This is a genomic window from Microbacterium bovistercoris, assembly GCF_003387575.1.
GTDB lineage: Bacteria > Actinomycetota > Actinomycetes > Actinomycetales > Microbacteriaceae > Microbacterium > Microbacterium bovistercoris.
Map to the genome: position 1 here is coordinate 280,104 of NZ_QUAB01000048.1, position 54,672 is coordinate 334,775.

Annotated in this window: 58 protein-coding genes (2 of these 58 running past the window's edge); 25 read left to right on the plus strand and 33 right to left on the minus strand. The window is 69.9% G+C overall.

Annotated features, from left to right (window positions below):
* Both DY023_RS17435 and DY023_RS17440 read left to right on the plus strand, forming a co-directional pair.
* Positions 1–23, plus strand: the 3' portion of a protein-coding gene (locus DY023_RS17435) for a Gfo/Idh/MocA family protein (RefSeq protein ID WP_116243605.1). Its footprint begins 1,186 nt before the window's first position; the window shows 23 of its 1,209 coding nt (coding positions 1,187–1,209); its start codon lies off the left edge, out of view; the stop codon is at positions 21–23.
* A complete protein-coding gene (locus tag DY023_RS17440) occupies positions 16–1,017 on the plus strand; it encodes a LacI family DNA-binding transcriptional regulator (protein WP_116243606.1) in 1,002 nt (333 codons plus the stop codon). The genes DY023_RS17435 and DY023_RS17440 overlap by 8 nt, the downstream gene beginning before the upstream one ends.
* Before the next feature lie 52 nt (positions 1,018–1,069).
* Here DY023_RS17440 and DY023_RS17445 read toward each other — a convergent pair whose 3' ends face one another.
* The 4 genes from DY023_RS17445 to DY023_RS17460 all read right to left on the minus strand — a co-directional run bounded on the left by DY023_RS17445 (position 1,070) and on the right by DY023_RS17460 (position 5,033).
* Positions 1,070–1,741 (minus strand): DNA-3-methyladenine glycosylase, encoded by a 672-nt coding sequence (locus DY023_RS17445; RefSeq protein WP_116243607.1) that lies wholly within the window; start codon positions 1,739–1,741, stop codon positions 1,070–1,072.
* Positions 1,738–3,942, minus strand: a complete 2,205-nt coding sequence (locus DY023_RS17450; protein WP_116243608.1) for a hypothetical protein — start codon at positions 3,940–3,942, stop codon at positions 1,738–1,740. The genes DY023_RS17445 and DY023_RS17450 overlap by 4 nt, the downstream gene beginning before the upstream one ends.
* A 34-nt stretch (positions 3,943–3,976) precedes the next feature.
* On the minus strand, positions 3,977–4,381 hold the full coding sequence (locus tag DY023_RS17455; protein ID WP_116243609.1) for a Fur family transcriptional regulator: 405 nt from the start codon (positions 4,379–4,381) through the stop codon (positions 3,977–3,979).
* A 79-nt stretch (positions 4,382–4,460) separates the two neighbouring features.
* A complete protein-coding gene (locus DY023_RS17460; RefSeq protein WP_116243610.1) occupies positions 4,461–5,033 on the minus strand; it encodes a TetR/AcrR family transcriptional regulator in 573 nt (190 codons plus the stop codon).
* Positions 5,034–5,108: 75 nt separating this feature from the next.
* Between DY023_RS17460 and DY023_RS17465 the strand changes: the two genes are divergently transcribed.
* Positions 5,109–5,795 (plus strand): DUF899 family protein, encoded by a 687-nt coding sequence (locus DY023_RS17465; RefSeq protein ID WP_116243611.1) that lies wholly within the window; start codon positions 5,109–5,111, stop codon positions 5,793–5,795.
* Between the two features lie 4 nt (positions 5,796–5,799).
* On the opposite strand, the gene DY023_RS17470 is transcribed toward DY023_RS17465, so the two are convergent.
* The 7 genes from DY023_RS17470 to DY023_RS17500 all read right to left on the minus strand — a co-directional run bounded on the left by DY023_RS17470 (position 5,800) and on the right by DY023_RS17500 (position 13,422).
* A complete protein-coding gene (locus DY023_RS17470) occupies positions 5,800–6,660 on the minus strand; it encodes a metal ABC transporter permease (protein WP_116243612.1) in 861 nt (286 codons plus the stop codon).
* On the minus strand, positions 6,657–7,535 hold the full coding sequence (locus DY023_RS17475; RefSeq protein WP_245958768.1) for a metal ABC transporter ATP-binding protein: 879 nt from the start codon (positions 7,533–7,535) through the stop codon (positions 6,657–6,659). The genes DY023_RS17470 and DY023_RS17475 overlap by 4 nt, the downstream gene beginning before the upstream one ends.
* Positions 7,532–8,494, minus strand: a complete 963-nt coding sequence (locus DY023_RS17480; RefSeq protein WP_116243613.1) for a metal ABC transporter solute-binding protein, Zn/Mn family — start codon at positions 8,492–8,494, stop codon at positions 7,532–7,534. Before DY023_RS17480 ends, DY023_RS17475 begins: the two co-directional genes overlap by 4 nt.
* Positions 8,495–8,600: 106 nt before the next feature.
* A complete protein-coding gene (locus DY023_RS17485) occupies positions 8,601–10,265 on the minus strand; it encodes a glycoside hydrolase family 13 protein (protein ID WP_116243614.1) in 1,665 nt (554 codons plus the stop codon).
* Positions 10,266–10,322: 57 nt separating this feature from the next.
* A complete protein-coding gene (locus DY023_RS17490) occupies positions 10,323–11,231 on the minus strand; it encodes a carbohydrate ABC transporter permease (protein ID WP_181905895.1) in 909 nt (302 codons plus the stop codon).
* Complete coding sequence (locus DY023_RS17495) at positions 11,231–12,142, minus strand: carbohydrate ABC transporter permease (RefSeq protein WP_116243615.1); 912 nt, start codon at positions 12,140–12,142, stop codon at positions 11,231–11,233. Before DY023_RS17495 ends, DY023_RS17490 begins: the two co-directional genes overlap by 1 nt.
* The gene (locus tag DY023_RS17500) at positions 12,139–13,422 is read right to left on the minus strand and encodes an ABC transporter substrate-binding protein (protein WP_181905896.1); all 1,284 of its coding nucleotides are present in this window, start codon (positions 13,420–13,422) and stop codon (positions 12,139–12,141) included. Before DY023_RS17500 ends, DY023_RS17495 begins: the two co-directional genes overlap by 4 nt.
* Before the next feature lie 118 nt (positions 13,423–13,540).
* Here DY023_RS17500 and DY023_RS17505 point away from each other — a divergent pair, with 118 nt between their 5' ends.
* Positions 13,541–14,743 (plus strand): ROK family protein, encoded by a 1,203-nt coding sequence (locus DY023_RS17505; RefSeq protein ID WP_116243617.1) that lies wholly within the window; start codon positions 13,541–13,543, stop codon positions 14,741–14,743.
* A 252-nt stretch (positions 14,744–14,995) separates the two neighbouring features.
* Here the strand turns inward: DY023_RS17505 and DY023_RS17510 are convergent, their stop codons facing one another.
* The 4 genes from DY023_RS17510 to DY023_RS17525 form a co-directional block, all read right to left on the minus strand.
* Positions 14,996–16,363 carry a dihydrolipoamide acetyltransferase family protein gene (locus DY023_RS17510; RefSeq protein ID WP_116243618.1) on the minus strand — a complete coding sequence of 456 codons (1,368 nt, stop codon included), beginning with the start codon at positions 16,361–16,363 and terminating at the stop codon, positions 14,996–14,998.
* A 57-nt stretch (positions 16,364–16,420) separates the two neighbouring features.
* Positions 16,421–17,401 (minus strand): alpha-ketoacid dehydrogenase subunit beta, encoded by a 981-nt coding sequence (locus tag DY023_RS17515; RefSeq protein ID WP_116243619.1) that lies wholly within the window; start codon positions 17,399–17,401, stop codon positions 16,421–16,423.
* The gene (locus DY023_RS17520) at positions 17,401–18,525 is read right to left on the minus strand and encodes a thiamine pyrophosphate-dependent dehydrogenase E1 component subunit alpha (protein WP_116243689.1); all 1,125 of its coding nucleotides are present in this window, start codon (positions 18,523–18,525) and stop codon (positions 17,401–17,403) included. The genes DY023_RS17515 and DY023_RS17520 overlap by 1 nt, the downstream gene beginning before the upstream one ends.
* 94 nt (positions 18,526–18,619) lie before the next feature.
* Positions 18,620–19,687 carry a histidinol-phosphate transaminase gene (locus DY023_RS17525; protein ID WP_116243620.1) on the minus strand — a complete coding sequence of 356 codons (1,068 nt, stop codon included), beginning with the start codon at positions 19,685–19,687 and terminating at the stop codon, positions 18,620–18,622.
* Between the two features lie 137 nt (positions 19,688–19,824).
* Here DY023_RS17525 and DY023_RS17530 point away from each other — a divergent pair, with 137 nt between their 5' ends.
* Genes DY023_RS17530 through DY023_RS17540 form a run of 3 tightly spaced genes read left to right on the plus strand, consistent with a single transcriptional unit; the run spans position 19,825 to position 21,975 of the window.
* Complete coding sequence (locus DY023_RS17530; protein WP_116243621.1) at positions 19,825–21,363, plus strand: APC family permease; 1,539 nt, start codon at positions 19,825–19,827, stop codon at positions 21,361–21,363.
* 37 nt (positions 21,364–21,400) lie between these two features.
* A complete protein-coding gene (locus tag DY023_RS17535; protein WP_116243622.1) occupies positions 21,401–21,607 on the plus strand; it encodes a ribbon-helix-helix protein, CopG family in 207 nt (68 codons plus the stop codon).
* The gene (locus tag DY023_RS17540) at positions 21,604–21,975 is read left to right on the plus strand and encodes a type II toxin-antitoxin system death-on-curing family toxin (RefSeq protein WP_116243623.1); all 372 of its coding nucleotides are present in this window, start codon (positions 21,604–21,606) and stop codon (positions 21,973–21,975) included. Before DY023_RS17535 ends, DY023_RS17540 begins: the two co-directional genes overlap by 4 nt.
* A gap of 69 nt (positions 21,976–22,044) precedes the next feature.
* On the opposite strand, the gene DY023_RS17545 is transcribed toward DY023_RS17540, so the two are convergent.
* Positions 22,045–23,223 (minus strand): MalY/PatB family protein, encoded by a 1,179-nt coding sequence (locus DY023_RS17545; RefSeq protein WP_116243624.1) that lies wholly within the window; start codon positions 23,221–23,223, stop codon positions 22,045–22,047.
* A 103-nt stretch (positions 23,224–23,326) separates the two neighbouring features.
* Here DY023_RS17545 and DY023_RS17550 point away from each other — a divergent pair, with 103 nt between their 5' ends.
* Positions 23,327–23,731 carry a phage holin family protein gene (locus tag DY023_RS17550; RefSeq protein ID WP_116243625.1) on the plus strand — a complete coding sequence of 135 codons (405 nt, stop codon included), beginning with the start codon at positions 23,327–23,329 and terminating at the stop codon, positions 23,729–23,731.
* 2 nt (positions 23,732–23,733) lie between these two features.
* On the opposite strand, the gene DY023_RS17555 is transcribed toward DY023_RS17550, so the two are convergent.
* Positions 23,734–25,206: a hypothetical protein gene (locus tag DY023_RS17555; RefSeq protein WP_116243626.1), complete on the minus strand. Its 1,473-nt coding sequence runs from the start codon at positions 25,204–25,206 to the stop codon at positions 23,734–23,736.
* Positions 25,203–25,463 carry a hypothetical protein gene (locus tag DY023_RS17560; RefSeq protein WP_116243627.1) on the minus strand — a complete coding sequence of 87 codons (261 nt, stop codon included), beginning with the start codon at positions 25,461–25,463 and terminating at the stop codon, positions 25,203–25,205. The genes DY023_RS17555 and DY023_RS17560 overlap by 4 nt, the downstream gene beginning before the upstream one ends.
* Positions 25,464–25,608: 145 nt before the next feature.
* Here DY023_RS17560 and DY023_RS17565 point away from each other — a divergent pair, with 145 nt between their 5' ends.
* From DY023_RS17565 to DY023_RS18115, 5 genes are all read left to right on the plus strand, one after another.
* Positions 25,609–26,118: a low molecular weight protein-tyrosine-phosphatase gene (locus tag DY023_RS17565; RefSeq protein WP_116243628.1), complete on the plus strand. Its 510-nt coding sequence runs from the start codon at positions 25,609–25,611 to the stop codon at positions 26,116–26,118.
* A 16-nt stretch (positions 26,119–26,134) separates the two neighbouring features.
* Positions 26,135–27,511: an adenylosuccinate lyase gene (gene purB / locus DY023_RS17570; RefSeq protein WP_116243690.1), complete on the plus strand. Its 1,377-nt coding sequence runs from the start codon at positions 26,135–26,137 to the stop codon at positions 27,509–27,511.
* Positions 27,508–28,209 (plus strand): DivIVA domain-containing protein, encoded by a 702-nt coding sequence (locus DY023_RS17575; RefSeq protein WP_116243629.1) that lies wholly within the window; start codon positions 27,508–27,510, stop codon positions 28,207–28,209. The genes purB and DY023_RS17575 overlap by 4 nt, the downstream gene beginning before the upstream one ends.
* Positions 28,206–28,526 carry a hypothetical protein gene (locus DY023_RS18110; RefSeq protein ID WP_181905897.1) on the plus strand — a complete coding sequence of 107 codons (321 nt, stop codon included), beginning with the start codon at positions 28,206–28,208 and terminating at the stop codon, positions 28,524–28,526. The genes DY023_RS17575 and DY023_RS18110 overlap by 4 nt, the downstream gene beginning before the upstream one ends.
* Before the next feature lie 103 nt (positions 28,527–28,629).
* Entirely contained in the window at positions 28,630–29,187 is a 558-nt protein-coding gene (locus DY023_RS18115) for a DoxX family membrane protein (protein ID WP_181905898.1), read from the plus strand.
* A gap of 96 nt (positions 29,188–29,283) precedes the next feature.
* Here the strand turns inward: DY023_RS18115 and DY023_RS17585 are convergent, their stop codons facing one another.
* Entirely contained in the window at positions 29,284–30,654 is a 1,371-nt protein-coding gene (locus DY023_RS17585; protein WP_245958769.1) for an MFS transporter, read from the minus strand.
* Between the two features lie 289 nt (positions 30,655–30,943).
* On the opposite strand from DY023_RS17585, the gene DY023_RS17590 reads away from it, so the two are divergent.
* Positions 30,944–32,002, plus strand: a complete 1,059-nt coding sequence (locus tag DY023_RS17590; RefSeq protein ID WP_116243691.1) for a PQQ-dependent sugar dehydrogenase — start codon at positions 30,944–30,946, stop codon at positions 32,000–32,002.
* Positions 32,003–32,082: 80 nt separating this feature from the next.
* Here the strand turns inward: DY023_RS17590 and DY023_RS17595 are convergent, their stop codons facing one another.
* Both DY023_RS17595 and DY023_RS17600 read right to left on the minus strand, forming a co-directional pair.
* A complete protein-coding gene (locus DY023_RS17595) occupies positions 32,083–32,472 on the minus strand; it encodes a hypothetical protein (RefSeq protein WP_181905899.1) in 390 nt (129 codons plus the stop codon).
* Entirely contained in the window at positions 32,469–33,098 is a 630-nt protein-coding gene (locus tag DY023_RS17600; RefSeq protein WP_116243632.1) for an acyl-CoA synthetase, read from the minus strand. Before DY023_RS17600 ends, DY023_RS17595 begins: the two co-directional genes overlap by 4 nt.
* Positions 33,099–33,222: 124 nt before the next feature.
* On the opposite strand from DY023_RS17600, the gene DY023_RS17605 reads away from it, so the two are divergent.
* From DY023_RS17605 to DY023_RS17615, 3 genes are all read left to right on the plus strand, one after another.
* Positions 33,223–33,561, plus strand: coding sequence for a PadR family transcriptional regulator (locus tag DY023_RS17605; protein WP_116243692.1), 339 nt, complete (start codon positions 33,223–33,225; stop codon positions 33,559–33,561).
* Positions 33,558–34,508 carry an HAAS signaling domain-containing protein gene (locus DY023_RS17610; RefSeq protein WP_116243633.1) on the plus strand — a complete coding sequence of 317 codons (951 nt, stop codon included), beginning with the start codon at positions 33,558–33,560 and terminating at the stop codon, positions 34,506–34,508. The genes DY023_RS17605 and DY023_RS17610 overlap by 4 nt, the downstream gene beginning before the upstream one ends.
* A gap of 141 nt (positions 34,509–34,649) precedes the next feature.
* Positions 34,650–34,976, plus strand: a complete 327-nt coding sequence (locus DY023_RS17615; RefSeq protein WP_116243634.1) for a helix-turn-helix domain-containing protein — start codon at positions 34,650–34,652, stop codon at positions 34,974–34,976.
* A 139-nt stretch (positions 34,977–35,115) separates the two neighbouring features.
* On the opposite strand, the gene DY023_RS17620 is transcribed toward DY023_RS17615, so the two are convergent.
* The 3 genes from DY023_RS17620 to DY023_RS17630 form a co-directional block, all read right to left on the minus strand.
* Complete coding sequence (locus DY023_RS17620) at positions 35,116–35,703, minus strand: ClpP family protease (protein WP_116243635.1); 588 nt, start codon at positions 35,701–35,703, stop codon at positions 35,116–35,118.
* Positions 35,700–36,320, minus strand: coding sequence for a ClpP family protease (locus DY023_RS17625; protein ID WP_116243693.1), 621 nt, complete (start codon positions 36,318–36,320; stop codon positions 35,700–35,702). Before DY023_RS17625 ends, DY023_RS17620 begins: the two co-directional genes overlap by 4 nt.
* Before the next feature lie 163 nt (positions 36,321–36,483).
* Positions 36,484–38,664 (minus strand): YhgE/Pip domain-containing protein, encoded by a 2,181-nt coding sequence (locus DY023_RS17630; RefSeq protein ID WP_116243636.1) that lies wholly within the window; start codon positions 38,662–38,664, stop codon positions 36,484–36,486.
* 217 nt (positions 38,665–38,881) lie between these two features.
* Between DY023_RS17630 and DY023_RS17635 the strand changes: the two genes are divergently transcribed.
* Both DY023_RS17635 and DY023_RS17640 read left to right on the plus strand, forming a co-directional pair.
* The gene (locus tag DY023_RS17635) at positions 38,882–40,594 is read left to right on the plus strand and encodes an AMP-binding protein (protein WP_116243637.1); all 1,713 of its coding nucleotides are present in this window, start codon (positions 38,882–38,884) and stop codon (positions 40,592–40,594) included.
* A gap of 123 nt (positions 40,595–40,717) precedes the next feature.
* Positions 40,718–41,635, plus strand: a complete 918-nt coding sequence (locus tag DY023_RS17640; protein ID WP_116243694.1) for a DMT family transporter — start codon at positions 40,718–40,720, stop codon at positions 41,633–41,635.
* An 18-nt stretch (positions 41,636–41,653) separates the two neighbouring features.
* On the opposite strand, the gene DY023_RS17645 is transcribed toward DY023_RS17640, so the two are convergent.
* Together DY023_RS17645 and DY023_RS17650 are read right to left on the minus strand one after the other, a co-directional pair.
* Positions 41,654–42,010, minus strand: coding sequence for a hypothetical protein (locus DY023_RS17645; protein WP_116243638.1), 357 nt, complete (start codon positions 42,008–42,010; stop codon positions 41,654–41,656).
* Positions 42,011–42,181: 171 nt separating this feature from the next.
* A complete protein-coding gene (locus DY023_RS17650; protein ID WP_116243639.1) occupies positions 42,182–43,660 on the minus strand; it encodes an MATE family efflux transporter in 1,479 nt (492 codons plus the stop codon).
* A gap of 244 nt (positions 43,661–43,904) precedes the next feature.
* On the opposite strand from DY023_RS17650, the gene DY023_RS17655 reads away from it, so the two are divergent.
* Positions 43,905–45,185 (plus strand): baeRF2 domain-containing protein, encoded by a 1,281-nt coding sequence (locus DY023_RS17655; RefSeq protein ID WP_116243640.1) that lies wholly within the window; start codon positions 43,905–43,907, stop codon positions 45,183–45,185.
* Between the two features lie 12 nt (positions 45,186–45,197).
* Here DY023_RS17655 and DY023_RS17660 read toward each other — a convergent pair whose 3' ends face one another.
* The gene (locus DY023_RS17660; protein WP_116243641.1) at positions 45,198–46,289 is read right to left on the minus strand and encodes a DUF998 domain-containing protein; all 1,092 of its coding nucleotides are present in this window, start codon (positions 46,287–46,289) and stop codon (positions 45,198–45,200) included.
* 114 nt (positions 46,290–46,403) lie between these two features.
* On the opposite strand from DY023_RS17660, the gene DY023_RS17665 reads away from it, so the two are divergent.
* On the plus strand, positions 46,404–47,162 hold the full coding sequence (locus DY023_RS17665) for a sulfite exporter TauE/SafE family protein (protein ID WP_116243642.1): 759 nt from the start codon (positions 46,404–46,406) through the stop codon (positions 47,160–47,162).
* 6 nt (positions 47,163–47,168) lie between these two features.
* On the opposite strand, the gene DY023_RS18120 is transcribed toward DY023_RS17665, so the two are convergent.
* Positions 47,169–47,345: a hypothetical protein gene (locus tag DY023_RS18120; RefSeq protein WP_181905900.1), complete on the minus strand. Its 177-nt coding sequence runs from the start codon at positions 47,343–47,345 to the stop codon at positions 47,169–47,171.
* Positions 47,346–47,416: 71 nt separating this feature from the next.
* Between DY023_RS18120 and DY023_RS17670 the strand changes: the two genes are divergently transcribed.
* Complete coding sequence (locus tag DY023_RS17670; RefSeq protein WP_116243643.1) at positions 47,417–48,304, plus strand: J domain-containing protein; 888 nt, start codon at positions 47,417–47,419, stop codon at positions 48,302–48,304.
* Between the two features lie 3 nt (positions 48,305–48,307).
* Here DY023_RS17670 and DY023_RS17675 read toward each other — a convergent pair whose 3' ends face one another.
* The gene (locus tag DY023_RS17675) at positions 48,308–48,874 is read right to left on the minus strand and encodes a dihydrofolate reductase family protein (RefSeq protein ID WP_116243644.1); all 567 of its coding nucleotides are present in this window, start codon (positions 48,872–48,874) and stop codon (positions 48,308–48,310) included.
* 128 nt (positions 48,875–49,002) lie between these two features.
* Here DY023_RS17675 and DY023_RS17680 point away from each other — a divergent pair, with 128 nt between their 5' ends.
* From DY023_RS17680 to DY023_RS17690, 3 genes are all read left to right on the plus strand, one after another.
* A complete protein-coding gene (locus DY023_RS17680; RefSeq protein WP_116243645.1) occupies positions 49,003–49,779 on the plus strand; it encodes an alpha/beta fold hydrolase in 777 nt (258 codons plus the stop codon).
* A gap of 25 nt (positions 49,780–49,804) precedes the next feature.
* Positions 49,805–50,464: a histidine phosphatase family protein gene (locus tag DY023_RS17685; protein WP_245958770.1), complete on the plus strand. Its 660-nt coding sequence runs from the start codon at positions 49,805–49,807 to the stop codon at positions 50,462–50,464.
* A 136-nt stretch (positions 50,465–50,600) separates the two neighbouring features.
* Positions 50,601–51,386: a DNA/RNA non-specific endonuclease gene (locus DY023_RS17690; RefSeq protein ID WP_116243646.1), complete on the plus strand. Its 786-nt coding sequence runs from the start codon at positions 50,601–50,603 to the stop codon at positions 51,384–51,386.
* A gap of 24 nt (positions 51,387–51,410) precedes the next feature.
* On the opposite strand, the gene DY023_RS17695 is transcribed toward DY023_RS17690, so the two are convergent.
* The 4 genes from DY023_RS17695 to DY023_RS17710 form a co-directional block, all read right to left on the minus strand.
* Positions 51,411–52,979 (minus strand): Na+/H+ antiporter, encoded by a 1,569-nt coding sequence (locus DY023_RS17695; protein WP_245958771.1) that lies wholly within the window; start codon positions 52,977–52,979, stop codon positions 51,411–51,413.
* Entirely contained in the window at positions 52,976–53,533 is a 558-nt protein-coding gene (locus tag DY023_RS17700) for a GNAT family N-acetyltransferase (RefSeq protein WP_116243647.1), read from the minus strand. The genes DY023_RS17695 and DY023_RS17700 overlap by 4 nt, the downstream gene beginning before the upstream one ends.
* An 83-nt stretch (positions 53,534–53,616) precedes the next feature.
* Positions 53,617–54,342, minus strand: coding sequence for a class I SAM-dependent methyltransferase (locus tag DY023_RS17705; RefSeq protein WP_116243648.1), 726 nt, complete (start codon positions 54,340–54,342; stop codon positions 53,617–53,619).
* Positions 54,342–54,672: the 3' portion of a dihydrofolate reductase family protein gene (locus DY023_RS17710; RefSeq protein WP_116243649.1), read on the minus strand. It continues 245 nt past the right edge of the window; only the last 331 of its 576 coding nucleotides appear in the window; its start codon lies beyond the right edge, outside the window — the gene reads right to left on this strand; the stop codon is at positions 54,342–54,344. Before DY023_RS17710 ends, DY023_RS17705 begins: the two co-directional genes overlap by 1 nt.

Below are 54,672 nucleotides of genomic sequence, written 5' to 3' on the forward strand. Positions count from 1 at the left end.
CCCCTGGTACCTCCCATGTCTGATGAGCACACCCGCCGCGCGCGTACGGTGACGCGTGCGGACGTCGCGCGCTACGCCGGGGTCAGCACCGCCGTGGTGAGCTATGTGCTCAACGACGGGCCGAAGCCGGTCGCCCCGCTCACCAGGGAGCGCGTGCTCGACGCGGTGAAGGTGCTCGGCTACCGGCCCAACGCCGCCGCACGAGCGCTGTCCAAGGGCTCGTCCGACATGTTCGGCATGCTCGTGGTCGACAGCCGCAACCCGTTCTTCGCGCAGCTCTGCCACGCACTCGGCGAGGCGGCCGCCCAGGACGGGCGGACGCTGCTGATCGTGAACACGGATCGCGAGCACACCACGGCCGCCGATCAGATCCACGACCTCACCGCACGTCAGATCGGCGGACTGATCATCGCCGACCTGCTGACCGCCGCCGAGCAGGCGCTGGTCGAGAATCTCGGCATCCCGGTGGTGCTGATCAACCAGTACGCGGGCGCCGTCGGCGTGCCCGCGCTCGGCGCGGACTTCCGCGACGGGGCACGACGGGCGGTGGAGCACCTCGTGGGGCACGGCTACCGCAGCATCGCGTTCATCGGGAGCGCGAGCATCTTCGACGACCGTGAGCGCGGCTGGGGAGACGCGCTCACGGCGGCCGGTCTTCCGCTGGGGGCCCGGATCCACGCGCCGTTCTCGTACGAGGGCGGCTATCAGGCGGGGATCGAACTGGCGGATGCCGCGGAACGGCCACGTGCCGCCTTCGCGGCATCCGACCAGGTCGCGGTGGGGCTTCTGGCCGCACTGCACGCGCGCGGGCTGCGCGTGCCGGAGGATGTCGCGGTCGTCAGCTTCGACGGCACCGACGCGGCCGAGTACGCCTGCCCGCCGCTGACCACGACCGCGCAGCCCATGGCCGAGATGGCGCGGGAGGCGATCCGCCTGCTTCAGGCCGGCGATGCGGAGCCGGGATACCGGGCGTTCCCGACCGCGCTGGTCGTGCGCCGCTCCTGCGGCTGCGAGTAGTCCCGCTCGCGTTGGCACGCTCGTCGCGAGATGGTTCGCTCGCCGCGCTCGCTCAGCGGACGGCGTTCGCCGCGGCGGCCTCGGCGGCGCCTCGACCCCAGCGGAACGGTGAGACCGTGCGGTCCTCGGGGATCCAGAAGCGCCACGGATAGGCATCCGTCCCGGCGAGGCCCGCGACGCCGACGCGCGGCCCCGCGGCGATCTCGGCGAGCGGCTCGCCGAGCAGCAGCGCGGCTGTCGCACCGTGCTGCGGGATGCCCGTGATCGCGTCGATCCCGTCGTGCAGCGGATGCCGCAGACCCATGACCTGGCCGAGGCGGCCGGGTCCGCGGGCCAGGTCGCGGCCGGTGCGACCGGAGCGAGCGGACGCGACATCCACTCCGCCGATGATCTCGCCGGCGCGCAGCAGGACACCGCCCGCCTCGCCCTCGGTTCCGCAGACGATATTGATGCAGGAGTGGATGCCGTGGCTGAGGTACACGTACACGTGACCCGGCTCGCCCCACATCGTGGCGTTGCGCGCGGTGCGCCCCATCCTCGCGTGCGATCCGGGGTCGGGAAGCGATCCGGTGCCCTTGCCGTGGTACGCCTCGACCTCGGTGATGCGCAGGCGCACCTCGGCGTCGTCCACCGTCGTGATCAGCTCGGCACCGAGCAGCCTCGGCGCCACGTCGACGGGGAGGCCGACCAGATCGGCGCGCGTCGCCCGGCGCAGCGCGCTCATGGCTGCGGGGCGCTTCCGCACCACGACACGTCGAAGCCGGAGAGTGTGACCAGCTGATCGCCGGTGCGCAGGTCGAGCAGGGTCGTGTGCAGCGTGGTCGGCAGCGGCAGCAGCAGTTCGTCGTAGGGGTTGTTCGCGACGTCGGGCGCGACGGTCACCGCGGCGTACTGCCCGCTCGGCGACGCGCACATCTGGATGATCGACGAGTCGTCGCCCACCTCGAACACCGGCGTGGCTGCGCCATCCGGGTCGACCTGGATCACGGCCTGACCGGTCGGGGCGCCGGAGTCGTTGCGCTGCACGACGTGCTGCAGGGTGCCGTCCGGGAAGGGCACGATCTCGGAGGGCGTTCCGTAGTCGGGGTCCGTCGCCGGCAGCGGCGTCTCGGTGCCGTCCTTCAGTGAGAGCTCGATGAACGTGCCCTCGGTACGCTCGATGATCGCCGTGTCGCGGGTGGTGCCGAGCAGTTCGGCCACGAGGCCGAAGTCCTGGGCGGGTGCGTCACCGGCACGGTCGTCGAGGGTCAGCGCGTTCGCGAAGTCGACGAACAGCACCTTCGACGAGTCCGGCACGAACTCCCAGTCCGAGACGCCGACGTCCTCGCCACCGACCTGCACGACGGCGGGGCCGCTCGAGCCGTCCAGGGGCTGCGTCACCAGCACGCTGGCCCGCCCGCTGGTCTCGGTGACGTCGGCGTCCGAGTAGGTGTATCCGACAAGCCCGCCACGGTCGGAGACCTGAAGGCTGGTGATGAAGCCGTCGCCGGGGAGCTTCAGATCGCGCTGCCTGTCGCCCTTGCGGTCCATGACGACCAGGCGGGATCCGCCGTCCTCCTCGACCACGACGACGAGGTTGTCGGGCGTGGCCCGGAAGTCGACGATCCTCGAGCTGGAGAAGACCGGCACGCCGTTCTCGCCGGACAGGTCGGAGGTGAAGATCTTGTCTTTCTCGTCGCTGCGCTGCAGCAGGAAGATCTGCGACTTCGGCGTGGTGAAGATCGTGGTGAGGTCTGCCGTCGGACTGCCTCCCTGCGCCGCTGCATCCTCGACGGTGACCGTGAACTCCGTCGTGTCGTCCAGGGCCTCGGTGAAGCGGATGCCGAGGCTGCTGCCGTCGACCTCGACGGTGAACGGGACGGCGGGCTCGACGCTCACCTGAGAGGCGTCGACGGCGGCGAGGTCGTGGTTCGTGTCGAAGGTCAGCGTCGTGCCGGGTGCCTCGACGGCGCGCTCCGGATCGACGTCGACCCCCAGCACGCGCAGCGACTGCGAGAACACGAACGCGAAGACGCCGCCGGCGATCAGCAGCACCGCAGCGACCGCGGCGAGCACGATGTAGAGCAGGCGACGTCGCCGGTAGGCCGAACCGTCGGATTCCGGTGCAGCCGCCGGCTCCCACGGGATCGGCTCGAGGCGGGAGACCGGGGTGGTCGGCGTGGGGACGGCGGGAGCGGCATCCTGCGCAGCCGACGACCGACGCGGGCCGGGTGCCGGGTGGCGCCGACCCGGAGCGGCGTCGGCTTCCGCCGCGGCCGCAGCAGCGGCGGCGGCGGCGGCATAGACGGCGGCACGCTGCGGATCGGATGCCGGCGCGGCCTGCAGCAGGCTCTCGTCCTCCTGACCCATGAGCTCAGGGCGGATCGGTTCACCGCCTGTGTCTCTGCGGCGCAGGATCGCCGGGGTCCGAGGCGCACGCTCCGGCTCACTCGGGGCCTGCTCGGCGGCGATCCGCGCGGTGCGCTCGTCCTCGGGCTCCGGCCCCATGATCTCCGGACGGATCGGCTGTCGGCCCGTGGGGCCGGGCGCGGGAGCACCAGGGGCGGGAACGCCCGGCGCATCGGAGGCGGGAACACCCGGCGCACCGGTGGCGGGAACGCCGGGTGCGGACGCGCCGGCTCCGGGCGCACCTGCTTCGGAGATACCCGCCGCGGGCAGGCCGGGCACGGGGGCGACGGTTCCGGGCACGCCGGGCACGGACCCGCCGGCAACGGACGGGCCGGTAGCCGAAGCGCCGGTGATGCCCGGTGAACGGGGGTCCGCAGGCGGGTCGGGCTCCGCAGCGACTGGCGCGGACTGCGGCGCCGACGCCGCGGCATCCGACTTCGCGGCATCCGTCTCCGCCGCACGGGCGGCCTCCTCCGCAGCCGCGCGCTGCGCGCGCAGCTGCGCGCGGGTGAGAGGCGCGTCGCCGTCGCCGCTCATGCGATGGACTCCGCCTTCTGCAGCATCCGGCCCGTCACTCGCCGGCGTCCTGACGGGCGGCGCAGTCGGCGCAGAGGCCGAAGATGTCGACGACGTGCTCGGCGTCGCGGAAGCCGTTCTGCGCGGCGGTGCGCTGCGCCCACTGCTCGACGTCCTTCGCCTCGATCTCGACGGTGAGGCCGCAGGAGCGGCAGATCAGATGGTGATGGTGGCCCTGCGTGGTGCACGCGCGGTACAGCGCCTCGCCCTCGGGGCTCTGCAGCGAGTCGGCTTCCCCCGATGCCGCGAGACCCGCGAGCGCACGGTAGACAGTGGCGAGTCCGATGCCCGTGTTGGCCTCGCGGAGCGCGGCGTGCAGGCTCTGGGCACTCACGAAGCCCTGCGTGTCGCCGAGAGCATCGCGCACGCGTTCGCGCTGCCAGGTGTTCCGCTGAGCCATGCTCCGAGTCTAAGCCGCGCCGGTGTGGGATGCCTGGGCCGGGACTCCCCCTGCTCCGGGCCGGCGGGGCGGGCGCGCGTCAGGCGCGGATGCCGGCGATGATCGCGTCGACGGCGGATGCTGCGAGCCGGCGCTGCTCGGAGAGCGACATCGCGGCCAGCGGCCCGTGCAGGCACAGCTCGGCGAAGCCGTGCACCGTGGCCCAGCACGACCAGGCCGCTGCGGGTGCGGCATCCGCCGGCAGTGCGCCCTGCGCGACCAGGTCGCCGAGGGCGGCGGCGAGCGCGCGGAACGCGGGGGTCGTCGCGATGTCCTCCGGCCCGAGGGTCCGGCCTCCGAAGAACGCGACCGAGAACCAGCCGGGCTCGTGCAGGGCGAAGTCGATGTAGGCGAGCCCGATCGTGCGCAAGCGCGCAGCCGGATCGGAGGCCTCCCCCGCCGCCATCGATGCGGCGACCTGCTCGAGGATCGCCGCCGCGACCGCCTCACGCAGCGCGGCGAGGTTCGGATAGTGCCGGTACGCGGCGTTCGGCGAGACCCCGGCGCGCCGGGTGACCTCGCGCACCGAGAGCGCGTCGATGCCGCCCTCACGGGTCGCGTCGAGGCCGGCCTCGACCAGCGCCGCCGCAAGACCGCCGTGATGATACGCCACGCCCTTGCCCTCCCGACGTTCGATGTGTACGGTGTGAACATATCAGATGTGGACACCGTGAACATAGGAGTGAACATGACTGCGCTTCCCCCTGTCGTCGACGAGCAGACCTGGCGCGAAGCCCTTGCCGAACTGCGTGTCCGCGAGAAGGCCGCCACCCGTGAACTCGATGCGATCGCCGCCGCGCGCCGTCGGCTGCCCGCCGTGAAGATGCCCGAATACCACCTGACCGCTGAGGACGGCTCCACTGTCACGCTCGCCGACGTCTTCGACGGGCGCAGCCAGCTCGTCGTGTACAACCACATGTGGACCGACGGCGCCACCTGGCAGTGCTCCGGGTGCACCGGCGGCACGGCGCAGTTCGCTCGTCCCGACATCGTGGAGCCGCTGGACGCCCGGTTCGTCATCGTGACGAACGGACCGATGGACGAGATCCTCGCCTACAAGAAGCGCGTCGGGAATCTGATGACCTGGTACTCGTCCGCCGGCAGCCCGTTCGGTGCCGACGTGGACGCCGGCCCGAACGAGGGCTTCGGTTACAACGTGTTCCTGCGGGACGGCGAGGACGTCTATCGCACCTGGTACACCGAGGGCCGCGGTGCCGAGCAGTTCATGCTCACCTTCGCGATCGCCGACGTGCTGCCGTACGGCCGGCAGGAGGAGTGGCAGGACGTGCCGGACGGCTGGCCGCAGCATCCGACCTACGAGGGCTGGCCGTCGTCCAAGGACATCGCGGAGCGCTACGGCGACCCCACCGCCTGACCGTTCAGGCCGTGCGGCGCACGCGTCCGCGGAAGCGCTGCACGGCCCAGCATCCGAGGTAGATGAGGAACGAGATCGTCGTGATGTAGGGGCTCACCGGCAGCGTGCCGGCGAGCGCCAGCAGGATGCCGCCGACGGCGGCGACGAAACCGAACGCCGCAGAGAGCACCGGCACGGCGATCGGCCCCGCACTGACGCGCATCGCGGCGGCGGCCGGCGTGACCAGCAGCGCCATCACCAGCAGCGCGCCGATGATGTGCACCGCCACCGCAACGATCAGCCCGAGCAGAACCATGAACAGCAGGCTCACCGCGCGGGTGGGCACGCCGCGCGCCGCAGCCGACACCGGGTCGAGCGAGTCGAAGCGCAGCGGCCGCCACATCAGCAGAAGTCCCGCCAGCACCACCACCCCGATGCCGATCAGCCAGCCCAGGTCGGGACTCGACACGGCGACGATCTGCCCGGTCAGCAGGGTGAACCGATTCGCGCTGCGGCCGTCGTAGAGCGACAGGAACAGGATGCCGAGGCCGAGACCGAACGGCATCAGGACACCGACCAGCGAGTTGCGCTCCCTGGCACGGGTGCCGAGCAGGCCGATCACGACGGCCGCAACCAGTGCCCCGCCGATGGATCCGGCCACGACGCTGCCCCCGAAGAGCAGTGCGGCCGCCGCCCCCGCGAACGAGAGCTCGCTGATGCCGTGCACCGCGAAGGCGAGGTCGCGCTGCATCACGAACACGCCGATGAGGCCGCCGACCAGGCCGAGAACCGCGCCGGCGATGATCGAATTCGACAGCAGGACGACCAGTTCGCCGTAATCCTGGAACGAGAAGATGTCGCTCCAGTCGAGCGCGAGCGGGATCATGCGAAACCTCCCGGCACGTCGCCGATCTCGTGCTCATGGTCGTGCTCGTGCTCGTGCCTCGTCTCGGCATCCGGTGCCCCCACGACCACGAGGCGATCGCCGGCGCGCAGCACGAACACGGCGGTGCCGTAGAGGTCGGTCAGCACGTCGCTGCGCAGCACCTCCTGAGGGCGCCCCAGCACGAACCTGCCCGAGGCGATGTACAGGATGCGGTCGACCTTGCCCAGCAGCGGGTTGATGTCGTGCGTGACCAGCAGCACCGCGGCATCCTTCTCGCGACGCTGGCGATCGATGATGTCGATCACCGCGCGCTGATTGGCGAGGTCGAGGTTCGAGAGCGGCTCGTCGCAGAGCAGCAGTGCGGGCTGGTCGGCGAGCGCCTGCCCGACGCGCAGCCGCTGCTGCTCGCCGCCGGACAGCAGGCCGACGGGACGGTCGGCGAAGTCGGTCGCGCCGACGGCCGCGAGCAGCTCGTCGACGCGTTCGCGGTCACCGCGGTGCGGGATCGGCAGGCCGAACCGCGTTCCGTGCACCCCCAGGGCGACGAGGTCTCGCGCGCGCATCGACGTGTCGGCAGGGAAGGGATGCTGCTGCGGGATGTAGCCGACCCGCTTGTTGCCGGTGCGGATCGGCTCGCCCTCGAAGCGGATGTCGCCGGCGGAGAGCGGCTGCAGTCCGAGGATCGCCCTGAGCAGGGTGGTCTTGCCCGAGCCGGAGGGACCCAGCACGGCGATCAGTTCGCCGGGGTGCACGTCGAGGTCGAGGCCCGACCAGAGCTCGCGGTCCTCGCGGTGCAGCGCCGCGCCGCGGATCTCGAGGATGGGCGGGCTGTCGATGGGAGACCCCGGAACCCGCCGGCGCGCAGCGCCGCTCACCGGTCGAGGGCGTCGGCGAGGCTCTGGATCGCGTCGTGCATCCACTCAGCGTACGACTGATCCGCGGCGAGCAGCTCGCTGAACGGCACCACGGGGATGCCGACCTTCTCGGCCGCGCCGGTGACCTCGCCGGTCTCGCCGCCCGAGGTCTGCACGGTGGTGAGCACCGCATCGACCTGACGCGAGTCGATCAGCTTCCGCGCGGCGAGCAGGGTGGCCGGAGCGACGTCGTTGCCCTCCTCGACGGCCTCGGAGAAGCCGTCGGGGGTGACGTCGTCGAGGCCCATCGCCGCTGCGAGGTAGCCCGGCAGCGGCTCGGTCATGAAGATCGGGCGCCCCTCGTTCGCCTCGTGCAGCGTGCCGAGCTCCTTCTCGAAGGCCTCGAGCTCGGCGACGAGCTTCTCGGCGTTCTTCGTGTACTCGGACTCACCCTTCGGGTCGAGCTCGGTGAGGTCTTCGGAGACGTGCTCGACGACATGGATCATGGTGTGCACGTCGAACCACACGTGCTCGTTGAACCCCTCGATGTGATCGTGCCCCTCGTGGCCCTCCTCGCCGTCGTGGTCGGCGGCGTGATCCTCGTGCTCCTCCTCGGCCCCGGGGAAGTCATGCGAGAACTCGACGGCGGTGATCACCGTGGCATCCGAGCCGTCGCGGAGCGACTCCATGAAGGCGTCGTAGCCGCCGCCGTTCTCGATCACGAGATCGGCCTTGCTGACGGAGAGCCGGTCGCGGGCGGATGCCTCGTAGGAGTGCGGGTCCTTCGCGGCGTCGTCGATGATGCTCGTGACGTCGACCCTGTCGCCGCCGATGGTCGCGGCGATGTCTCCGTAGACGTTGGTCGAGGCGACGACCTGCACGCGGCCGTCATCGGATGTCGCCGGCGACGAGCATCCGCTCAGCGCGAGCGCGCCGATCGTGGTGGTCGCCGCCAGAATCGCCCATGCCGTCTTCTTCATGAGTACGACACTAACGGATATGAGAATCATTCTCAAAAGCGAAGGCGACCGCTGTCCTTCGACGGGCTCAGGACCCCATGGGTCGCTGAGCCCGTCGAAGCGGCAGTCAGCCCTTCAGCCAGACCGTGGTCTCCGCCGGCAGGACGCCCGGTTCGACCGGCCCGCTCACCAGCACGACCTCGCCGTCCAGCGGATACGGCTCGGTGCCGAAGTTCGTCACGACCTGCCAGCCGTTCGGCCGGACGAAGCGCAGCACGTCGTCGCGACCGGTCTCGATCCACTCGAGCTCCTCACCGGTCTGCAGCTCGTGCCGCAGCCGCAGCGCCTCGCGGTACAGGTTGAGCGTCGACCCGGAGTCAGCCGCCTCGACATCCACGGCGTGCTCCGAGAACCAGGCCGGCTGCGGCAGGTGCGCGCCGTCGGCGCCGAATCCGAACGAGGTTCCGGATGCCGTCCAGGGCAGCGGCACGCGGCATCCGTCCCTGCCGAGCCCGTCGAACGCGCCACCACGGAAGAAGGCGGGATCCTGACGCTGATCCGGCGCGATCGCCGCCACCTCGTGCAGGCCGAGCTCCTCACCCTGGTACATGTAGGTGCTGCCGGGCAGGCCGAGCAGCAGCATCGTCGCGGCGCGCGCCCGGCGCCCGCCACCCGCACGGTCCAGGCGCTCCTCCGGACCGCCTGCCGCCACCCACTCCGTGCCCTGCTTGACCGTTCGGCCGTTCAGCGCCGGAAGCCCGTACCGGGTCGCGTGCCTGGTCACGTCGTGATTCGACAGCACCCAGGTCGTCGACGATCCGGTCATCCGGGCCTGCGCGAGGTTGTCCGCGATGATCGTGCGGAACTGCGCGGCGTCGAAGTCGGCGACGAGCAGGTCGAAGTTGAAGGCCTGCCCCAGCCCCTCCGCCGATGCGTACTTCGCGCGGCGCTCGGGCGTCTCCACCCACGCCTCCGCCACAGCGGTGCGCGGCGGGTCGTACGAGTCGAACACCTCGCGCCACTGGGCGTACACCTCGTGCACGTCGTCGCGGTCGAACAGCGGGTGGTTACCGTCGCGCGGGATGGCCGCCAGCTCGGCGGTGGAGGGCAGCGGCTCGGTGAGGTCCTTCGTCAGCATGTGCGCGACGTCGATGCGGAATCCGTCGACCCCGCGGTCCGACCAGAACCGCAGCGTCTTCACGAAGTCCGCCCGCACCTCGGGGTTCGCCCAGTTCAGGTCGGGCTGCTCGACGGCGAAGTGGTGGAAGTACCACTGGCCGTCCTCCACCCGCTCCCAGGCGCCGCCGCCGAAGGTCGACTGCCAGTCGGTCGGCGGCTCCGCCCCGTCGGGTCCGGCGCCGTCCCGGAAGATGTAGCGGTCGCGGGCGGCGGATCCGCGTCCCGCGGCGAGCGCCTCCTGGAACCAGGCGTGCAGGTTCGACGTGTGGTTCGGCACGATGTCCACCACGACCTTGATCCCCCGCGCGTGCAGCGCCGCGACCATGGCGTCGAAGTCCGCGAGGGTGCCCAGCCGCGGATCCACGTCGCGATAGTCGGCGACGTCGTATCCGCCGTCGGCGAGCGCCGACGGGTAGAACGGGCTCAGCCACACCGCGTCGATGCCGAGATCGGCCAGGTAGTCGGCGCGGGACAGGATGCCCGGGATGTCGCCGATGCCGTCGCCGTTCGCGTCGGCGAAGCTGCGCGGGTAGATCTGGTAGACGACGGCCTGGCGCCACCAGGCGGGCGTCCGCTGGTCTTCGGGGGTGTCGATGACGAGCGCGTCGGTCATGAGAGGTGAGGCTCCTTCGTTTTCTCTTCGGTGTCGGTCGTGGTGATCGCGAGTCGCTCAGCCCTTGACGGCGCCCTGCGTGACGCCCTCCATCACCCAGCGCTGGGTGAACAGGTAGGCGACGATGGCCGGTGCCATCGCCATGAGGTACGAGGCGAACGACACGTTGTAGTTGTTGCTGAACTGGGTCTGGAACAGGTTCTGCCGCACGGGAAGGGTCTGCAGTGCGGGATCCGAGATGATCAGCGACGGCATCATGAAGTCGTTCCAGGCGTAGAGGAACGCGAAGATGCCGACCGTCGCGCTCATGGGGCCGAGCAGAGGGAAGATGATGCGCCAGAACGTCTGCCAGGTGCTCGCGCCGTCGATGCGTGCGCTCTCTTCGAGCTCGAGCGGGATCGACCTCAGGAACGCGGTGAACAGCAGCACGCTGAAGCTGAGCTGGAACATGGTCGCGAGGATGATCACGCCGAACGGGTTGTCCAGTCCCACGCGGCCGGTGAGCTGGATCTGCGGCAGCGCCACGACGGGGAACGGGATGAACATCGCCGCGAGCAGGTAGAAGAACGAGTACCGGAACAGCCGGCGGTCCCAGTTGCGCACGATCGCGTAGGACGCGAAGGCGGCGAGGATGATGGTCGCCACGACGGTCCCCGCGGTCACGAGCAGCGATATCCCTGCGCCGACCGGGAACTTCGTGAGGTTCCAGGCCTGCACGAACCCGTCGATCGAGAACGGCGCCGGCAGCGAGAAGGCGTTGCCGTCGACGGCCTGGTTCGTCGTCTTGAACGCCATCGAGATGGTGACGTACAGCGGGAGCAGCACAGTGACCGCGCACAGGATGAGGATGATCGTGCCCGACCAGTTCACCCGCTCCATCCGGATGCGGGGCGCGCGGCCCTTTCGCCCGGTGCGCCCTTCGCGGGCGGCCTCGGCCTCGACGGCGATGAGTGTCTGCGTTGACATCAGAGTGCGTTCCTTCCGCGGGTCAGCGAGAGCTGAAGGAGGGAGATGAGGATGGCGACGATGAAGAAGATCGTCGCGTTGGCCATCTGGTAGGCGTAGTCGCCGCCGTTGAAGCCGGTGATGATGGTCATCGCGATGCTGCGGGTGGCGGTGCCGGGGCCGCCGTTGGTGAGACCGACGATGATGTCGTAGGCGTTCAGGAAGCCCTTGAAGCCGAGGATCACGTTGATGACCACGTAGCCGGCGACGAGCGGGAGCGTGATGCGGGTGAGCTGCTGCAGCTTCGAGGCGCCGTCGATGTCGGCCGCCTCGTAGACGTCGCCCGGCACCGACAGGAGCCCCGCGATGTAGATCAGCAGCGTCCCGGGGATCGCCTGCCAGGCGGTGACCGCCACGATCGCGGTCCAGGCCAGGTCGGGGTTCGCGAGCAGGCTGGTCTGCAGCCACTCGATGCCCAGGGCCGACCCGAGGGCGGGCAGCGAGTTCGAGAACAGGAAGTTGAAGACGTAGGCGATGATGATGCCCGAGATCACCATCGGGATCACGAACACCGCGCGCAGCCCGGTCTTCATGCGGATGCGGGAGGTGAGCCCCACCGCGAGCAGGAACGCGATCACGTTCACGACGATGACCGTCGCGATCGAGAAGCCGAACGTGAACAGGTAGCTCTGCAGGATGGCCGGATCGCTGAACAGGGCGATGTAGTTGGTGAGGCCGTTGAAGCTCCAGTCGCCGATGCCGATGGAGTCGGTGAAGCTGAAGAAGATGCCGATGACGCCGGGCACCGTGATCGCGAGCGTGAACAGCACGAGGCTGGGCAGCAGGAACACGTAGTAGATGGGCTCGACCCGGCGGCTGCTGCGGCGGATCGTGCGATCCCCGGCGGTGACGATGGTCGTCGTGGTGGTCATTTCGCGGACTCCTTCGTCTCGCTCTTCAGCACCGGGGCGCGGAACGCCACGCGTGCCCAGTCGGCGTCCATGGTCGCCAGGACGGATGCCGGGTCGGCGCCGAGCGCCATCGCCTGGGCGTAGTTGAAGACCGGGATGGTCTTGGGCACGAGCACCGACGGACCCTGGTAGATGCGCCCCTCATCCACGAAGGGGATCATGCCCTCGATGCGCGGGTCGTCCGGAGCGGGGGCGCTCTCGGTCGGGGTGAAGCCGAGCTGCGAGGCGTTGTACTCCTCGATGTTCTCCGGCTGATACAGGTACTCCAGGAAGTCGCGTGCAGCCTCCTTGTGCCGGGATCCCTCGGGGATCATCGCGGCCAGGTCGAGGTTGACGCGCACGGCGAGGTCGTCCTCGCTGTCCGTCATCGGCAGCGGGAAGGTGCCGAGCTCGAGGTCGGGCGCCGTCTTGGCGATCTCGCTGAACGCCCACGGACCCTGCAGGTACATCGCCGCCTTGCCCTGGGCGAAGGCGAGGTTGCCGTCGTTGTAGCCGCGGCTCGGGGCATCCTCGTTGGTGTTGCCGTCGAGCAGCTGCTGCATCTTCGCCATCGGCTCGGCGAAGTCCTTCGAGAACGAGGTCTCGGACTCCGGCCCGACGTCGGCGCCCTCGGCCTTGAGGTCGTCGAAGAACTGCAGCACGTCGATCGATCCGCCCACGGTGTAGTCGAACCAGCCCTGGCCGACGGTCCAGTCGTCCTTGAGGGTGGCCTCGAACGGCGTGACACCGGCGGCCTTCAGGGTCTCGCACGCGGCGAGCAGCTCGTCCCACGTCTTCGGCACCTCGACGCCGTTCTCGTCGAAGATCTGCTTGTTGTAGATGACCGACGCGGCCATCACCGAGTACGGCAGGGCGCTGGTGCGGCCGGCGCAGACGCCGTACTGGTCGAGCAGCGGCTGGTACTCGTCTTTGATCTCGGATGCCGCATCGGTGTCGCTCAGATCGCTCAGCGCGCAGCGCTCGACGAACCGCGAGACCTCCATGTTGTAGTTCGCCAGCATGATGTCGGGCGGATTGCCGCGCACGAAGCTGGCCGAGACCACATCGACTCCGGAGGTGTCGATCACGACGCGCACGTCGTCCTGGGAGGAGTTGTACTTCGCCACCAGTTCGGTCATGAAGGCGATCGCCTCGCGCTTGCTGAAGGTGAACCGGATGGTCTCGCGGCCGTCGGCCGAGCAGCCGGCGAGCAGCGCCCCGCCCAGGATCATCACCGTCCCCGCGGCGGCCATGCGCCGCATCCGTGTCAATCGTCGAGACACCGTCGTCCTTCCGTCGCGCTAGATTCCTTGAGTAAATCTAGTCACCAAATCAACTGTGGATGACGCTACCCTCTCAGAGGGAGGAGGGTCAAGACCCATGACGATTTCCGCCGCCGGCCGGGCGAGCGTCGGCGCAGTGCTCGACGTCGCCTGGGGCACCGGGGCGTTCACCGCGACCGACGCGATGACCGCGACCGCCCTCACCCGCTCGACCGTCATCGAGGCGATCGACACGCTGGTCGGCATCGGCCTGCTCCGCGAGCTGCCCAACGCCCGCTCCGCCGGCGAGTACCGCGGTGGTCGCCCTGCCCGGCGGTTCGAGATCACCGACGACCTCGGCGTGGTGATCGGCATCGACTCGGGGCTGTCCCACCTGGCTGTGACCGTGGCCGACCCCTTCGACGCCGTCCTCGCGCATCGCAGGATCGAGGTGCCACGCACCGCCTCGGCCGGCGCACGACGCCGCACTCTGGGCGGACTGCTCGACGAGACTCTGCAGGATGCCGGATCGGAACGTTCCGCGGTGCTGGCCGCGTGTGCCGGCGTCGCCGCCCCTGTGAACCGCGACGGGATGTCGCCGCCGCACCCGGAGGGTTTCTGGGAGCGCACCAACCCCGGGCTCGCCGACCTGCTCACCGACTGGGCGCCGATCGTGGAGGTCAAGAACGACGCCTCGCTCGCCGCCGCGGCAGAAGGCGCCGGCGGCGCCGCGGTCGGATGCCAGGACTACGTCGCCCTGCTCGCCGGCGAGCGCTTCGGTGCCGGCGTGGTCGTCGACGGCCACCTGCTGCACGGCGCGCACGGCGGTGTGGGCGAGGGCGTCGTGTTCGATCACGTCGTCGGGGTCGGAACCGCGTACGGACTGCGCTACGCGATCGAGCGCGAAGTGCGTGGCGCGGTCGCCGCCGGGGTGATCGCGGCATCCGGTGCCGTCGGCGCACTCGCGGACGGCAAGGACATCGATCCGCGTACAGTGCTCGAACTCGCCGCCGCCGGCGATGCGGATGCCGCGCTGATCGCCGAGCGGGTCGGCGAGACCGTCGCCATCATCATCGGCGTGCTCGGCAGCACCTTCGACCCGTCGCGGGTCATCGTGTGCGGCGCGATCGCCGACAGCATCGAGCCGGTGCTGGCGGCTGCTCGGCGCAGCCTGCCGTCGCAGTTGCATCTTCCGGCGCCCGAGCTTCTGGCCTCGACGCTCGGCGCGGATGTCGTGTCACTCGGCGCGGTCGCCACTGCGCGGGATGCCGCCCGCACGCGCGCCGTGCCGGCGCTCGCGCAGCAGCGGCTGCAGGGCTAGCTTTCGCGAGTTCGCCGCCTGCAGGCGGCGGACCGAACGACGGATGGCGGACTACACCGCGGCGAGTCGCCCGCCGGACGCAGAAACATCCGCCACCTGCAGGTTCGCCAGAGCCCGGCGCCACCACCCGACAGCCACCCGGCATCCGCCGCCGCCTGCAGATGGCGGACCGAACGACGGATGGCGGATCCGACCGCGGCGAGTCGCCCGCCAGACGCAGAAACGTCCGCCACCTGCAGGGGCAGCACGGTCTCAGTCGACGAGCAGCGCGGGTTCCTCGAGGATCGCGGCGACATCGGCGATGAAGCGGCTCATGCCGTCGCCGTCGATCACGCGGTGGTCGAACGAACCGGCGACCGTGGTGACCCAGCGCGGGCGCACCTCGCCGTCGACGACCCAGGGCTTCTGGGCGATGGTGCCCATCGCGACGATGCCTGCCTCGCCCGGGTTGATGATCGGCGTGCCGGCATCCATCCCGAACACGCCGATGTTCGTGATCGTGAACGTGCCACCCTGCTGGTCGGCCGGAGCGGTCTTGCCCTCGCGCGCGGTGAGCGTGAGCCGGTTCAGCGCGCGGGCGAGGTCCTTCATGCCGAGCGTCTGGGCGTCCTTGATGTTCGGCACGATCAGGCCGCGCGGCGTCGCCGCGGCGATGCCGAGGTTCACGTAGTGCCGCACGGCGATCTCGGCGCCGTCGGCTGTGTCGACCCACGCCGCGTTCACCATCGGGGTGCGACGCAGCGCCCAGATCACGGCACGCGCCATGATCAGCAGCGGCGAGACCTTGATGTCGGCGAAGTCGGGCGAGGCCTTCAGCCTCTTGACGAGCTCCATCGTGCGGGTCGCGTCGACCTCCTTCCACACCGTCACGTGCGGGGCGGAGTACGCGCTCTGCACCATCGCGTTGGCGCTCGCCTTGCGCACGCCCTTCACCGGGATGGCCTCGGTGCGTCCTTCGTCTCGCTGCGCTCGCTCAGGAACCGGATTCAGCCCGCGGGCGAGGCCCACCGGCCCTTCGTCTCGCTGCGCTCGCTCAGGAACCGGAAGCACCTCCTCGCGCACGTCGCCCCACTCCGGCGTCTCGATGTTGCGGAAGACGCTCGCCTGCGAGGCGTGCTTCATGACGTCGTCGCGGGTCACCTCACCGTCGGCGCCGGTCGGCGTCACGGATGCCAGCTCCACACCGAGGTCGCGGGCGAGCTTGCGGATCGGGGGCTTCGCGATCACGCCCACCGATGATCGCACCGGGCGCTCGGCCGGCTTGCGGCGCCGCGAGGTCGCCCCGCCACCCGTGCCGTAGCCGACCAGCACGGCGCCGCCGCCCTCGGCGGCCGGCCCTTCGTCTCGCTTCGCTCGCTCAGGAGCCGCAGCATCCGCCGTCTCGGTGACGAACGTGATGATCGGGGTACCGACGTCGATCGTCTTCCCCTCCTCGACGAGCACCTCGCCGACCACGCCCGCATGCGGCGAAGGCAGCTCGACGAGCGACTTCGCCGTCTCGATCTCGCAGATGACGTCGTTGACCGCGACGGTGTCGCCGGGGGCGACCTTCCAGCTGACGATCTCGGCCTCGGTGAGGCCCTCGCCGACGTCGGGGAGGGTGAAGGTCTGAGTGCTCATGGTGTGATCCTTCGGGAGTGGGGGCCCATCGACAAGCTCAGGAACCGGACAGGGAAATCAGTAGGCGAGGGAGCGGTCGACGGCTTCGAGGACGCGATCCGCGTCGGGCAGATACGGGCCCTCGAGCTTGGCCGGCGGGAACGGGGTGTCGAAGCCCGAGACGCGCAGCACCGGTGCCTCGAGCGCGTAGAACGCGCGCTCCATCACCGTCGCGGCGATCTCGCTGCCCAGGCTGGTGTGCTGGGGGGCCTCCTGCGCGTACACCATCCGTCCGGTGGAGCGCACCGAGTCGAGGATGGGGCCGTAGTCCACCGGCGACAGCGAGCGCACGTCGATGACCTCGCAGCTGGTGCCCTCGGCCTCGGCGAGCGCCGCGGCCTGCAGCAGGGTGGTGACCATCGCGCCGTGGCCGACGAGCGTCACGTCGGTGCCGCGGCGCACGACGCGGGTCGCATGCAGCGGAGCGGCCGAGGCGTCCAGCTCGACCTCGCCCTTCTGCCAGTACTTGCTCTTCGGCTCGAAGAAGATCACCGGGTCGTTCGAGGCGATCGCCTCCTGGATCATCCAGTACGCGTCGTTCGGCGTCGACGGGCTGACCACGCGCAGACCGGGAGTGTGCGTGAAGTACGCCTCCGGGCTCTCCTGGTGGTGCTCGATCGCACCGATGTGCCCGCCGTACGGGATGCGGATCACGACCGGCAGCGACAGCGATCCCTCGTGCCGGTTGGTCAGCTTCGCCAGCTGCGTCGTGATCTGGTCGAAGGCGGGGAACACGAAGCCGTCGAACTGGATCTCGCACACCGGGCGGAACCCGGCCATCGCGAGGCCGATCGCGGTGCCGACGATGCCGGACTCGGCGAGCGGGGTGTCCAGCACGCGGCGGTCGCCGAACTCGGCCTGCAGATGCTCGGTGACACGGAAGACGCCGCCCAGCGGTCCGATGTCCTCACCCATCAGCATCACGCGCGGGTCGTCCTGCATGGCCTTGCGCAGTCCCGCGTTGAGCGCCTTCGCGAGGGGCATGGTCTCGATCGTCATCACTGACCCCCTTCGAAGGATGCCTCGTAGTCGGCGAGCCACTTCTCCTGCTCGGTCATGAGCGGATGCGGCTCGCTGTACACGTGCCGGAAGATCGCGTCGGGGCCGGGCTCGGGCAGCGCGACGCTGCGCGAGCGCAGATCCTCCGCGGCATCCGCCGCCTCGGCGTCGACGTCGGCGAAGAGGGATGCCGCGGCACCGCGGCCCTCCAGAAACGTGCGCATGCGCGTGATCGGGTCGCGCAGCGCCCACTCCTGCTCCTCGGCGTTGCCGCGGTACTTCGTGGGGTCGTCGCTCGTGGTGTGCGCCCCCATCCGATAGGTCACGGCCTCGATCGCGCGGGGACCGCCGCCGGCGCGCGCCTCATCGAGCTGCGTGCGCGAGACGGCGTAGCTGGCGAGCACGTCGTTGCCGTCCACGCGCACCGAGGGGATGCCGTATCCGGCGCTGCGCCCGACCAGCGGGACCTTGGACTGCGTGGCGACCGGCACCGAGATGGCCCAGTGGTTGTTCTGCAGGAAGAACAGCACGGGCGCGTCGTAGCTCGCGGCGAAGACCATCGCCTCGTGCACATCGCCCTGACTGGAGGCGCCGTCGCCGTAGTAGACCACGACCGCCTCGTCGCGCTCGGGATCGCCGGTGCCGCACTTGCCGTCGAACGCGAGGCCCATGCCGAAGCCGGCCGCGTGCAGCGTCTGCGAACCGAGGACGAGCGTGTAGAGCCGGGTGTTGCCGTTCTTCGGGTCGGTCGGGTCCCAGCCGCCGTGCGAGACGCCGCGCATGAGCTTGATGATGTCGACCGGGTCGACGCCGCGGATGCGGGTGACGACGTGCTCGCGGTAGGACGGGAAGATCGTGTCCTGCGGGCGGGCGGCGTAGGCCGAGCCGACCTGCGCGGCCTCCTGCCCGCGGCTCGGCGGCCACAGGGCCAGCTGGCCCTGACGCTGCAGGTTGGTGGCCTGGGTGTCGATCGCGCGGATGACGACCATGTCGCGGTAGAACTGCTCGAGCTCGGCGTCGGAGAGCGCCTCGATCAGGGGCAGGTACTGCTCTGCGGCATCCGTCGGAGCGAACCGTCCGTCGGCGTCCAGGACGCGGACGAGGGGGGTCTCAGAAGAGGTCACCCGCTCCACGGTACCCGCGCCCGCATGCCCGGTCACGCATAGTTCGGGGGCCCTAGTATCTGCTCGGATTCCGGAGAATCCCGGGGGTCAGCGGTCAGCGGACGGCGGCGGCGACCTCGAGCACGCGTGGGAGCGACTCCTCCTCGCCGACCGAGATGCGGATGCCGTCGCCCGAGAACGGGCGGACGATCAGGCCGGCGGCGACGAACGCCTCGGCGATCTCGTCGGTGCGCTCCTTGGTGCGCAGCCACACGAAGTTGGACTGCGAGTCGGGCACCTTCCAGCCCAGCTCGCGCAGGCCGGTGACCAGGCGGTCGCGCCGCTCGACGATGACGGCCACGCGCTCCATCAGCTCGTCCTCGGCATCCAGGCTGGCGATGGCCGCGTTCTCCGCGGCGCTGGTGACCGACAGCGGGATGCCGGTGGTGCGGGCCGCGTCGAGCACCCGCGGATGCCCGATCGCGTAACCGACACGGAGACCTGCGAGCCCGTAGGCCTTGGAGAACGTGCGCAGCACGACGACGTTCGGATGCGTCTCGAAGATGCGCTCCTCCAGACCGTCGACGGCCTCGGGGTCGGTGACGAACTCGGCGTAGGCCTCGTCGAGGATGACGAGCACATCCTGCGGCACCCGCTCGAGGAAGGCTGCGAACTCGGCGCTGGTGACGATCGGGCCGGTCGGGTTGTTGGGGGTGCAGACGATCACCACGCGGGTGCGGTCGGTGATGGCGTCAGCCATCGCGTCGAGGTCGTGCCGCGCACCCGGAGCGAGCGGCACCTGCACGCCCGTGGCGCCTGCGACCAGGGGCAGGCTCGGGTAGGCCTCGAAGGAGCGCCAGGCGTAGACGACCTCGTCACCGACGCTCGAGGTGCCGAGCACGAGCTGGTGCAGGATAGACACCGATCCGGCGGCGACGTGCACCGCATCAGAGGCGACGCCGTACTTCTCCCCCAGCCGGGCACGGAGGGCTCCGGCCGTGGCATCCGGGTAGCGGTTCACCGGAGTCGTGTGCTGCAGCGCCTCGACCACCGACGGCAGCGGCTCGAACGGGTTCTCGTTGCTGGACAGCTTGAACGCATCGGCGCCCGCCTGCTTGCCCTGGCGATACGGCGGCAGCGCCGCGATCTCGGGGCGGATGCGGGGCAGGATCGGCTCAGTCACGGCACAAGTCTAGAATCCCCGCATTCGACACAACGATGGGTTGCCGATTTCGCACTCTGAGCGCGTTACAAATTCGAAATCCGCAGGTTCAACTCCAATCTTGACCGGAAATCGTAGTTCTGCTTACGATCTCCCTCATGTCAACGACGCCAATACGCCTGGAGCGCCCTGAAGGCAAGGGTCTCGCCGCCGGAACACTCGGCCTGTGGGGATCCACCGTGATCGGCCTCGCCTCGACGGCGCCGGTGTATTCGCTCGTCGCCTCGCTGGGCTGGGTGGTCATCGCCGTGGGCGCGCAAGCGCCCATCGCGTTCATCCTCGCCTTCATCCCGATGCTGCTCATCGCCTTCGCCTACCGCGAGCTGAACAACGCCGTGCCGGACTGCGGCACCACGTTCACGTGGGGAACGAAGGCGTTCGGCCCGTGGGTCGGCTGGATGGGCGGCTGGGGCGTGGCCGTCGCCGGCATGGTCGTGCTCGCCAACCTCGCCCAGATCGCGTCGGTCTACTTCTGGGCCCTGATCGGGCAGGACCTGGAGAACAGCGACCTGCGGGTGGTGCTCGTCGCCGTGCTCTTCATCGCCGCGATGACCTGGGTCAGCTGGCGCGGTGTCGAGATCGGCGAGCGCATCCAGAACGTGCTGCTCGGCGTCCAGTACCTGGCGCTCGTCGTGTTCATCGTCGCCGTCGCCGTCCAGATCACCACCGGCAACGCCCCGGATGCCACGGCCTTCTCGTGGGAGTGGCTGAACCCGTTCGCCTTCACCTCATGGTCGGGCTTCACCGAGGCGATCCTGCTCGCTCTGTTCATCTACTGGGGCTGGGACACGTGCCTCGCGCTGAACGAGGAGACCAAGGATCCGAAGCGCATCCCCGGCCGCGCGGCGCTGCTCACCTGCGTCATCCTGCTGGTCACCTACGTCGCCGTGACGATCGCCGCGATGATGTACGCCGGCCTCGGCGAGGAGGGCACGGGCCTCGGCAACGAGGCGCACGCCGACGACTTCTTCCTCGCGATCAAGGACGGCCTGCTCGGCCCGTTCGGCTGGGTGCTCGTGGTCGCCGTGATCATCTCGGCGGTCTCGTCGACCCAGACCACGATCCTGCCGACCGCGCGCGGCACGCTCGCGATGGGCGTCTACCGCGCGCTGCCCGAGAAGTTCAAGGACGTGCACCCGGTGTACAAGACGCCGTCGTTCTCGACGATCGTGATGGGCGTCGTCGCGGTCGCGTACTACGTCGGCATGACCCTGATCAGCGACAACATCCTGCAGGACTCGATCCTCTCGCTCGGCCTCGCCATCGCGTTCTACTACGCGATCACCGGGTTCGCGTGCGCGTGGTACTTCCGCAAGGAGCTGAAGAACTCGGCGCGCGACCTGTGGTTCAAGGGCATCTTCCCTGTGCTCGGCGGCCTGCTGCTGACCGGCGCGTTCGTGCAGTCCGCGGTCGACATGTGGGACGTGGACTACGGCTACACCGTGCTGTTCGGCATCGGCGGCACCTTCGTCGTCGGGATCGGCTCGCTCGCCGTCGGCCTTGTGCTGATGTTCGTCTGGTACCTGATGCCGCGCTCGAAGCGGTTCTTCGCCGGCGAGAGCCTCAACCGCGACACCGAGGTGCTCGTTCCCGAGGATCCGGCCGAGTTCCCCCGGTCGATCGACGGCGGGATCTGACCGAGTCATTGCCATACCAGAGTGATACCATTCTGGTATGGCAATGACTGTGCGGATTCCGGCGGAGCTCGACGCGCAGCTGGAGGAGATCGCGCGTGCCCGCCACATGTCGAAGCACGCGGTGATCATCGAGGCGGCGCAGCGCTTCGCCTCCAGTGAGGCGAAGACCGCGAAGGTCCTCAGCGCGATCGATGAGATCGCCGATCACTACGCCGAGACGATCACTCGACTCGAAGACGCATGACGGCCGAGTACATCGATCCCGAGCAAGCGCTCGCGGTGGTCGCCAAGCTCGGCCTGCACGTCCGCGACCAGGGGCTGCTCTTCTCCGCGCTGGCGCGACCCGCGGCGAGCATGTTCGGTGTCGACGCGTATCCGACGATCGAGGAGAAGGCCGCGGCGCTGATCAGCTCGATCGCGCAGAATCACTCGCTGTTCGACGGGAACAAGAGACTGTCACTGTTCCTGACCTTCGCGTTCCTGAAGATCAACGGATACGAGGTGACATTCACACAGGACGAGGCGTTCGACCTCGTGCTCGGCGTGGCACAGAGTCGGCTCGACCTGCCCGAGATCGCCGCGAGCTTCGCCGCGCACGTGCGGCGAAGCTGACGGCGGGGCGCTTCGACAGGCTCAGCGACCCACACCTGGGCTCCTCAGTTCGCGAAGGGGCCGGGAAGGTCAGCGACCGTAGGCCGCGGCGAGGCGCTCCAGCGCCGCGGTGATGGCGTGCTGCGGAGCGGCGAGGTTCATGCGCTCGAACCCCTCGCCCTCCGGGCCGAAGATCGCCCCCTCGTCGAAGAAGACGTGCGCCTCCTGCTCGTTGATGCGCTTGAGCTCCTCGGCGTCGTGACCGAAGGCGCGGAAGTCCATCCACTGCAGGTAGGTGCCTTCGAGATCGAACACGGTGACCTCGGGCATCCGCTCGGCGAAGAACCGCTTCACGAGCGCGTGATTCGAGGCGACGAGTTCGATGAGGTGCTCCAGCCAGGGCTCCGCCTCGGTGTACGCCAGGCGGCAGGCCTCGAATCCCAGCGCGTTCAGGGTGAAGAAGCCTGTCCGGGTGCGCTCGTCGTTGTAGGTCTCGCGCAGCACGGGGTCGGTGATGACGATGTTGCTGGTCTGCATGCCGGCGAGGTTGAAGGTCTTGCTGGGGGCCGTGCACACGACGGTCCGCGAGGCGATCTCGGGGCTCAGCGTGGAGAACACCGTGTGCGTGCTGCCGGGCAGCACGAGGTCGAAGTGGATCTCGTCGCTGACCACGATCAGGTCGTTCTCGAGCGCGATGCGGGCGACGGCCTCGAGTTCGTCGCGCTCCCAGACCCGGCCGGTGGGGTTGTGCGGGCTGCAGAACAGCAGCACCTTGTTGCGCGGGTCCTTGGCCTTGGCCTCGAGGTCGTCGAGGTCGAGCCGCCAGCGCCCGTCGCGCAGCACCAGCGGGTTGCCGACGACGGTGCGGCCGTTGGAGAGGATGCCGCGGTAGAACGGGTAGTACGCCGGGGTCTGCACGATCACACCGTCGCCCTGCTCGGTGAACGCGCGGATCGCGGTGAAGAAGGCGGGCACGATACCGGGGGCGAGCGAGATCTGCTCCCGGTCGACGGTCCAGCCGTGCCGGCGCTGGAACCAGCCGGTCACCGCGTCCCAGTAGTCGTCGGTCGCGATCGTGTAGCCGAGCACGGCGGTGCGGAGGTGCTCGCGCAGGCCGTCGATGATCTCGGGCGCGATGGCCAGGTCGAGGTCGGCGACCGAGAACGGCGAGATGCCCGGCGGAACGTCGGGGTTCGCCTCGCGCATCTCCTCCCACTTGGCGGCACCGGTGCCGGTGCGGTCGATCACCGTCTCGAAGTCGTAGGCCATGGATCGAGTCTTCCACGTCCTCGGCGGGCGACGGATGCCGCCGACTCATGGGGCAACACGCGTGGCTGATGCGCGACGGCGGTTCGGCTGTCAGACTCGGAGCATGCGATTCCTCGTCCGCGTCGTCGTCAACGCCTTCGCCATCTGGGTCGTCACCCTCATGCCGGTGCTCGAGGTGAGCGTGCGCCCGTTCCCACCCGGCCGCGACCTGCAGATGATCATCACCCTGCTCGGCATCGCGCTGATCTTCGCGCTGGTCAACACCATCGTCGGGACGATCATCAAGATCGTCGCCCTGCCGCTGTACATCCTCACCCTCGGACTGATCGGACTGGTCATCAACGGCTTCCTGCTGTGGCTGACCGCCTGGATCACGCACTTCTTCGGCTGGGGCCTCGAGGTGAACTCGTTCTGGTGGGGCATCGTCGCCGCGATCGTCATCTCGGTCATCAACTGGATCTTCGGGATCATCCTGCGGCCGCAGCGCAAGGACTCGGCACGCCACTGACTTCACCCCACCTCGCGCGCACGGTACGAGAACGATTCGACCTTCGTCGCGGCATTCAGTTCGTTCCAGCGCTGCTGCAGCGCCTCGGGGCGCGGGTCTCCGGAAGCGTCGAGCAGTCCCGCCGTCTCCTCGTATGCGCTGGGGAAGTGGCTGCCGATCACGGGTAGCAGCGCGTCGGCCTCCCGTACCGCCACGAAACTGTCCGACGATCCGGTCGTGCCCGCCGATCCCCCGGCGGACAGCGCTCCGCCGACCAGATCGTCGGTGTGGCGGATGTCGGCGACCAGGGTGCGTTCGCCCAGGGCCACCGGCGTCGGATTGCCGAAGGTCGTCAGCGTCCGCACGTCGTACACGCCCTCGGCCGCGAGGAAGGACCCGATCATCGCGCCCTGCGAGTACCCGACGATGTCGATGGTGTCACCCGCCTCGATCCCCGCCTCCGCCATCGCCAGCTCCACCGCCTCGTACGAGGCACTTGCCTCGCGCTTCAGATACATGTCGACGTTGGATGTCATGTCCCACGGGCTGTCAGATGTGTCGAGCGGGTCGTCGGTCCCGTCGATGAACACTTGATACTGACTGCTGCCGTCGGGCATCGCGTACTTGTCGATGCGCACCTGCTGGCCGCCCTTGTTTCCGCGCAGCCGCTCGAACGCCGCGCGGGTGCCGGCCGGAGGCCCGGATGGCGCCGAGCGCACGGTCTTGTCCACCTCCACGGCCGGGCCGCGTCCTGTGAGCCGCTCGCCGGGTTCGATCGTGCCGAGTCCGCGGCGCTTCGCCTCCTCGGGAACCCAGCCCAGCAGCTGCGGGAGCCGAATGCCGGCGGCATGCCCGACCAGCTGCAGGCCGAGGGGCATCAGCACGGTTCCGAGCGCAGCCGAGAGGAACGGGGACATCCGCAGAGCATCCGCCGTCACCTCTGCGCCGCTGTATCTGTTCTGCTCCCACACCCGCAGCCATTCATCGACGCCCTCGGTGATGGCGGGGTCGGATGCCAGCAGCGTGTCGATGCGCTCCTGCAGAGCCGCCGCCTCCGAGGGGAAGTTCACCGCGAGCGATTCCCGGCGCGCGCAGAGGTCGACGTACTCGAAGATGTCCGCCATCCGGCGGATGTCTTCGCCGAGTCGCACGACGGCCTCCTGCTCCCGCTCGACCTGAACCGCGCATGTCCCGAACGAACTGCCGTTGATACGCAGTCCGCTCGCCGTGTCCACGGCCTGCCAGGCCCGGCGGAGTGCATCGGTCGCCCCACCGAGACTCGTCGCCACAGCATCCAGCTGCACCGCCGCGGCCCGCATGTCCTCCGTGTCGACGGCGATGGCCCCGCCGGACATGATCTGCAGGCCATCGCCCTTCGGGAGCGGAGGGATCAGGGCCGCCGTCTCTGCACCCCGCGCCCCGCTCGCAGAGTCGCCACCGTGTCCCGCCCCGCCGTATCCCCCGCCGGCCTCCCCGAGCGCCGCATCGGTCGTCATGACACCAGCTGCGCTTCCAGGGCGCCGCGCAGCACTCGCACCGTCACCATCGCGCCGTGCACCTGGCCGCGGAACTCCGTGATCCGCGCGTGTACGACCTGTCCCGCTGCAACCCGCCACTGCGTGGCCTCTGCCAGGGCGTCGAGCAGCACCCCGGCGGAGCCGAGCCGGCTCGCAGCCTCATCGAGTGCATGCGTGGCCACGGCGTACGCCCAGACCTCCTGCGGAGAGGGCGACGTGAGAGTCATGTCGATCATGCCCACCAGGATGCTCGGATCGCGGCATCCGCTCTTCGGCTCTCCCCTGGGTCCGCGCGACGCTGTGCAGAACTCGCGGTGAACTCCGCCTGTGGGATGCGGGTCGCGCCTCCCGCAGCACGGGCGTGGAGAGCAGAATGGAACGATGACAGACCCGGAGCCCTTCCGCGTCATCTTCGTGTGCACGGGCAACATCTGCCGCTCGCCGATGGCCGAGGTCGTCCTGCGCGCCCTCGCCGACGAGCACGGGCTGGGTTCACGCCTGGTGTCCCGCAGCGCGGGCACCGGCGACTGGCACCTCGGCGAGCGCGCCGACCAGCGCACCCTCGAGGCCCTCGAGCGGCACGGGTACGACGGGTCGCTGCACAGGGCGAGACAGTTCTCCGCGGCATCCTGGCGCGAGAACGACCTCGTGATCGCACTCGATCGCACACACGAGCGCATCCTGCGCGAGTGGGCGCGCACCGACGACGACGAGGGCAAGGTCACGCTGCTGCGCTCCTTCGACTCACACGCCTCCAGCATGGACGTGCCCGATCCGTACTACGCCGGGCCCGAGATGTTCGATTCGGTGCTCGATATGATTGAGGTCGCGACCCGCGGCCTGTTCCATCAGCTCGAACCGGCGCTGCGACTTCCGCGCGCGCGGGCCTGAAACCGGAGGTACTCCCCTGTCCACTCAGCTTCCCGCCCAGCCGCTCAGCCCGCTCGACGGCCGCTACCGCGCCGCCACGACCGGCCTCGCCGACTACCTCTCCGAGGCGGGCCTGAACCGTGCACGCGTCGAGGTCGAGGTGGAGTGGATCATCGCGCTCACCGACCGCTCGATCTTCGGCACCTCGCCCCTGACCGACGCGCAGAAGGAGCAGCTGCGCGCGCTCTACCGCGACTTCGGCCAGGACGAGATCGACTGGCTCGCCGCCAAGGAGGCCGTCACCCGCCACGACGTGAAGGCCGTCGAGTACCTCGTGCGCGACCGGCTCTCGACGCTGGGCCTGGACGCCATCGCCGAACTGACGCATTTCGCGTGCACCAGCGAGGACGTCAACTCCGCCTCGTACGCGCTGACCGTCAAGCGCGCCGTCGAGGAGGTCTGGCTGCCGGCTCTGGACGCCGTGATCGCCAAGCTGCGCGACCTGGGCACCGAGCACGCGGATGCCCCGATGCTGTCGCACACGCACGGCCAGCCGGCCACGCCGTCGACCATGGGCAAGGAGCTCGCGGTCTTCGCGTGGCGCCTGGAGCGCGTGCGCGGCCAGATCGCCGCTTCCGACTACCTGGCCAAGTTCTCCGGCGCGACCGGAACCTGGTCGGCGCACCTCTCGGCCGAGCCCGACGTCGACTGGCCGGCCGTCGCCCGCGAGTACATCGAGGGCATGGGCATCGGCTTCAACGTGCTGACCACCCAGATCGAGTCGCACGACTGGCAGGTCGAGCTGTACGACCGCATCCGTCACGCCGGCGGCATCCTGCACAACCTCGCCACCGACATGTGGACCTACATCTCGATGGGGTACTTCGCGCAGATCCCGGTCGCGGGCGCGACCGGCTCGTCGACCATGCCGCACAAGATCAACCCGATCCGGTTCGAGAACGCCGAGGCCAACCTCGAACTGTCGGCCGCGCTGCTCGGCTCGCTCTCGCAGACGCTGGTCACCAGCCGGATGCAGCGCGACCTCACCGACTCGACCACGCAGCGCAACATCGGCGTCGCGCTCGGGCACTCGCTGCTCGCGCTCGACAACCTGCGACGCGGCCTGAACGAGGTCTCGCTCTCGCGCGACGTGCTGCTGGCCGACCTCGACGCCAACTGGGAGGTGCTGGCCGAGGCGATCCAGACCGTGATCCGCGCCGAGGTCGTCGCCGGGCGCTCCACGATCGCCGATCCCTACGCGCTGCTCAAGGAGCTCACCCGCGGACACCGCGTCGGCCCTGCCGACCTGGCATCCTTCGTCGAGGGCCTCGAGATCGGTGACGCGGCCAAGCAGCGTCTGCTGGCGCTGACCCCGGCGACCTACACGGGCATCGCCGAGCAGCTCGCGAAGTGAGGGCCCTGACCGCAGCCGACGTGGCGGGAGCGCACCTGCCGGAAGCCCCGTTCGCCACGTCGCGCCGGCCCGCGTACGCCGTCGAGGCGGTCGATGCGCGGCTGGACGCCTGCCGGGCCGCACTGGAGGCCTGGGAGCGCGGCGAGCCCGCGACCCTGAAGGCTGCGGATGTCGTGGCGGCAGGGTTGCCGAAGGGCGCGGGCTACTCCGCGGATGCCGTCGACGACCTGCTCGACCGGATCGCGGTGCAGTTGAGCATTTACGAGCGGGACGGCACGGGGGCGCCTGGGGCGTCGTCGAAGTCGACGGGCAGTGCAGCCGCGGTCGAGCCGGTGCGCAGCTACGAGCTCACGACCGCGCGGATCCCGCAGCGGCGGGTGGGAGGCCGGTACGCCATCGACGAGGTGGACATCTTCGTCGGTGAGATCTCCACCGCACTGTCGAACGTGGAGCGCGGGAAGCCGGCCGGCCTGCACTCCGACGACATCGTGCACAAGGAGTTCAAGGCCGTCTCGCTGCTCGGACTCGGCTACGACGCGGATGCCGTCGACGACCTGCTCGATCGCGCAGTCATACAGTTGCGGCACTCCGAGCCGAAGAACCGGCTCCAGGTCGAGCAGGAACAGCGTGAAGAGGCTCAGCTGCGCGGGATGCTCGACGACATCCGGAACAAGTACGGCAGGAACGGCGACCGATGAAGGCCGTGCACAGCTCGGACGTCGCAGCGGTGCAACTGCCGCACACCCTGTTCGCCACGGCGAACGCCCCGGTCTATGCGGTCGAGGGCGTCGACGAGCTGCTCGAGGAGTGCCGCGCCGCTCTCGAGTCGTGGGAGCGCGGCGAGCAGGCATCCCTGCGCGCCAAGGACGTCGTCGTCCGTGAGATCCCGCGCACGCGCACGTTCCACCCCGGCTACGACGCGAAGACCGTGGACGACTTCTTCGACGGCGTCGCTGCGCAGCTGGCGGAGTACGAGCGGAACTTCTGGCCCGAGGAATCAGCGCTCCGCGGTTGAGACCTCGCCGCTGACGATCGCGCCGTCGCTTTCCGTCACATTCGGGGGCGCTTCCCGTCATCACCTACGTTGGTTAGGTAACCCTAACCAACCGGAGGAACACATGACGGACGCCACCATCACGCCCACGGAAACGGCGCACTCCGCGCCCCGCACGGACCGCTCCAGCGCGAAGGTGCCGGCCATCCTGCTGGGCGCACTGCGCATCGCCCTCGGCTGGCAGCTGCTCTGGGCGGGACTGGACAAGGTCTTCGGTCTGGGCCTCGCCACGGAGCCCGGCAAGGCCCTGATCAACGGGTTCTCGCCCACACGCGGGTACCTGGAGTTCGGGCTCGATCCGGCCGGCTTCGCCTACGGCGCGCTGCATCCGATCGCCGGTCACCCGGTCGTCGACGCGCTCTACCTGCTCGGGACGCTCGGCGCGGGGCTCGCCCTGCTGCTCGGCGTCGGTGTGCGCATCACGGGGATCGGCGCGGCGGCGTTCATGCTGCTGCTGTGGTTCTCGTCGTTCCCGCTGGCCAACAACCCGTTCCTCGACGAGCATCTGTTCGCCGTGGCGGCAGCGCTGCTGCTCGCGTTCTCCCCGTCCGGCGATCACCTGGGTCTCGGCCGCTGGTGGCGGTCCACCCCGCTGGTGCAGCGCTACGACTGGCTCGCCTGAACGTCGTCGCCGGGCGCTTGGGGGGCGTCCGGCGATGACGGGTCGGCGCCTGCGCGGCGCAGAGTGCCGCCGGGCGGCCGACCCGCAGCATCCGGATCACTCGGTCGCGACAGGTTCCCCGTCGCCGGTCATCGCGCCGTCACGCGGCATGAACGAGGCGGCGATCAGCGTCAGCACGGCGACGACCGCAGCGGCGATGAACACCCAGGTCGACGCCGACACGATCGTCGCCGGGTCCTGCGGACCGGCGCCCCGGGCGATCACCGCATTCGAGATCGCGCCGAAGATCGCGACACCGACGGCACTGCCGGCCGAGCGGGCGAAGGCGTTCATGCCGGTGACGGCGCCACGCTCGCCCCAGCCGACGGATGCCTGTGCGGCGATCAGCGTCGGCGCGGCACTCCAACCAAGGCCGAAGCCCAGCACGAACGCGATCGCAGCGACCGAGAAGGGGTTCGGCCAGCGTGCCACCAGGGCGAGTGCGATCGCGGCCACCGAGGCGATCGACAGCCCGATCACCGCCGTGCGCCGGAATCCGATCCGCAGGTAGAGCCGCCCGACGTTGGCCGCGGCGATCGGCCAGCCGAGTGTCAGCGCGGCGACGGCCAGCCCCGACAGCAGCGGAGCGATGCCGATGGAGCCCTCGAGGTAGGCCGGAGCGAAGCTCGTCACGCCGATCATCAGCGCGCCGACGCCTAGGGAGACCACCGTGGTCGTCAGGATCAGCCGGCGCGAGAACAGCGTGAAGTCGATGATCGGTTCGGCGGCACGGCGCTCCACGAGCGCGAATGCGACCAGCGCGACGGCCCCGAGGCCGAAGCAGAGCAGGCTCGGCGCCGAGAACCACGCCCATGCGTTCCCGCCCTCGAGCAGGCCGAGGATGATGCCGGTGAGCCCGACCGTGAGCAGCACGGCTCCGGCGACGTCGATGCGGTGCCGCCGCTTCTCGGTCTGCTCGTGATAGCGGCGCAGCAGCATCCATCCGGCGAGCGCGCACAGCGGGACGTTGACGAAGAAGATCCATCGCCAGGCGTCGAGCTGCGCGAACAGACCGCCCAGCGCAGGCCCCACCACCGAGGACACCGCCCACACGCTGGCGATGTATCCCTGCACCTTCGCCCGTTCGGCCACGGTGTAGATGTCACCGACGATCGTCATCGACATCGGGGCGACCGCCCCGGCACCGAGCCCCTGCACCACGCGGAACACGATCAGCGCGGTCATGCTCCACGCGAACCCGCAGAGTACCGACCCCAGCAGGAACAGTCCGATGCCGATCATGATGATGGGCTTGCGCCCGATCGTGTCGGCGAACCGCGAGTAGATCGGCACGCTCACCGCCTGGGCGAGCAGGTAGACCGAGAACAGCCAGGGGAACTGCTGATAGCTGCCGAGGTCGCGCACGATGCTGGGCACCGCGGTGGCGAGGATGGTCGCGTCGATCGCGATGAGTCCGGTGGACAGCATCAGCGCGCCGAGGACAGGCCCGCGTTCGGAACGGAGGCCGACCGACGCGCGCGCTGAGGAGACTGTCACCCTGGTGACAAGCGGATGCTGCGCGGCGGTATTCCCGCGCGCGGGCAGCGGTGCGGGCGTCGCCTGGTCAGATTGGCACATGCGTTTTCGACCACGCGGTGGATAATGCCGCTCAGGGTCCCTTTCCGGATGCGATTTCGACCACGCGCATCACGAGTGGATACCTTTTCGACCACGCCGGTCGCCGACGGGGGGGATGCTGGATGCCGGGAGGTCGGTCATGAGGGGCATCCGCTGCGCAGCCACGGTCCTGGTGCTCGGCGTGCTCGTGCTCACGGGGTGCGTCGCCGTCAGCGCGCCGCCCGACACCGGAACGTCGGAGACCACCCCGATGAAGACACTCGCAACAGGCCTGGAGGCGCCCTGGTCAGTGGTGCGCCTCGACGACGGCGGGGCACTGATCTCGCAGCGCGACGATGGGAGGATCATCGAGCTGACGCCGTCGGGCTCGACGCGCGTCGTCGGCACGGTGCCCGCCGTCGTCTCCGGCGGGGAGGCCGGGCTGAACGGGCTGGCCGTGCACGACGGCATGCTGTACGCCTATCACTCCACCGCGGATGACAACCGGGTGGTGCGGATGCCGCTCACCGGCGATCCCGGTGCGCGGAGGCTGGGCGCGCCGGAGACGGTGATCGACGGCATCCCGCGTGCGGCGAACCACGACGGCGGGCGTATCGCGTTCGGGCCGGACGACATGCTGTATATCGGCACCGGAGACGCCGGGCAACGCGACCGCGCACAGGACCCGGACTACCTCGGCGGCAAGATCCTGCGGATCACGCCCGACGGTGACCCCGCGCCGGGCAACCCCTTCGACAACGCGGTGTACTCTCTGGGGCACCGCAACGTACAGGGACTCGCCTGGGACTCCGACGGCACATTGTGGGCGAGCGAGTTCGGTCAGGACACCTGGGACGAGCTGAATCGCATCGAGGCGGGCGGCGACTACGGGTGGCCGCTGCACGAGGGCATCGCCGGTGCGGATGGATCCATCGACCCCGTCGCGCAGTGGAAGCCCGAGGAAGCGAGCCCGAGCGGCATCGCGGTGGTGGACGACGTCGTGCTCATCGCCGGGCTGCGTGGCGAGCGGCTCTGGGTGGTGCAGACGTCCTCGCCCGGCAGCGGCTGGCCGATGTACACCGGCGACTTCGGTCGACTGCGAGACGTCATCCCCGGCCCGGACGGCACCTTCTGGGTGCTGACGAACAACACCGACGGAAGAGGCTCTCCGCGCGACGCTGACGACAGGCTGCTGCAGCTGGGCTTCCCGGAGGGGTGACCCTTGTCTGCTCCGGTCTCACTCGTTGCGGGTGTTCGACCGCAGCACCCGCATCCGTTGCGACCGGAGCACAAGAAGCGTCAGGCGGTGGGGGCGTCCGGCTTCGTCGGGTCCACCTCGGAGCCGTCGGCGTTGCGCAGCGGGCCGGATGCCGGCTCGTCGGGCGTCTCGGGGTCGTACAGCACCGGGGTGTCGTGGCGCTTGACCACATCGGCCGGGTCGACGGCGAGCATGAGCAGGGCGATGCCGAGCAGGGTCACGATGAACGCGCCGCCGGCGACGACCAGGCCGAGCGTGATCGGCGGCATCCCCTGGTAGGTGCCGTTCGCGATCGCGCGGTTCACGCGATCGGTGAACGCTCCGGTCGAGACCATAGTGACGATGCCGGCGAAGACGCCGGCGACGAGCGCGATGCCCACCAGCTGCATCGGCTTCATGATCTCGCGACGGGTCGGCTTGTGGTCGGTCATGACGCTCCTCCACGATCGGCCTCGGTGACGGAGGCCGGGGTCTCGGCGTCCACGGGGCGCGGCGTGAGCCCGGCGATGCCGAGCAGCACCGCGACGATGGCGGCGTAACCGCCGAACAGCCCGACGCCGATGATGATGCCGGTGAGCTGGAAGGTTCCGGCTTCGGCGATGGTGTAGCTCTGCAGGAAGCCCGCGGGGACGACCAGCAGCGTGATGCCGAGCAGGATGCCCAGGCCGCCGGTGATGATCTGATCGCGGGCGCCGTCGTACCCCTTGAGCCGGAATCCGGCTGCGAGCTCGAAGGCACCGGTGACGAGTGCCCACGAGATGAGGAGCGCGAAGAACATGTCGTCGGTGCGCAGCGACGGGACGCCGGCGACCATGCCGGCGATGAAGTCGAAGGCGCCGACGGTGAGCACCCACCACCGCTTGCCCTCGGGGTAGACCAGCCACGCCGACAGCACCAGCACGAGCGCGGAGGCGATCGCGAAGCCCGAGAAGATCGACAGCCCCACCTGAGCGGAGTGGTCGTTCGAGAACGTCACCATGAGCGCTGCGACCGCCGCGAGGGCGGCGCGGAGCAGCTGCAGATGACGCACTCCGAACGTGCGCGTAGGGGCGGGCATGACGGTCCTCCGAAAGTCCGTACCAGTCTACGCCGCGGACCCTATGGGATAGCCCGGCGCGGATGCCCGCATCCGCCGCATCCTTGTATTGCAATACTTGCGACACAAGGTTATGGTTCTGGACATGCCCGACAACGCCGAGCGCATCGCCACCAACCTCCGCAAAGGGGTGCTGGAGTACTGCGTGCTCGCACTGCTCGCGGCCTCGGAGCGGTACGGGCTGGAACTGGCCACCGATCTGCAGGCCCGCGGGCTGATCGCGAGCGAGGGAAGCCTCTACCCACTGCTCGCGCGTATGCGCGAGAACGGCCTGGTCGACACCCGCACCGAGGCCGTCGGCGGAGGCCGACCCCGCCGCTACTACACGATCACGCCCGCGGGATCCGCGCAGCTGCGCGTCTTCGCCGACGTCTGGCGCACGATCGGTGCTGAAGTCGACGCGGTGCTGGAGGGAGCATCATGACCACCGAGGAGAATTACCTGCAGGACGTCGAGCGGATGCTGCGCGGCATCGACTCCGCGCACCGGCAGACCGTGCTCGACGACCTGCGCGGCCACTTCGCGGATGCCGCGGAACTGGGCAGGCCCGTCGACGAGACCGTCGCCGGGCTCGGGGCACCGGCCGAGATCGCGGCGCGGGCGCGGGAGGAGTTCGGTGCGACGGACGCCGATGGGCGAGCCGGCGCTCAGCGCGCCTGGCGAGCGCTGCAGGGCGCCGCGGTCGGCGTCGCCGTGGTGACAGGCGTGGTGGTGGCCTTCCTCATGCCCAGCAGCATGTTCGGCATGCGCTTCGCGGACGGCACGACATTCGCCGACGGCAGCGGGCTCGGTGACGCGCTGCTGGTGCTCGTCCCCGCACTGGCGTGCGCCATCCCCTTCCTCGTCCCAGTTCCCGCACGCACGGCCGTGACCGCGAGCGTCGGCGTCACTCTCACCGCGCTCATCGCGATCACCGCCGTCACGATCGGCGTCTTCTTCGTTCCGTCCGCCATGCTCACCTGGGCCGCTCTCATCACGTGGATGCGTCTGCGCGGCAGGGGCTTCGGACTCGGCTGGCGCATCGTCGGGGGCGCACTCGCGGCGGCGCCATCGCTCGCTGTCGCCGCTATCGGACTGCCGGTGTCCTTCGGGGTTCCCTACCGCTACTCCACATACACCGAAGTCGGCAGCGGAGCGAGCATCGGCGTCGAGTTCTGGGGGTGGGTGCTCCTCTCGGGCATCGTCGCCCTCGGCGTGCTGATCGCCGTCGGCTACCGCTCTCCCGGCTGGGTGCTCGCGGCGATCGGTCTGGCCGTGCTGGCTGTCGGCCTGACCGTGGGGAGCATTCTCATGCTCGCCTTCGTCTGGCTCGGCGGATGGTGGCTGACGATCGGGCTCGCGCACGCGGTGGTGACGCCATCGCGCCGCTGAATGCGTCTGCAGTACGCAGCCTCGGTCGAAATCCACCGTCGCCCGGTCAGAAGTGTCGACACGTCCGGCCCGCGGGCTGCGGGGAATCTGCTCAGAGCGGAAATCGTGGATTCGGCGACGAAGCCCGTCGTACCGTGAGGCATGGCCGAGATCGTCCCGTTCCCCAAGCCCCGCGCACCGCGTGAACCGGAGCCGCTCTGGCGGCAGCTCGTCGGCGCGGAGCTGCGCCGACGACGGCATGAGCGCGGCGACACGCTCACCGAGACTGCGGATGCCGCAGGCATCTCCCCCCAGTACCTGTCCGAGATCGAGCGCGGAATGAAGGATCCGTCCAGCGAGATGATGGCGGCCGTCGCCGGGGCGCTCGACCTCAGCCTGCTCGATCTCACCAGCGCTGTGGCCGAGGGCCTGGCCCCCGTCGCCGCACCGGCTCGACAGCAGCCCAGCGCCTTCGCCCTCGCGGCCTGACCCGCGACATCCGAACTCACCCGCGCCCCCGCATCCGTAACCCCTTGCGGATGGCGGACGATTCAGCGGACGGCGGATCCGAACCCGGCGTGTCCTCCGCCACCCGCAAATCGATCCGCCACCCGCAACCAGCAGACGATCACCGCGGGCCGAGCACCTGGTCGATCAGGCCGTACTCGACCCCGGCCTGAGCTGTGAGCACCCGGTCGCGGTCGGTGTCGGCGCGCAGCTCCGCGACGGTGCGGCCGGTGTGCTCGGCGAGGACGTTCTCCATCTCGCTGCGCACCCGCACCACCTCGTCGGCCGCGAGGATCAGATCGGGAACGGTGCCACGCGTCTGGGCGGCCGGCTGGTGCAGCACCATCCGCGCGTGGGGCAGCGCGGAGCGCATTCCGGGTGCCCCGGCGGCGAGCAGGATCGCACCGGGGCCGATCGCCTGGCCGACGCAGGTCGTCGAGACCCGCGGCCGGATGTGCTGCATCGTGTCGTAGATCGCCAGCGCCGCGCTCGGGTCGCCGCCCGCGCAGTTGATCGTGAACTGCACGTCCGTGTCGGGCGACGCCGAATCCAGGTGCAGCAGCTGCGCGATGATCGTGTTCGCGACGCCCGCGTCGATCTCGGTGCCGAGATAGACGATCCGCTCGGCGAGCAGGTTCGAGTAGACGTCCATGATCCGGTCGCCGCGCGGGTTCTGCGAGATGACGTTGGGGATCGTGTAGCCACTCATGCCGCCACCTCCGCTCCGAGTCCGATCCGCGATCTCTTGCGCGGATACACGTCGCCGAGGGATGCCACGACGCTGTCGATGAACCCGTAATCGATCGCCTCGGAGGCGGTGTACCAGTGGTCGTGCAGCGAGTCCTCGAACACCTTCTCCACCGGCTGCCCGGTGTCGCCGGCGATGATGCCGAGCACGGTGTCTCGCATGTGCCGCAGGTCGTCAGCCTGCACCTCGATCTCGACGGCCGAGCCGCCGATGCCCGCCGACCCCTGATGCAGCAGGATGCGGGCGTGCGGCAGTGCCTTGCGCTTGCCCTTCGTGCCTGCCGAGAGCAGGAACTGGCCGGCGCTGCAGGCCAGTCCGAGGGCGACGGTCGAGACGTCGTTGGGGATGGTGCGCATGATGTCGCGGATCGCGAGCATCGACGGCACCGATCCTCCCGGCGAGTGGATCCACAGGGCGATGTCGGTCACGGGGTCCTCTGCGGCGAGCGCGAGGAGTTGGGTCATCAGGAGCGCGCCGTTGTCGTCGTCGAGCACGCCGTCGAGCACGAGGACGCGCTCGTGGTACAGCGCTCGGCGAGCGTCCGGCCCGAACTGCGGTACTGCTTTCTCATCGGTCATGCGTTCAGGATGCGTCGCGGTCGCTGCCCCCGGCACTCGAATCCGCCTCCAGCAGATCTGCCCCGAGCGGATCCACGAGGAACTGCTCCGGTCGCTCGGATGACCAGTGCGGAAGTCCGCACACTGTGCATCTGAGCGACCGGAGCAGTCGAGGAAGGGGACGTCAGCCTGCGGCGAGCGCCCGCTTGTGGCTGATGCGGTGGCCGATCCAGAAGCCGATCGCGATGAGGCCGGCCAGCGCGATCAGCAGCATCCAGGGCAGCATCGACGGAGCCGCACCCGCTGTCGCGGAGGCCAGCGTGCCGGAGCCCGCCGCGATCTTGCCATTGCCCTCGGCGAGGGCCACGGCGCCGGCTTCGAGCTTGTCCCCGCCAGTGACCAGCTTGTCGCTTCCGTCTGCGAGGGCGGTCGCGCCCTCGGACAGTTCGCCGAGACCGGTGGACAGCGAGGTCGCTCCGGACTGCAGCGTCGCGGTTCCCTCTGCCAGCGAGGTCGCACCGGTGTCGAGGCGGGCGGCTCCCGCGTCGAGGCGGATGGTGCCGGAGTGCAGCGAGGTGGCACCGGCCGACAGCGTCTCGAGGCCGCCGGCGAGCTTCGTCGACCCGGCGCTCAGCTTGGTGGTGCCGGCCTCGAGCTCGCCGAGCTTGCCGGCGAGCCTCGTGGCGCCCGCGGACAGGTCGCTGGTACCGGACTCCAGTCGCAGGAGGCCGGCGGTGACCGCGGTGGATCCGTCGAACACCTGCGTCGTGCCGGACTCCAGCTCGACGAGGCCGCCCGCCAGGTCGGTCGCACCGGCTGACAGCAGCGACGTGCCTTCTGCGAGCGGGACGAGACCCGCGGAGAGCTTCTGCGCACCGGCCGCGACCTGTGTTGCTCCGCCCGCGAGCAGAGGCGCCTTCTCGGCGAGCATCGCCGCACCCGCCGACACCTTCGCGGTGCCGTCGGTGCGCAGCGTCTGAAGTCCCGCGGTCACCTGCGAGGCACCCGCCGCGACCTGGGCCGTGCCCTCCTTGAGGGTCTGCACCCCCGCCGCGAAGGCGGATGCGCCGGTCTCCGCATCGGCCAGGACGACAGTGCCCGGCCATCCCTGAGCGGCGTCGCCGTTCACGAGGACGTTCGCGCCTGCCGCGACCGACTGCGCACCGGCGGCAGCCTGAAGCGTGCCCTGAGCCAACCGCGGTGCAGCCGCGGCTGCGCCGGCGATGCCGTCCACCTGCTGGTCAAGACCGGCTGCCAGCGCCGCGAGGTTCTGCAGCTGAGCGTTGGCCGGGTCGGCGGCGGCGAGCTGGGCGAGCGCGGCGGCGAGCTTCTGCGAGTTGCCGGGCGCGCCCTGCGCGGCACCCGTGATGGCCGCGCCGTTGTCGGCCAGGGCCTGCAGCTGCGGAGTGACGGCCGCACCCAGTGCGGAGCTGAGCGTGTCGGCGCCGGCCTTCACCTTGCCTGCGATCTGGTGCGCGCCGTCGACTCCGGCTGCGAGGGACTTCGCCCCGGCGACGAGTTGCGCGGCACCGCTGTCGAGCGTCGCGGCACCTCCGGCGAGATCGGATGCTCCGGCAATGGCCTGCTGGGCTCCGAGGTCGACGGACTTCGCACCGGCGGCCACCTGCTGCACGCCTTCATCAAGAGCGGTCGCACCGGCTGCGGCCGACTGCGCACCGGTCGCCAACTCCTCCGCTCCGCCGGCCGCCTGCTGCGCACCGGCTGCCGCCAGGGCCATCTTCTCGGCGAGGGTGGTCGCACCGGATCGAGCCACCTCGGCTCCGGCATCCACGAGGAACGCGCCGAGGCGCAGGGTCTGCGATCCCGCCACGAGCTCTTCTGCGCCGGCATCCACCGTGGCGTTACCTGCGCGCAGAGTCTGAGCGCCGGCCACGAGCTTCTCCGCACCGTCGTCCGCCCTGGCCGCACCGGCCTGCAGGTCCTGTGCGCCGCTCAGTGCGGTCTGCGCGCCGGCGTCCAGCCGGCTCGCGCCGTCGGCGGCGCTCGATGCACCCGTGGCGAGGCTGCTTGCGCCCTCCGACAGCGTGGTCGCGCCGGTCGCGGCCTTCTGCGCGCCGGCTGCGAGCTTCGATGCGCCCGCTTCGGCGGAGGAAGCGCCGTCGGCGAGCGCTCCGGCGCCGGATGCGAGCTCCCCTGTGCCGTCGGACAGCGTGGTGGCGCCTGCGGCGACCTGGGTCGAACCGTCCTTGGCCGTGGTCGTGCCACCGGCGAGTTCCGCGGCGCCGGCCGCGATCTTGCTGGTGGTGAGGAAGAACAGGATCACCATCGCGGCCAGCAGGATGCTGAGCACGATGACGGCGATGCGCATGCCTAGGCCGTGCGCGTGGGGCTGTGCACTCGTCATTGAGAATCTCCTGGAGGGAAGGGGGCGTCGTCGCCTCGGGTGATCGTATGGGCGGCACTCGCTCCCCTCTCCGACCTTTGCCGCCTGGAACCAAGTTCCGCAGACCGCGAACTTCCGTTCCTTGTAGAGAGGCCACAAACGCTGTTGACCGCGAGTCAACAAGCGTTTCGTCTCGCTTCGCTCGCTCAACGACCGACACGCGTCGCATCATGGGGGAATGAGCACACGCCCCGCCACCTCTGCCACCGTCGCCGTCCGCGAGATGCGCGACTTCCTCTTCGCGCACGGCACCGACTACGACGGGGCGCGCGCCGGATTCCGCTGGCCGGACCCGGCGGAGTTCAACTTCGCGCTGGAATGGTTCGACGTGATCGCGGGCGAGAACCCCGACCGCCCTGCGGTGCAGATCGTCTCCGCCGACCTCAGCAGCAGGACCTGGACCTACAGTGAGCTCTCCCGCCGATCCGATCAGGTCGCGAACTGGCTGCGCGATTCCGGCATCCGTCGCGGCGACCACCTCATCGTGATGCTCGGCAACACGATCGAACTGTGGGAGACGATGCTCGCGATCACGAAGGTCGGTGCCGTCGCCATCCCCACCTCCACACTGCTCAGCGCCGATGACCTCGCCTATCGCGCGACCCACGGCCGGGCCCGCGCCGTGGTCACCACACCCGACCTCGCAGGCCGGCTCTCCGGCATCCCGGACGACGTCCTGCGGATCGGCGTCGGCGACGCCGTGCCGGATGGCTGGCTCGCATACGCCGATTCGGCGGATGCCGCACACGAGTACATCCCGGATGCCGCGACGCCGGCCTCCGACACCTGCCTGCTCTACTTCACCTCGGGCACGACCAGTCGCCCGAAGCTCGTGCAGCACACGCACGCGTCGTACCCGATCGGGCACCTGTCGACCATGTGGTGGCTGGGAGTGCGGCCGGACGACGTGCATCTGAACATCTCCTCCCCCGGCTGGGCGAAGCACGCCTGGTCGAACTTCTACTCGCCGTTCCTCGCCGAGGCGACGGTGTTCGTGTTCAACTACGACCGCTTCGACGCCGACAGCCTCATGCAGGTCATGGACACGCATCACGTCAGTTCGTTCTGCGCGCCTCCGACGGTGTGGCGGATGCTGATCCAGGCCGACCTGTCACGCCTGACGCACCCGCCGCGCGAGCTGGTCGGGGCCGGTGAACCTCTGAATCCCGAGGTGATCAGTCGCGTGCGGGAGGCGTGGGGCGGCACGATCCGCGACGGCTACGGCCAGACCGAGATGACCTGCTGCGTGGGCAACTCCCCCGGCCAGCCCGTCAAGGAGGGCTCGATGGGGCGGCCGACGCCGGGTTACCCGGTGGTGCTCGTCGACCCGGCGACCGGAGAACTCGCCGAGCGCGAGGGCGAGATCTGCCTCGACCTGTCGCAGGCTCCGCTGGGCCTCATGACCGGTTACTACGAGGATCCCGAGAAGACCGCCGAGTCACGCGAGGGCGGCTATCACCACACCGGCGACATCGCCGTACGCGACGAGGACGGCTACCTCACCTACATCGGCCGCGCCGATGACGTGTTCAAGGCCTCGGACTACAAGGTCTCGCCGTTCGAGCTGGAGTCGGTGCTGCTCGAGCATGACGACGTCGTCGAGGCGGCCGTCGTGCCGAGCCCCGACCCGACCCGCCTGGCCGTGCCGAAGGCCTACGTGTGCCTGACCGCCGCGGCCCAGCAGGACGAGACGGCCGCGGCATCCGCGATCTTCGCCTACTCGCGCGAGCGACTCTCCTCGCATCTCTGGGTGCGGATCATCGAGTTCGTGCCGGAGCTGCCGAAGACGATCTCGGGCAAGATCCGCCGCGTCGAGCTGCGCGCCCGCGAGGCGGAGCGCGTCGCCGCCGGCGACCCGGCCGGCCAGCACCACGACCGCGACCACCGCTGACGCGTCGCCGGGGCGCCGGGGCGCTGGCCCGCGCTCCCGTCGCAAACCAGCACAGTCCCGACCGCGAACACTGTGCCGGATCGCGACCGGAACGCGCGGACGCCGGGCGGCAGAATGGTGACGATGAACGCCCGCTTCCGCTTCCTGCGCCTGCGCCCGCAGGAGCTCGCCCTCATCGCCATCACAGCGGTGTGGGGCGGCACCTTCCTGCTCGTGCACTGGGCCGTGGAGCACGCCGGCCCGTGGTTCTTCGTCGGCATCCGGTTCCTCATCGCCGGGGCGATCAGCGTCGTCATCTTCCGGCGATCGCTTCGCGGCATCCGCTGGATCGACATCGGCGCAGGGACGGCCATCGGGGTGATGATCTACGCCGGCTACGGCCTGCAGACCTTCGGCCTGCAGACGATCGAGTCGAGCACCTCGGCGTTCATCACGGCGCTGTACGTGCCGCTCGTGCCGCTGCTGCAGTGGGCGGTGTTCCGCAACCGGCCACCGGCGATGGCGTTCGTCGGAGCGGGCCTGGCCTTCGCGGGGCTCGTGCTCATCGCCGGCCCCGACGCCCTCTCGCTGACGCTGGGCGCCGGTGAGATCGCGACCATGATCAGCACGCTGCCGATCGCCGGAGAGATCATCCTGATCAGCGTGTTCGCGAACCGCATCGACCTCGGCCGCATCACGATCGTGCAGCTGCTCACCGCGGGTCTGCTGGGGCTGGCGACGATGCCGATCGTCGGCGAGGCGCTGCCGGAGTTCTCGTGGATCTGGCTCGGCGCGGCGGTCGGACTGGGCGCCGCGAGCTGCATCATCCAGCTGACGATGAACTGGGCCCAGAAGCAGGTCTCCCCGACTCGCGCCACCATCATCTACGCGGGCGAACCGGTGTGGGCGGCAGTCGTGGGGCGGATCGCCGGAGAACGGCTGCCGCTGACCGCGCTCATCGGCGGGGCGCTGGTCGTGCTGGGCACGCTCGCCAGCGAGATCAGGATCGTCCGGCGCCGCGACGCTTCGACGGGCTCAGCGACCCAGCCTGCGGATCCCTGAGCCGGAGTGACCGGCCGGTCAGGACGCGACGGCCGGAACCGTCGAGGTCTGCACGCCGGCACGAGGCTTCGCGGTCGGTGCGGTCGCGGCCTCGACGTCGGCCTCGGTCGTCTCAGCGACCGGCATCCGTGTCGGGGTCGAGAGCAGCACGGCGTGGATGATCCCCCCGAGCACCAGCGCGACGACGAGTGCGGCGCCCGACACGATCACCGGAGCCCACAGGCTGGCGAAGGATGCCGCCAGGCTGAGCAGCATTCCGACGATCCAGACGCCCAGAGCGCCACCGAAGACTCCCGCGGCTCCGCCTGCGAGTGCAACGCCCGCGACGATCGCGCAGATGACGGCCAGGACGGCTCCGCCGATCCCGATCGGCACGAAAATCGATGCCAGTGTGTGTGAAACGGCCAACGACGACATAACACGACCCCCCGTGTCCTCGTGCGCACCCCCGTGCGCCTCTGATATAAAGCGTACGCACTTCACGGCGCGTCCGGCATCCTCCTTCAGAACGATTCGATATCAGTCCCGAGAACGATGCGTGTCCGCTCAGTTACGGGTGCGCGCCCTCCGCCGCTTCGGCTTCGTCGTGACCACCGGGATGGATCCGGTGATCACCATGTCCACCGCATTCGCAGCCTCGTGCGGGCCGACGACGGCCAGCGTCGACGTCTCAGTGGCGAACTCGGGATTGACCGGCAGGGCCTTCAGCCGGCGATGCGCGCTGATGTACGCCGGGACCAGGATCACGACCGCGCCGAGCCAGGCGAGCGGGTCGCTCAGCGCGACGCCGAGGAAGCTCCACAGCGAACCGAGCACGATCGCCGCGACCACGCGCATGACCAGCTCGAGCACTCCGGTGACGGTCGGGATGAGCGCCTGGCCGAGGCCCTGCAGCGCACCGCGCAGCACGAAAAGCACGCCGAGGATCGAGTAGGTGAGCCCGTTGACGACCAGCATGAGGTGCGCCATCTCGACCACCTCTGCCGATCCGTCTCCGACGAACACTCGCACCACGGGCTCACCGAACGCGATCAGCACCGCGCCGAGGAACACCGAGGCGCCGATCGACATCCAGATCGCCTGGGTCACGCCACGGCGGATGCGGTCGGGCCGGCGCGCCCCGAGGTTCTGCGCGACGTACATCGAGGTGGCCAGACCCAGCGATGCGAGCAGGGCGCTGGCCAGGCTGCCGATCCTCGCGAAGACGGTGTACGCGGCGACGGCATCCGGGCCGATGGTGTTCAGGGCGACCTGGACGATGAGCAGGCCGATCGCGATGATCGACGCCTGGAAGCCCATCGGCAGACCGAGCCGCAGGTGCTCCTTGGCATCCGCCTTGCTGATCCGCCAGTCCGCGCGGCGGACGTGCAGCGCGGGCAGGCGTCGTCGGGCGTACTCGAGACAGGCCAGCACCGAGATCGCCTGGGCGACGGCCGTCGCCCAGGCGGCACCGGCGACGCCCCAGCCCAGCGTGCCGACCATGACGATGACGAGGCCGACGTTCAGCACGCAGGAGACCACGAGGAAGATGAGCGGCGTCCGCGAGTCGCCTATGGCGCGGATGATGGCCGACAGGTAGTTGAAGAACATGATCGCGCTGCCGGTCACCAGAGTGACCTGGGTGAACACCGTCGCCTCTGCGAGCAGTTCGGGCGGCGTCTGCATCAGCACGAGCAGCGGCTCGGCGATCAGAGGCCCCGCGATCGTGAGCAGGATGCTGGCCGCGCCCGTGAGCAGGGTGCCCGTCGCCACCGACCTGCGCACGCCGTCGTCGTCCTTCGCACCGAAGGCCTGGGCCGTCGGGATCGCGAAGCCGCTCGACATGCCCCAGGCGAAGCCCATCAGCAGAAAGATCAGGCTGCCCGTCGCGCCCACGGCGGCGAGGGAGTTCACGCCCAGGTGCCGCCCGACGACGACGGCGTCGGTGAACTGGTACAGCTGCTGCACCACGTTGCCGATGAGCAGGGGCACGGAGAAGGCCAGGATGACGCGCCAGGGGCGTCCCGTGGTGAGGGTGGTGGACATGCGGGATCCAGGGAAACGAGGGAGGACGGGGAGCGGAGGATTCCGGAAGACGACACCGGCACCGTGAAAGGGTCACGGCGCCGGTGAAACGATTGTATCGAATCGATTCGGGGAACCACCAGGGGCACGAGCAGGATCTTCGCCTAACGAGCGGACGCCGAGAGGTCAACCCGGTGTGCTCCCGACCGCCTCACCCCTAACGTCGCCGACGAGACCAGACGAGATGTCGAAGGAGGATATCGCCATGGATGACCGGCAGCATGGCGGCGTGCGGATGGATGACCTCGAGTTCGTGCTGCAGCGCCCGAACACGTGGACGACGGTGTACGTCGACGGACCGGCAGGAGAACCGCCGGACACCGTCGAGCAGCGGATGGACGCCCTGGAGCGACGCCTGGAGGATGCCGGTGCACCAGAGGCCGACAGGAGGGCGGTCGCCTCGGCGCTCGGCGCGGGCGGCGCCCCTGCTTTCCCCTCGTCGCGCTGGCTCGCGGTCCGGGACGGGCGAGTGGAGGCGGGGGCCTCGTTCGCCGGGCCGCGTCTGGGGCCGGAGCGCGTCGTGCACGGCGCGTTCCCCGAGGTCGCCCCGCTGCTCCGGCACATGTCCACCGAGAGTCGCATCCTCATCATCGAGACCGAACGGGCCGGCGCCCGCCTCAGCACCGAGCAGGTCGGTAGAGCCGACCGCCGCACCGCCGGCGTCGTCGACGGTGAGGAGGGGCAGATCACGAAGGTGCAGGCGGGCGGCTGGTCGCATGCGAACTATCAGCGGCACGCCGAGGAGGTGTGGCGGCGCAACCAGTCCGAGGTGGCCGAGGCGGCGAACCAGCTGATCGAGGAACAGCGCCCCGACCGCATCTTCGTCACGGGTGACGTACGGGCGCGCACGATGCTGATCGACGATCTGCGCGTGACAGATCCCGAGCGCATCGTCGAGGTCGACGCCGACACCCTGGCCGCGGGCTCGGACGACACGGCTCTGGATCGCGCGATCGAGGAGAGTGTGGCCGATGCGGGCCGGCGGCTGATCGACGATGCTCGCGATCGCAGTGCCGCGGGCGACGGCAGGGAGGGCGCCAACGGCGTCGCCGAGGTCGTCGAGGCGCTGCAGCAGGGACGGGCGGAGGTCGTGGTGCTGGATCCCCGCATGACCGAATCGAGCACCGAGCTGATCGCGTTGTCCTCGGAGCCGTGGATCGCGCTCTCGAGCGCCGCGGACTACGACGTCGAGGGCACACCCGTCGCCGCCGCGGAGGCGCTCGCCCGCGCCGCCATCATGACCGGTGCACAGGTGCTGTTCGACGAGGAGGACCTGGCGGATGCGGAGGCGCGGCCCACGACGGCGGCGGCTCCCCCGATCGCCGTGCTGCGCTGGCCGCGCACCGAGCAGGAGGAAGCCGCGCGCGACCAGCAGGGGCACCCCTCCCAGGCGGAGGGCGAGGATCCGGAGTCCGAGCGCGTCCGCGACCCGTTCATCGACGGGCATCCGTCGCAGGCGGAGGGCGAGGATCCCGGCGACCGGTGAGTGGGGGCGTGGTCAGCGTTGCGCCGCGGCCGCGGCGTCGCTGGGGGCGACGGCGGGGGCATCCGCCCTGGCGTAGACGCCGATCGCCCGCACGAAGTAGAGCAGCCAGGCGAACAGCAGACCGGCTGCGATGAATTCCATGCCGGTGAGGTTGTAATAGCCGATCGGGATCCACAGCGCGATGGCCACGACGATCCCGATGATCACCAGCAGCGAGAAGCCCGAGACCTCCCTCGGCAGCCCGGGCAGGAAGCGCAGCGCGCAGACCACGAACACCACGAACAGCACGACCATGCCGGATGCCGCGCCGACGTGGATCGGGATGCTCACCGCGTCGGGCACCAGACCGGCGATGGTCAGGCAGATGCCGATGCCGGCGAACAGCCAGGACAGCTGACGGGTGCGCCGTTTCGGCTCGGCCCCGCGCGCGATCAGCCCGAGCTCCACGTCACGGCCGACGTAGTTCGCCAGCACCGTCACGACGAGCCCGGTGAGGATGAGGGCCAGGTTGAACCGGTACCCGGATGCCTGGTCGCTGTTGCCCAGCTGCGAGAAGTGCAGCTGCCACCAGGAGAGGTCCGGCGTGCTGAGCATGCTGGCCATCGTCCCGGTGAACAGCACCAGGGTGGCGAGCATGGCCAGGCCGTCGGCGGTGACCCGCGAACCGGACAGGAACGCCGCATACGTGAATGCCGCCACGGAGGCGCCCACCAGCGCTCCGCCGCCCAGCGGATCGATGTCCATGCCGAAGAAACCCTGCTGGAACAGGCTCGCGACGGCCTGCACCACGAGGTACGACAGCATCGCCATCGCCGCCGTCATGGCGGCCACGTCGAGGATGCGCTTGGCCAGCGGCATCCGCCGCCGCCACGCGTCGTACCCGCGTCGCGACTCGACGACGAAGGATGCCGCGAATGCGGCGCCGGCGAAGGCGGCAGCCGCCCACGCGGCGAGGTTGCCGACCGAGAGCGTCTGGCCGGCGAGCGGCCAGCGCTCTCCCCACATCACGACGATCGTCATGATCGCCGCGATGGCGAACGCCGAGACCGCCCAGCGGGTGGCGACGGACTCCATCCGCACTCTGTCGCGGAACGTGGTGTGCATGTAGTCAGGTGTACCGCACGCCGGCGCCCGCAGGGCGTGGTCGCTGCGGCGAGCGCCGTGCTCGGCTGCCCCGCCGTGCCCTGAAGACGGCCCCGCTCCTATAGTGGAGCGGACATGGAGTTGCTGGATGCCGCGCTGATCGCCCTCGCCGGAACCGCGGCAGGCGCGATCAACGCCCTCGCCGGCGGTGGCTCACTGGTGACCTTCCCCACGCTCCTGGCGCTCGGCTATCCCCCTGTGCTCGCCAACGTGACCAACACCGTCGCCGCCTTCCCGGGGTACGTGGGCGGCGCCTGGGGATACCGGGCCGAGCTGAGCGGTCAGCGCCGGCGCATCCTGGTGCTCGGCGTTCTGACCGCCGTCGGCGCGCTCATCGGATCGGCGCTGCTCCTGCTCGGGTCGGAGGGCACCTTCCGCGCGGTGGTGCCGTGGCTGATCCTCGGCTCGACCGTGCTGATGGCGGTGCAGCCGGCGATATCGAAGGCGCTGGCCCGCCGCGCGGCAGGGCCGGAACGGCTGACCTGGGCGGGCGTCGGCGAGCTCGGCGTCGGCATCTACGGCGGCTACTTCAACGCCGGACTCGGATTCATGATGCTCGGTGTGATGGGGATGACGCTGAACGACGGCATCCAGCGGCTGAACGCCCTGAAGAGCGTGATGTCGGCGGTCGCGAGCCTGGTGTCGCTGGTCTTCTTCGTGATCTTCGCCGAGGTGGCCTGGCCGGCCGCGATCATCATGGCGATCAGCGGGCTGGTGGGCGGCTGGATCGGCGCCAGGGTCGGCCGCAGGATCCCGCCCGCTCCCCTGCGCTGGTCGATCGTCGCGTTCGGGTTGATCCTGTTCTTGATGATGCTGACCGGCGTGCTGGGCTGACGTTCGTCAGTCGCGCGAGCGGGTGAGGCTGCGCAGCACGAGGAACACGATCACCGCGACGACGGCGACGACAGCGAGCTTCGCGATGAACCAGAGCACCGAGAACAGGGCGCTCACGATCCACCACGCGATCACCACGGCGACGATCACTCCGAGCACGGTCCAGATGCTGGTCTTGTTCACGGTTCCAATCTAGACGGCGCTCCCGGTTAGCCTGATGTGTCCGCCGCCGTCCCGCCCACCCGAGGAGCCGCATGTTCGACAGCCCGCTCTCGGCGTCGGCGTACGAGGTGCTCGGCGTCGCCCCCGACGCCTCCGACGACGACCTGCGCCGCGCGTTCCGGCTGCAGCTGCGTCGCACGCATCCCGACACCGGCGGCGACGCCGCCGTGTTCGTCCGCGTGCAGCGGGCCTGGGAGCTCGTCAGCACGCCGGAGACCCGCGCCGCCTACGACCGTGGGCACGGTTTCGCAGGTGAATCGCAGTGGGGCGGATGGCGCGAGCCGGTGCGCACGGACACCCGCCCGCGCGCACGGTTCCACGGCGAGGCCGGAGGCTGGCTGCGCCGGCAGTACGTCGCGCAGGTGCGCGAGTTCGCGCCGGATGCCGCGGATCCCTACGATCCGGCGTTCGTGCGCACCGTTCCGGTCGAGTTGCGGATGCTGCTCGCCAACGCCCTCGCCGAGGAGGAGACCTCCCGCATCCTGGCCGACCTCGGCATGGGCTTCACGGTCTGGCACGATGTGGCGGCGCCGGACGCCGGCGACAAGATCGATCACGTCGTGCTCGGGCCGTCGGGCCTGTACGGCGTGATGTCGGCCGACCTCGGCACGGACGTGCGGTTCCGCAGCGGCGAGATCGCGGGACCCGATGCGCCGGTGGCTGATCTGCTCACCCGCATCCGGCTGATCTCGCGCGCAGCGCGGGTGCGGTTCAGCGCGGCGATCTTCGTCTTCCCCGACGATGATCTCGCCGAGGCGGCCGTACCGCTCGGGTCGGTACGGGGCCTGCCTGTGGTGGTGGTACGGCGCAGTGTGCTGCGCACGCTGCTGCGCACGGGCATCCAGGGCACGCGCGTGATCGGGGGCAACGAGCTGTTCGACGTGCGCACCCGGCTGCAGCAGACGGTGCGCCTGGCCTGACGCTCAGCCCAGCGGCGGGGCGTCGAGCACGGTCGGCACGTACTCCAGCAGCTGGCTGCGGTTGTCGAAGGTGCGGGATTCGACGAGTTCGAGTCGCACATCGGGATAGCCGTCGAAGATGCGCTCGCTGCCCGTCGCGCCGGTGATCACCGGGAAGACGACGAGGCGGAAGCGGTCGGCGAGCCCCGCCACCAGCAGCGACCGGCACAGCGAGACGCTGCCGAGCGTGCGCAGCGGCCGCTCGGACTCCTCCTTCAGGCGCCGCACGAACTCCACGGCATCCGTGCGCACCAGGGTGGAGTTCTGCCACCCGAGCGGCTCTGCGAGGCTCGACGAGAAGACGTACTTCTGCACGTCGTTCAGCACGTCGGTTCCCGGCTCGCCTCCCGCGGTGAGCTCCGACATGACGCGGTAGGTGTTCGCGCCCATCAGGACCGGATGGTCCTGCTCGGGCAGCTCCTCCAGCCAGCCGAGGTACTCGGGACCCTCGAGGCCCCACCAGCCCGGCCAGCCCTTCGCCGAGCCGTAGCCGTCGAGCGAGATGATGAAGTCGATCGTGAGTGGTTGCATCAGAGACTCCCTGCCCTTGTGCCCGAGCGTAGGCGCGCGACCCGCGTCGCGGTACCCCGATCCGTGTGCGGCCCCGGGAGCGCGCAACATCGCTTCCACATGTCCGACCCCGGTGGTTGTATGGCCGAATGAGCATCGCGACCTCTGCAGACGGCACCTCCATCGAGTACTCCGCGACCGGCGACGGCCGCACCATCGTGATCGTGAACGGCGCGCTTTCGACGGCGGCGGATGCTGCGCCGCTTGCGCAGGCGCTGGCCGATGCGGGGTTCCGCGCCGTCACGTGGGATCGCCGCGCCCGCGGCGGCAGCGGCGATCGTCGCGGCTCGACGCCCGACGATGAGGCATCCGACCTCGCCGCGGTGATCGAGGCGGTCGGCGGCGCCGATGCCGTGCTCGGGCACTCGTCCGGTGCCGTGCTGGCGCTCTTCGCCGCATCCCAGGGCGCGCCGACCGGGGCACTGTTCCTCTCCGAGCCGCCACTCGACTTCGACGGCTCCGGCGTGCAGCCGGCCGATCTCTCGGATCGACTGCAGTCGCTCGTCGACGCCGGGCAGCCGGGCGAGGCCGTCGAGGCGTTCCAGATCGAGGCGGTCGGCCTGCCGCGCGAGATGGTGGAGGCCGGGCGCACGAACGGCATGCTCGCCGCGCTCACGCCCCTGGCGCAGTCGACCGTCTACGACACCCGTCTCGTGTGGCGGATGCGTCGGCCGAATGCCGATCTGCTCGCTGTCGACCGCCCGGTCACGGTGCTGCGCGGCGAGCAGACCTTCCCGTTCCTGATCACCGCCTCCGACTGGGCCGGGGCGCACATCCCCGGCGCCGAGCTGGTGGTCGTGCCGGAGTCGGTCATGCACCGCGCCGATCCTGCAGCGACGGCACGGGTGATCGCAGAGCGGATCTGACCGCCCACGGCGATACGGTGGCGCTGTGGATGCTTACCCCGACCCGCTGCCCGATCGCCCTGCGCCCGACAATCCGCAGGGCAAGCTCGTGCTGCTGCGTCACGGCGAGACCGAGTGGTCCCGTGAGGGGCGGCACACCGGTCTGACCGACGTTCCTCTCACCGCACGTGGCGAGGAGCTCGCCCGGCAGGCGGGCGAGCTCGTGCGGGGCTATGACTTCCGCCTGGTGCTGTCTTCGCCGCTTCAGCGCTCGCACCGCACCTCCGAACTCGCCGGGCTCGACGCCCAGATCGATCCGCTGCTCGTGGAGTGGGACTACGGCGGGTACGAGGGGCGGACCACGCAGGACATCCGCGCCGAGCTCGGCTACAACTGGACCGCGTTCTCACATGGTGTGATCCGCGGCAAGACCCCCGGAGAGACCGTCGAGGAGGTCGCGGCCCGCGCCTCACGGGTGCTCACCCGCGTGCTGCCGGTGATGGCGGAGGGCGATGTCGCGCTGATCGCCCACGGCCACTTCCTGCGCATCCTCACCGCGGTGTTCCTGCGGCAGGCTCCACGGTTCGGCGGGGCGATCTCGCTCGATGCCGGCTCGGTGTCGGTGCTCGGCTTCTACCGCGAGCAGCCGGCGATCCTGGCCTGGAACCACGGGCCGCAACTGCCGCTGCATCCATCCGAGTCCTGACCAGCCGACGCCGCGACTCGAATCGGCCCCAGACCCGCATCACGTGCTCCAGCTGTGCGAGCCGGGGCCTCCGTCGAACCGACGACCTCGATGAAGGCATGCACGGTTGTCCGAAGGATGCGGCACGATGGGCGGTATGGCCGATGGATACGACCCGGGATTCCTCACGGCGGCGCTGCCACTGCCGGATCCGTCACAGGATGTGCGCACACTGCCCTACCCGCGGGTGACGGTGCTGCTCGATCCGGCACGGCGCCTGGCCGCCGTCGCAGCGGTGAACATCGACGGGCGAACGCTGCGTGATCTGCCCCGAGCAGGCGAGTGGTATCTCGACCCGCGGATCCCCGAGTCCGAGCAGACCGGCCCCGAGGTGTATGCCCGCAACGATCTGGATCGCGGGCACCTCGTGCGTCGGCGCGACCCGGGCTGGGGCGAACCGGATGACGCGCGCGCGGCCATGGCCGCGACCTTCGCGTATCCGAACGCGGCGCCGCAGGCGGCGGACTTCAACCAGTCGAAGGAGCTGTGGCTCGGTCTCGAGGATCACGTCCTCGCCTACGCCGAGGCGACGGATCAGCGTCTCTCGGTCTTCACCGGACCGGTTCTCGCCGATGACGATCCGCCGTATCGCGGCATCCGTGTCCCGTTGCGGTTCTGGAAGGTCGCCGCGTGGAGCACGGGTGCCGGACTCGCATGCGCGGCGTTCGTGCTCGACCAGTCTGCGCTCGTCGACACGAGCGACGAACGCCTCACGGCGCCGCCACTCGGTGCGTTCCACACGTTCCAGGTGCCGGTGTCGGCCGTCGCGGACATGACCGATATCGACTTCGGCTCGCTCGTCGAGGCGGACGTGCTCAGCGGACGGGCCGCGCGCGGTGAGACATGGCCGGAGCTGAGGGATGCCGGCGACATCGTGCTGTGAGCGGCGATGTCCGCCCCACAGCCCTCACTCGGTCACATGCGGGGGCGCGAGTCGAAGGGCATCCCGATCGAGCCGTGCCTGCACGATGCGCAGTGCGGTGTCACTGATCCTGCGTTCGTCGCGCAACCGGACGAGGACGCCGCGCTTGTGCTCGAGCACCGCGAGTTCGAGCGCCGCGTAGTCCTCGTCGGCCGCCCAGAGATCGGGGCCGTCGAGGTCGGTCGCAGCTCCTAACCGCGCGAGCCGCTCCTGATACTCACTCACGATCCTGTCCCTGACTCCGACCGGCACTCCGGCCTGCTCGGCCAGCGCGGGCAGCACCTCCAGCGCGGCGACCGTGGTCTCGCGCTGTGCTGTGGTGATCTCGCCAGCGACGGACGTGTCGCGCCCGAATCCGGCCCAGCGCATCACCCCCGGCAGCAGCGCCCCCTGCACCACGAGCGTGAGGATGACGACACCGGTCGCGACGAAGATGATCTCGTCGCGCGGCCCCACGCCCACCGGGACGGCGAGGGCGACCGCGAGAGACACCGCGCCGCGGAATCCCGCGATCGTCGACACTGCGCGTGCGCGGTGAGTCATGCGCCGCTCACGCTGCGACGGCCGTCGATCGAGAAGACGCAGGCACCACGCCATGAGCACCTGGAAGACGAACCGGATGGCGAGGATCGCCAGCCACACCAGCACGCAGAGCAGCAGGAGCCCGGGGATCGACCCCGCAGGGACGCTGCGCAGAGCGGACTGCGCCTCGATGCCGATGAGCACGAACAGCGCGCCGTTCAGCACGCTCGTGACCAGCGCGCCGACCAGGTGCAGTTGCCTGCGTGACAACGCGCTCCCGGTGCGCGGACCGCTCTGGCTGAGCAGAAGCCCGGCGACGACGACCGCTATCACCCCGGACGAGTGCACGTGCTCGGCGATGAGGAAGGCGATGAACGGAACGAGGAAGAGCGCGATGGTGTGGAGGGTCGCATCGTGGACGTGGCGCACCGCGCGGGACGCGACGTAGCCGCAGGCCAGGCCGATCACCACACCGCCGGCATACGCGACCACGAACATCTCCGAGACCTTCCATCCGGAGACGACGGACGGCTCGACGGCGACGGCCGTGGCCAGGCCGAACAGCACGAGCGCCGTTCCGTCGTTGACCAGGCTCTCCGCCCGAAGCACGGTCATGTTCCGGTGCGGAAGGGACCGCGCGAGGGCGCCGACAGCAGTGGCATCCGTCGGCGCGAGTGACGCCCCGAGGATGACCGCGGCGAGGATGCCCCAACCGAGCAGCACACTGGTCGCCGCGACGCCGGCAGCGGTGACGATGACCAGGGGGATGCTGAGCAGGAGGATCACCCGCATGTCCCGGCGCACCTCCCGGAGGGAGGTCGTGAGGGCCTCCCAGAACAGGAGGGCCGGCAGGAAGAGCACGAGCACGACCTCCGGCGGCAGATGGATCTCCCTCACCGCCGGAAGGAAGCCGGCGAGCAGGCCGAACAGGAGCTGCATCAGCGGTGCCGGCATCCGCAGTTTCGGTGCGAACCACGAGGCGGTCACGAGGAGCGTCCCGACGATCACGACGACGGCGAGCGGTTCGATCATCCGCCGCTCCCGTGTTGCTCGATCACGCGGAGCAGAACTGATCGCCCGTCCTGTTCCCTGACGACCCGGAATCCCTCGCTCAGCAGCAGGACGTGTGCCGTGCTCTGACTGTCCACGGCGAGGCTGAGCCGCGTGTGCCGCGCCACACGAGTCCTGTCGATCATCATCCGGGTGAGGGCGCGCCCGATTCCCCGGCCTCGCCACGCTGCCCTCGTGCCGAGCTTCATCTCGGGCACTCCGGCGGCGATGAAGGCGTCGCCCGGTTCATAGGGCGTGAACACCCGTGCCCAGGCGGCTCCGGCCACTGCGCCCGACGGATCGACCGCCACGACGCCGTAGTCTCCGGCACGTGTCCAGCCGACCAGGTAGCGGGACAGCCCGGAGCCGCCTGCGGGCAGCACCCGGTGCGCGGTCTGCATGCCTGTGGTGTCGCTGTCGGCCAGCACTCTCGCCAGGCCGCGCGAGTCCGATGCCGTGGCATTGCGGAGCAGGACGCCTCCGACAACGGCGGGAACGTCCAGGTCGCGTTCTGCGGATTCCTGGCTTGTCGCCATCCCGACCTCCTCACGCCCCAGTGAAGCCTCCGATTGTTGCGAAGGCGTTTCCGTGGTGGAACGGTTCGGGGTCGCGCCGGATCTCAGGTCGGGGCAGGAAGAGGCGCACTGCTCCGCCGCCCGATCCAGATGACCAGCGTCGAGAAGAGCGTGTACTCCTCCTCGCCCCGGTGCTCGACCACCGATGCCGGCCGGGTTCCGCTGCGGACCGCCTCGAAACCGGCGAACGAGGTCGCGAGCAGTTGCTCGGCCTCCAGGACGGTGATCCCGCTCTCCAGCAGCGCGGGCCGTCGGGTCCCTGTCTGATCGACCTCGTACCGATCGGCGATGATGCCGAGCGCGACCACGCCGCCGGGGCGCACCGCCGCCGCGATCTTGGCGAACAGCTTGCGGATCTCCGCGGCATCCGGCAGGTGCTCGATGGCCGAGAAGGCGAAGACCAGATCGGCGCCGTCGGCGAACTCGAGGTCGGCGAGATCCGTCTGCTGGGCCAGCACCCGTGTCGAGCCGGATGCGGGGATCGCCTCGAGCCGTCGCACCGCCGAGGCGAGCAGATCGACCGCGTGGACGACCGATCCGTCCGGCAGCGCCTCGATCATCGGCACCGTGTGACGCCCGACGCCCGCCCCCAGGTCGTAGGCGACCACCGGTCGATCGTCGGGCATCAGGGCGAGGGCTTCGAAGATCAACGGATGAGGTCGCGCCAGCCAGCTCCCGGCGTCGCCCAGCGAGGTGCTCGCGTAGAGGGCCTCGTGGTACCGGACGGTCTCGCGACGCGCGCGCTCGAAGCCCTCCTCACCCTTCACCATCAGCGCTGCACGTCGTAGACGAGCTTGACCACCCCGTTGTCGTAGACGTCGGATTCGCGCAGCTTCAGGTTCCGACGGCCCGCCTCATCCGCACGGAAGACGCTCTTCCCGCCGCCCAGCAGGAAGGGGAACATGAGCAGGTTGTAGCGGTCGATGAGGCCGGCTTCGCCGAGGCGGGTGGCGAGTTCGGCACTGCCGTGGATGAAGATCCCGCCGTCGGTCGTCTCCTTGAGACGCGCGACGTCCTCGGTGCTGCGCAGGATGTGCTGCGGCCCCCACCCGTCGACGAGGTCGTCCTCGCTGATCGTGGTCGAGACCACGTACTTCGGC

Excerpts from the sequence above, each read along its gene's own strand:
- DY023_RS17440 (WP_116243606.1), top strand. The coding sequence starts at position 16 with ATGTCTGATGAGCACACCCGCCGCGCGCGTACGGTGACGCGTGCGGAC.
- DY023_RS17445 (WP_116243607.1), bottom strand. The coding sequence starts at position 1,741 with ATGAGCGCGCTGCGCCGGGCGACGCGCGCCGATCTGGTCGGCCTCCCC.
- DY023_RS17450 (WP_116243608.1), bottom strand. The coding sequence starts at position 3,942 with ATGAGCGGCGACGGCGACGCGCCTCTCACCCGCGCGCAGCTGCGCGCG.
- DY023_RS17455 (WP_116243609.1), bottom strand. The coding sequence starts at position 4,381 with ATGGCTCAGCGGAACACCTGGCAGCGCGAACGCGTGCGCGATGCTCTC.
- DY023_RS17465 (WP_116243611.1), top strand. The coding sequence starts at position 5,109 with ATGACTGCGCTTCCCCCTGTCGTCGACGAGCAGACCTGGCGCGAAGCC.
- DY023_RS17470 (WP_116243612.1), bottom strand. The coding sequence starts at position 6,660 with ATGATCCCGCTCGCGCTCGACTGGAGCGACATCTTCTCGTTCCAGGAT.
- DY023_RS17480 (WP_116243613.1), bottom strand. The coding sequence starts at position 8,494 with ATGAAGAAGACGGCATGGGCGATTCTGGCGGCGACCACCACGATCGGC.
- DY023_RS17485 (WP_116243614.1), bottom strand. The coding sequence starts at position 10,265 with ATGACCGACGCGCTCGTCATCGACACCCCCGAAGACCAGCGGACGCCC.
- DY023_RS17490 (WP_181905895.1), bottom strand. The coding sequence starts at position 11,231 with ATGTCAACGCAGACACTCATCGCCGTCGAGGCCGAGGCCGCCCGCGAA.
- DY023_RS17495 (WP_116243615.1), bottom strand. The coding sequence starts at position 12,142 with ATGACCACCACGACGACCATCGTCACCGCCGGGGATCGCACGATCCGC.
- DY023_RS17500 (WP_181905896.1), bottom strand. The coding sequence starts at position 13,422 with ATGCGGCGCATGGCCGCCGCGGGGACGGTGATGATCCTGGGCGGGGCG.
- DY023_RS17505 (WP_116243617.1), top strand. The coding sequence starts at position 13,541 with ATGACGATTTCCGCCGCCGGCCGGGCGAGCGTCGGCGCAGTGCTCGAC.
- DY023_RS17510 (WP_116243618.1), bottom strand. The coding sequence starts at position 16,363 with ATGAGCACTCAGACCTTCACCCTCCCCGACGTCGGCGAGGGCCTCACC.
- DY023_RS17515 (WP_116243619.1), bottom strand. The coding sequence starts at position 17,401 with ATGACGATCGAGACCATGCCCCTCGCGAAGGCGCTCAACGCGGGACTG.
- DY023_RS17530 (WP_116243621.1), top strand. The coding sequence starts at position 19,825 with ATGTCAACGACGCCAATACGCCTGGAGCGCCCTGAAGGCAAGGGTCTC.
- DY023_RS17535 (WP_116243622.1), top strand. The coding sequence starts at position 21,401 with ATGGCAATGACTGTGCGGATTCCGGCGGAGCTCGACGCGCAGCTGGAG.
- DY023_RS17540 (WP_116243623.1), top strand. The coding sequence starts at position 21,604 with ATGACGGCCGAGTACATCGATCCCGAGCAAGCGCTCGCGGTGGTCGCC.
- DY023_RS17545 (WP_116243624.1), bottom strand. The coding sequence starts at position 23,223 with ATGGCCTACGACTTCGAGACGGTGATCGACCGCACCGGCACCGGTGCC.
- DY023_RS17550 (WP_116243625.1), top strand. The coding sequence starts at position 23,327 with ATGCGATTCCTCGTCCGCGTCGTCGTCAACGCCTTCGCCATCTGGGTC.
- DY023_RS17555 (WP_116243626.1), bottom strand. The coding sequence starts at position 25,206 with ATGACGACCGATGCGGCGCTCGGGGAGGCCGGCGGGGGATACGGCGGG.
- DY023_RS17560 (WP_116243627.1), bottom strand. The coding sequence starts at position 25,463 with ATGATCGACATGACTCTCACGTCGCCCTCTCCGCAGGAGGTCTGGGCG.
- DY023_RS17565 (WP_116243628.1), top strand. The coding sequence starts at position 25,609 with ATGACAGACCCGGAGCCCTTCCGCGTCATCTTCGTGTGCACGGGCAAC.
- DY023_RS18110 (WP_181905897.1), top strand. The coding sequence starts at position 28,206 with ATGAAGGCCGTGCACAGCTCGGACGTCGCAGCGGTGCAACTGCCGCAC.
- DY023_RS18115 (WP_181905898.1), top strand. The coding sequence starts at position 28,630 with ATGACGGACGCCACCATCACGCCCACGGAAACGGCGCACTCCGCGCCC.
- DY023_RS17585 (WP_245958769.1), bottom strand. The coding sequence starts at position 30,654 with ATGCTGTCCACCGGACTCATCGCGATCGACGCGACCATCCTCGCCACC.
- DY023_RS17590 (WP_116243691.1), top strand. The coding sequence starts at position 30,944 with ATGAGGGGCATCCGCTGCGCAGCCACGGTCCTGGTGCTCGGCGTGCTC.
- DY023_RS17595 (WP_181905899.1), bottom strand. The coding sequence starts at position 32,472 with ATGACCGACCACAAGCCGACCCGTCGCGAGATCATGAAGCCGATGCAG.
- DY023_RS17600 (WP_116243632.1), bottom strand. The coding sequence starts at position 33,098 with ATGCCCGCCCCTACGCGCACGTTCGGAGTGCGTCATCTGCAGCTGCTC.
- DY023_RS17605 (WP_116243692.1), top strand. The coding sequence starts at position 33,223 with ATGCCCGACAACGCCGAGCGCATCGCCACCAACCTCCGCAAAGGGGTG.
- DY023_RS17610 (WP_116243633.1), top strand. The coding sequence starts at position 33,558 with ATGACCACCGAGGAGAATTACCTGCAGGACGTCGAGCGGATGCTGCGC.
- DY023_RS17615 (WP_116243634.1), top strand. The coding sequence starts at position 34,650 with ATGGCCGAGATCGTCCCGTTCCCCAAGCCCCGCGCACCGCGTGAACCG.
- DY023_RS17620 (WP_116243635.1), bottom strand. The coding sequence starts at position 35,703 with ATGAGTGGCTACACGATCCCCAACGTCATCTCGCAGAACCCGCGCGGC.
- DY023_RS17625 (WP_116243693.1), bottom strand. The coding sequence starts at position 36,320 with ATGACCGATGAGAAAGCAGTACCGCAGTTCGGGCCGGACGCTCGCCGA.
- DY023_RS17630 (WP_116243636.1), bottom strand. The coding sequence starts at position 38,664 with ATGACGAGTGCACAGCCCCACGCGCACGGCCTAGGCATGCGCATCGCC.
- DY023_RS17635 (WP_116243637.1), top strand. The coding sequence starts at position 38,882 with ATGAGCACACGCCCCGCCACCTCTGCCACCGTCGCCGTCCGCGAGATG.
- DY023_RS17640 (WP_116243694.1), top strand. The coding sequence starts at position 40,718 with ATGAACGCCCGCTTCCGCTTCCTGCGCCTGCGCCCGCAGGAGCTCGCC.
- DY023_RS17650 (WP_116243639.1), bottom strand. The coding sequence starts at position 43,660 with ATGTCCACCACCCTCACCACGGGACGCCCCTGGCGCGTCATCCTGGCC.
- DY023_RS17655 (WP_116243640.1), top strand. The coding sequence starts at position 43,905 with ATGGATGACCGGCAGCATGGCGGCGTGCGGATGGATGACCTCGAGTTC.
- DY023_RS17660 (WP_116243641.1), bottom strand. The coding sequence starts at position 46,289 with ATGCACACCACGTTCCGCGACAGAGTGCGGATGGAGTCCGTCGCCACC.
- DY023_RS17665 (WP_116243642.1), top strand. The coding sequence starts at position 46,404 with ATGGAGTTGCTGGATGCCGCGCTGATCGCCCTCGCCGGAACCGCGGCA.
- DY023_RS17670 (WP_116243643.1), top strand. The coding sequence starts at position 47,417 with ATGTTCGACAGCCCGCTCTCGGCGTCGGCGTACGAGGTGCTCGGCGTC.
- DY023_RS17675 (WP_116243644.1), bottom strand. The coding sequence starts at position 48,874 with ATGCAACCACTCACGATCGACTTCATCATCTCGCTCGACGGCTACGGC.
- DY023_RS17680 (WP_116243645.1), top strand. The coding sequence starts at position 49,003 with ATGAGCATCGCGACCTCTGCAGACGGCACCTCCATCGAGTACTCCGCG.
- DY023_RS17690 (WP_116243646.1), top strand. The coding sequence starts at position 50,601 with ATGGCCGATGGATACGACCCGGGATTCCTCACGGCGGCGCTGCCACTG.
- DY023_RS17695 (WP_245958771.1), bottom strand. The coding sequence starts at position 52,979 with ATGATCGAACCGCTCGCCGTCGTCGTGATCGTCGGGACGCTCCTCGTG.
- DY023_RS17700 (WP_116243647.1), bottom strand. The coding sequence starts at position 53,533 with ATGGCGACAAGCCAGGAATCCGCAGAACGCGACCTGGACGTTCCCGCC.
- DY023_RS17705 (WP_116243648.1), bottom strand. The coding sequence starts at position 54,342 with ATGGTGAAGGGTGAGGAGGGCTTCGAGCGCGCGCGTCGCGAGACCGTC.